General features: G+C 73.3%; 51 protein-coding genes and 1 other RNA gene (1 of these 52 cut by a window edge). 26 read left to right on the top strand and 26 right to left on the bottom strand.

The features are described 5' to 3' along the window. Window positions 1-899 carry the 3' portion of an aldehyde dehydrogenase gene (locus ACIRRU_RS08720; protein WP_403678016.1) on the top strand. Its footprint begins 571 nt before the window's first position, so only the last 899 of its 1,470 coding nucleotides appear in the window; the start codon falls outside the window, past its left edge; the stop codon is at window positions 897-899. Further along, complete coding sequence (locus tag ACIRRU_RS08715) at window positions 899-1,132, top strand: ferredoxin (RefSeq protein ID WP_403678014.1); 234 nt, start codon at window positions 899-901, stop codon at window positions 1,130-1,132. The genes ACIRRU_RS08720 and ACIRRU_RS08715 overlap by 1 nt, the downstream gene beginning before the upstream one ends. Before the next feature lie 61 nt (window positions 1,133-1,193). Here ACIRRU_RS08715 and ACIRRU_RS08710 read toward each other — a convergent pair whose 3' ends face one another. Continuing rightward, complete coding sequence (locus ACIRRU_RS08710) at window positions 1,194-1,964, bottom strand: TetR family transcriptional regulator (protein ID WP_403678012.1); 771 nt, start codon at window positions 1,962-1,964, stop codon at window positions 1,194-1,196. A 223-nt stretch (window positions 1,965-2,187) separates the two neighbouring features. On the opposite strand from ACIRRU_RS08710, the gene ACIRRU_RS08705 reads away from it, so the two are divergent. The 3 genes from ACIRRU_RS08705 to ACIRRU_RS08695 are packed head-to-tail and all read left to right on the top strand — an operon-like array spanning window position 2,188 to window position 5,380. After that, a complete protein-coding gene (locus tag ACIRRU_RS08705) occupies window positions 2,188-3,519 on the top strand; it encodes a glycosyltransferase family 4 protein (protein WP_403678010.1) in 1,332 nt (443 codons plus the stop codon). Between the two features lie 59 nt (window positions 3,520-3,578). Further along, entirely contained in the window at window positions 3,579-4,310 is a 732-nt protein-coding gene (locus tag ACIRRU_RS08700) for a class I SAM-dependent methyltransferase (protein WP_363202690.1), read from the top strand. Next, window positions 4,307-5,380: a prenyltransferase gene (locus ACIRRU_RS08695; RefSeq protein ID WP_403678008.1), complete on the top strand. Its 1,074-nt coding sequence runs from the start codon at window positions 4,307-4,309 to the stop codon at window positions 5,378-5,380. The genes ACIRRU_RS08700 and ACIRRU_RS08695 overlap by 4 nt, the downstream gene beginning before the upstream one ends. A 23-nt stretch (window positions 5,381-5,403) precedes the next feature. Here ACIRRU_RS08695 and ACIRRU_RS08690 read toward each other — a convergent pair whose 3' ends face one another. Next, complete coding sequence (locus ACIRRU_RS08690) at window positions 5,404-5,694, bottom strand: hypothetical protein (RefSeq protein ID WP_403678006.1); 291 nt, start codon at window positions 5,692-5,694, stop codon at window positions 5,404-5,406. A 224-nt stretch (window positions 5,695-5,918) separates the two neighbouring features. Here ACIRRU_RS08690 and ACIRRU_RS08685 point away from each other — a divergent pair, with 224 nt between their 5' ends. Together ACIRRU_RS08685 and ACIRRU_RS08680 are read left to right on the top strand one after the other, a co-directional pair. Beyond that, window positions 5,919-6,503, top strand: coding sequence for a hypothetical protein (locus tag ACIRRU_RS08685; protein ID WP_403678004.1), 585 nt, complete (start codon window positions 5,919-5,921; stop codon window positions 6,501-6,503). Window positions 6,504-6,595: 92 nt separating this feature from the next. After that, window positions 6,596-7,375, top strand: a complete 780-nt coding sequence (locus ACIRRU_RS08680) for a maleylpyruvate isomerase family mycothiol-dependent enzyme (RefSeq protein ID WP_403678003.1) — start codon at window positions 6,596-6,598, stop codon at window positions 7,373-7,375. Between the two features lie 102 nt (window positions 7,376-7,477). Here ACIRRU_RS08680 and ACIRRU_RS08675 read toward each other — a convergent pair whose 3' ends face one another. From ACIRRU_RS08675 to ACIRRU_RS08650, 6 genes are all read right to left on the bottom strand, one after another. Continuing rightward, window positions 7,478-8,488, bottom strand: a complete 1,011-nt coding sequence (locus ACIRRU_RS08675; RefSeq protein ID WP_403678001.1) for an LLM class F420-dependent oxidoreductase — start codon at window positions 8,486-8,488, stop codon at window positions 7,478-7,480. Window positions 8,489-8,603: 115 nt separating this feature from the next. Then, a complete protein-coding gene (locus tag ACIRRU_RS08670) occupies window positions 8,604-9,458 on the bottom strand; it encodes a DUF5336 domain-containing protein (RefSeq protein ID WP_403677999.1) in 855 nt (284 codons plus the stop codon). A 175-nt stretch (window positions 9,459-9,633) separates the two neighbouring features. Continuing rightward, complete coding sequence (locus ACIRRU_RS08665; protein WP_403677996.1) at window positions 9,634-10,572, bottom strand: N-acetylmuramoyl-L-alanine amidase; 939 nt, start codon at window positions 10,570-10,572, stop codon at window positions 9,634-9,636. Between the two features lie 293 nt (window positions 10,573-10,865). Further along, window positions 10,866-11,453 carry a class I SAM-dependent methyltransferase gene (locus ACIRRU_RS08660; protein WP_403678370.1) on the bottom strand — a complete coding sequence of 196 codons (588 nt, stop codon included), beginning with the start codon at window positions 11,451-11,453 and terminating at the stop codon, window positions 10,866-10,868. Between the two features lie 126 nt (window positions 11,454-11,579). Continuing rightward, a complete protein-coding gene (locus ACIRRU_RS08655) occupies window positions 11,580-13,127 on the bottom strand; it encodes an MFS transporter (RefSeq protein WP_403677993.1) in 1,548 nt (515 codons plus the stop codon). Between the two features lie 269 nt (window positions 13,128-13,396). Further along, window positions 13,397-15,151: a BCCT family transporter gene (locus ACIRRU_RS08650; RefSeq protein WP_403677990.1), complete on the bottom strand. Its 1,755-nt coding sequence runs from the start codon at window positions 15,149-15,151 to the stop codon at window positions 13,397-13,399. A 387-nt stretch (window positions 15,152-15,538) separates the two neighbouring features. Here ACIRRU_RS08650 and ACIRRU_RS08645 point away from each other — a divergent pair, with 387 nt between their 5' ends. Then, the gene (locus ACIRRU_RS08645) at window positions 15,539-16,975 is read left to right on the top strand and encodes a DHA2 family efflux MFS transporter permease subunit (protein WP_403677987.1); all 1,437 of its coding nucleotides are present in this window, start codon (window positions 15,539-15,541) and stop codon (window positions 16,973-16,975) included. 85 nt (window positions 16,976-17,060) lie between these two features. On the opposite strand, the gene ACIRRU_RS08640 is transcribed toward ACIRRU_RS08645, so the two are convergent. Then, entirely contained in the window at window positions 17,061-17,519 is a 459-nt protein-coding gene (locus ACIRRU_RS08640) for a response regulator (RefSeq protein WP_403678368.1), read from the bottom strand. A gap of 222 nt (window positions 17,520-17,741) precedes the next feature. Between ACIRRU_RS08640 and ACIRRU_RS08635 the strand changes: the two genes are divergently transcribed. From ACIRRU_RS08635 to ACIRRU_RS08625, 3 genes are all read left to right on the top strand, one after another. Further along, window positions 17,742-18,596 (top strand): MaoC/PaaZ C-terminal domain-containing protein, encoded by an 855-nt coding sequence (locus ACIRRU_RS08635; RefSeq protein WP_403677984.1) that lies wholly within the window; start codon window positions 17,742-17,744, stop codon window positions 18,594-18,596. Between the two features lie 47 nt (window positions 18,597-18,643). After that, window positions 18,644-19,720 carry a Zn-dependent alcohol dehydrogenase gene (locus tag ACIRRU_RS08630; protein WP_403677981.1) on the top strand — a complete coding sequence of 359 codons (1,077 nt, stop codon included), beginning with the start codon at window positions 18,644-18,646 and terminating at the stop codon, window positions 19,718-19,720. A 93-nt stretch (window positions 19,721-19,813) separates the two neighbouring features. After that, window positions 19,814-20,767, top strand: coding sequence for a 3-oxoacyl-ACP reductase (locus tag ACIRRU_RS08625; RefSeq protein WP_403677978.1), 954 nt, complete (start codon window positions 19,814-19,816; stop codon window positions 20,765-20,767). Window positions 20,768-20,834: 67 nt separating this feature from the next. On the opposite strand, the gene ACIRRU_RS08620 is transcribed toward ACIRRU_RS08625, so the two are convergent. Both ACIRRU_RS08620 and ACIRRU_RS08615 read right to left on the bottom strand, forming a co-directional pair. Beyond that, window positions 20,835-21,005, bottom strand: coding sequence for a hypothetical protein (locus tag ACIRRU_RS08620; RefSeq protein ID WP_363202679.1), 171 nt, complete (start codon window positions 21,003-21,005; stop codon window positions 20,835-20,837). Between the two features lie 82 nt (window positions 21,006-21,087). Further along, window positions 21,088-22,476 carry a hypothetical protein gene (locus ACIRRU_RS08615; protein ID WP_403677974.1) on the bottom strand — a complete coding sequence of 463 codons (1,389 nt, stop codon included), beginning with the start codon at window positions 22,474-22,476 and terminating at the stop codon, window positions 21,088-21,090. A 213-nt stretch (window positions 22,477-22,689) separates the two neighbouring features. Here ACIRRU_RS08615 and ACIRRU_RS08610 point away from each other — a divergent pair, with 213 nt between their 5' ends. The 4 genes from ACIRRU_RS08610 to ACIRRU_RS08595 all read left to right on the top strand — a co-directional run bounded on the left by ACIRRU_RS08610 (window position 22,690) and on the right by ACIRRU_RS08595 (window position 26,974). Next, the gene (locus ACIRRU_RS08610) at window positions 22,690-23,718 is read left to right on the top strand and encodes an ABC transporter substrate-binding protein (protein WP_403677971.1); all 1,029 of its coding nucleotides are present in this window, start codon (window positions 22,690-22,692) and stop codon (window positions 23,716-23,718) included. Between the two features lie 336 nt (window positions 23,719-24,054). Beyond that, entirely contained in the window at window positions 24,055-24,891 is an 837-nt protein-coding gene (locus ACIRRU_RS08605) for a Nif3-like dinuclear metal center hexameric protein (protein ID WP_363202676.1), read from the top strand. Beyond that, on the top strand, window positions 24,888-25,631 hold the full coding sequence (locus ACIRRU_RS08600) for a C4-type zinc ribbon domain-containing protein (protein ID WP_363202763.1): 744 nt from the start codon (window positions 24,888-24,890) through the stop codon (window positions 25,629-25,631). Before ACIRRU_RS08605 ends, ACIRRU_RS08600 begins: the two co-directional genes overlap by 4 nt. Beyond that, window positions 25,631-26,974, top strand: coding sequence for a bifunctional RNase H/acid phosphatase (locus tag ACIRRU_RS08595; RefSeq protein WP_403677967.1), 1,344 nt, complete (start codon window positions 25,631-25,633; stop codon window positions 26,972-26,974). The genes ACIRRU_RS08600 and ACIRRU_RS08595 overlap by 1 nt, the downstream gene beginning before the upstream one ends. A gap of 105 nt (window positions 26,975-27,079) precedes the next feature. Here ACIRRU_RS08595 and eda read toward each other — a convergent pair whose 3' ends face one another. The 4 genes from eda to ACIRRU_RS08575 all read right to left on the bottom strand — a co-directional run bounded on the left by eda (window position 27,080) and on the right by ACIRRU_RS08575 (window position 30,535). Beyond that, entirely contained in the window at window positions 27,080-27,712 is a 633-nt protein-coding gene (eda, locus tag ACIRRU_RS08590) for a bifunctional 4-hydroxy-2-oxoglutarate aldolase/2-dehydro-3-deoxy-phosphogluconate aldolase (RefSeq protein WP_403677964.1), read from the bottom strand. 150 nt (window positions 27,713-27,862) lie between these two features. Next, window positions 27,863-28,663, bottom strand: a complete 801-nt coding sequence (gene yaaA / locus ACIRRU_RS08585) for a peroxide stress protein YaaA (RefSeq protein ID WP_403677962.1) — start codon at window positions 28,661-28,663, stop codon at window positions 27,863-27,865. Between the two features lie 217 nt (window positions 28,664-28,880). Then, on the bottom strand, window positions 28,881-29,783 hold the full coding sequence (locus ACIRRU_RS08580; protein ID WP_403677959.1) for a hypothetical protein: 903 nt from the start codon (window positions 29,781-29,783) through the stop codon (window positions 28,881-28,883). Further along, a complete protein-coding gene (locus ACIRRU_RS08575; protein WP_403677956.1) occupies window positions 29,780-30,535 on the bottom strand; it encodes a MerR family transcriptional regulator in 756 nt (251 codons plus the stop codon). Before ACIRRU_RS08575 ends, ACIRRU_RS08580 begins: the two co-directional genes overlap by 4 nt. Window positions 30,536-30,709: 174 nt before the next feature. Here ACIRRU_RS08575 and ACIRRU_RS08570 point away from each other — a divergent pair, with 174 nt between their 5' ends. The 3 genes from ACIRRU_RS08570 (at window position 30,710) to gcl (ending at window position 33,815) form a co-directional block, all read left to right on the top strand. Then, window positions 30,710-31,279 carry a Uma2 family endonuclease gene (locus ACIRRU_RS08570; protein ID WP_403678366.1) on the top strand — a complete coding sequence of 190 codons (570 nt, stop codon included), beginning with the start codon at window positions 30,710-30,712 and terminating at the stop codon, window positions 31,277-31,279. Window positions 31,280-31,331: 52 nt separating this feature from the next. Beyond that, an RNA gene (rnpB, locus tag ACIRRU_RS08565) (RNase P RNA component class A) lies at window positions 31,332-31,738 on the top strand. A gap of 298 nt (window positions 31,739-32,036) precedes the next feature. Continuing rightward, window positions 32,037-33,815, top strand: a complete 1,779-nt coding sequence (gene gcl / locus ACIRRU_RS08560; RefSeq protein WP_403678364.1) for a glyoxylate carboligase — start codon at window positions 32,037-32,039, stop codon at window positions 33,813-33,815. A gap of 268 nt (window positions 33,816-34,083) precedes the next feature. Here gcl and ACIRRU_RS08555 read toward each other — a convergent pair whose 3' ends face one another. After that, window positions 34,084-34,986 carry a glycosyltransferase family 2 protein gene (locus ACIRRU_RS08555; protein WP_403677953.1) on the bottom strand — a complete coding sequence of 301 codons (903 nt, stop codon included), beginning with the start codon at window positions 34,984-34,986 and terminating at the stop codon, window positions 34,084-34,086. A gap of 81 nt (window positions 34,987-35,067) precedes the next feature. Beyond that, window positions 35,068-35,655 carry a GNAT family N-acetyltransferase gene (locus tag ACIRRU_RS08550; RefSeq protein ID WP_403677950.1) on the bottom strand — a complete coding sequence of 196 codons (588 nt, stop codon included), beginning with the start codon at window positions 35,653-35,655 and terminating at the stop codon, window positions 35,068-35,070. Window positions 35,656-35,798: 143 nt separating this feature from the next. Between ACIRRU_RS08550 and ACIRRU_RS08545 the strand changes: the two genes are divergently transcribed. After that, complete coding sequence (locus ACIRRU_RS08545) at window positions 35,799-36,824, top strand: hypothetical protein (protein WP_403677947.1); 1,026 nt, start codon at window positions 35,799-35,801, stop codon at window positions 36,822-36,824. Between the two features lie 61 nt (window positions 36,825-36,885). On the opposite strand, the gene ACIRRU_RS08540 is transcribed toward ACIRRU_RS08545, so the two are convergent. Next, window positions 36,886-37,365: a lamin tail domain-containing protein gene (locus tag ACIRRU_RS08540; protein ID WP_403677944.1), complete on the bottom strand. Its 480-nt coding sequence runs from the start codon at window positions 37,363-37,365 to the stop codon at window positions 36,886-36,888. 223 nt (window positions 37,366-37,588) lie between these two features. Beyond that, entirely contained in the window at window positions 37,589-38,350 is a 762-nt protein-coding gene (locus ACIRRU_RS08535; protein ID WP_403677941.1) for an SDR family oxidoreductase, read from the bottom strand. Window positions 38,351-38,492: 142 nt separating this feature from the next. Between ACIRRU_RS08535 and ACIRRU_RS08530 the strand changes: the two genes are divergently transcribed. Further along, a complete protein-coding gene (locus ACIRRU_RS08530; protein ID WP_403677939.1) occupies window positions 38,493-40,235 on the top strand; it encodes an alkaline phosphatase D family protein in 1,743 nt (580 codons plus the stop codon). A gap of 6 nt (window positions 40,236-40,241) precedes the next feature. Here ACIRRU_RS08530 and ACIRRU_RS08525 read toward each other — a convergent pair whose 3' ends face one another. Continuing rightward, complete coding sequence (locus ACIRRU_RS08525) at window positions 40,242-41,240, bottom strand: Gfo/Idh/MocA family protein (RefSeq protein ID WP_403677936.1); 999 nt, start codon at window positions 41,238-41,240, stop codon at window positions 40,242-40,244. 90 nt (window positions 41,241-41,330) lie between these two features. On the opposite strand from ACIRRU_RS08525, the gene ACIRRU_RS08520 reads away from it, so the two are divergent. Beyond that, window positions 41,331-42,767, top strand: a complete 1,437-nt coding sequence (locus ACIRRU_RS08520; RefSeq protein WP_403677933.1) for a Bcr/CflA family efflux MFS transporter — start codon at window positions 41,331-41,333, stop codon at window positions 42,765-42,767. Between the two features lie 149 nt (window positions 42,768-42,916). Here ACIRRU_RS08520 and ACIRRU_RS08515 read toward each other — a convergent pair whose 3' ends face one another. Beyond that, window positions 42,917-44,239, bottom strand: coding sequence for a hypothetical protein (locus tag ACIRRU_RS08515; protein WP_403677930.1), 1,323 nt, complete (start codon window positions 44,237-44,239; stop codon window positions 42,917-42,919). 225 nt (window positions 44,240-44,464) lie between these two features. Here ACIRRU_RS08515 and ACIRRU_RS08510 point away from each other — a divergent pair, with 225 nt between their 5' ends. Next, window positions 44,465-45,460, top strand: a complete 996-nt coding sequence (locus ACIRRU_RS08510) for a small ribosomal subunit Rsm22 family protein (RefSeq protein WP_403677927.1) — start codon at window positions 44,465-44,467, stop codon at window positions 45,458-45,460. A gap of 71 nt (window positions 45,461-45,531) precedes the next feature. Here ACIRRU_RS08510 and ddaH read toward each other — a convergent pair whose 3' ends face one another. Continuing rightward, complete coding sequence (ddaH, locus tag ACIRRU_RS08505) at window positions 45,532-46,449, bottom strand: dimethylargininase (RefSeq protein ID WP_403678362.1); 918 nt, start codon at window positions 46,447-46,449, stop codon at window positions 45,532-45,534. A gap of 128 nt (window positions 46,450-46,577) precedes the next feature. Here ddaH and ACIRRU_RS08500 point away from each other — a divergent pair, with 128 nt between their 5' ends. Continuing rightward, window positions 46,578-47,207, top strand: a complete 630-nt coding sequence (locus tag ACIRRU_RS08500; RefSeq protein WP_403677924.1) for a TetR/AcrR family transcriptional regulator — start codon at window positions 46,578-46,580, stop codon at window positions 47,205-47,207. Between the two features lie 151 nt (window positions 47,208-47,358). Further along, window positions 47,359-48,105 carry a bifunctional DNA primase/polymerase gene (locus tag ACIRRU_RS08495; protein ID WP_403677921.1) on the top strand — a complete coding sequence of 249 codons (747 nt, stop codon included), beginning with the start codon at window positions 47,359-47,361 and terminating at the stop codon, window positions 48,103-48,105. A gap of 175 nt (window positions 48,106-48,280) precedes the next feature. On the opposite strand, the gene ACIRRU_RS08490 is transcribed toward ACIRRU_RS08495, so the two are convergent. From ACIRRU_RS08490 to ACIRRU_RS08475, 4 genes are all read right to left on the bottom strand, one after another. After that, the gene (locus ACIRRU_RS08490) at window positions 48,281-49,276 is read right to left on the bottom strand and encodes a hypothetical protein (RefSeq protein ID WP_403677918.1); all 996 of its coding nucleotides are present in this window, start codon (window positions 49,274-49,276) and stop codon (window positions 48,281-48,283) included. A 129-nt stretch (window positions 49,277-49,405) separates the two neighbouring features. Continuing rightward, complete coding sequence (locus ACIRRU_RS08485) at window positions 49,406-50,245, bottom strand: heme ABC transporter ATP-binding protein (RefSeq protein ID WP_403677915.1); 840 nt, start codon at window positions 50,243-50,245, stop codon at window positions 49,406-49,408. Beyond that, complete coding sequence (locus tag ACIRRU_RS08480; protein ID WP_403677912.1) at window positions 50,242-51,366, bottom strand: FecCD family ABC transporter permease; 1,125 nt, start codon at window positions 51,364-51,366, stop codon at window positions 50,242-50,244. The genes ACIRRU_RS08485 and ACIRRU_RS08480 overlap by 4 nt, the downstream gene beginning before the upstream one ends. Beyond that, window positions 51,363-52,445, bottom strand: a complete 1,083-nt coding sequence (locus tag ACIRRU_RS08475; RefSeq protein ID WP_403677909.1) for a hemin ABC transporter substrate-binding protein — start codon at window positions 52,443-52,445, stop codon at window positions 51,363-51,365. The genes ACIRRU_RS08480 and ACIRRU_RS08475 overlap by 4 nt, the downstream gene beginning before the upstream one ends. Before the next feature lie 135 nt (window positions 52,446-52,580). Between ACIRRU_RS08475 and ACIRRU_RS08470 the strand changes: the two genes are divergently transcribed. Together ACIRRU_RS08470 and ACIRRU_RS08465 are read left to right on the top strand one after the other, a co-directional pair. Next, the gene (locus ACIRRU_RS08470) at window positions 52,581-54,050 is read left to right on the top strand and encodes an HtaA domain-containing protein (RefSeq protein ID WP_403677906.1); all 1,470 of its coding nucleotides are present in this window, start codon (window positions 52,581-52,583) and stop codon (window positions 54,048-54,050) included. An 86-nt stretch (window positions 54,051-54,136) separates the two neighbouring features. Continuing rightward, a complete protein-coding gene (locus ACIRRU_RS08465) occupies window positions 54,137-55,846 on the top strand; it encodes an HtaA domain-containing protein (RefSeq protein ID WP_403677903.1) in 1,710 nt (569 codons plus the stop codon). The last annotated feature ends 162 nt before the right edge of the window (window positions 55,847-56,008 follow it).

Here is a 56,008-nt window from a genome sequence, read left to right as displayed (position 1 = left end):
CCTACCTGCTGGCCGGGATAGCGGCCGAGGCCGGGCTGCCGGAGGGCGTCCTGTCGATCCTCCCGGCCGACCGGGAGGTCAGTGAGTACCTGGTGGGCCACCCGGACGTGGACAAGGTCTCCTTCACCGGCTCTGTGGCGGCCGGACGCCGCGTGATGGAGGTGGCCTCCCGCAACCTGACCCGGGTCACCCTGGAGCTGGGCGGCAAGTCGGCGGCGGTGATCCTCCCGGACGCGGACCTGGAGGCGGCGGTCGCGGGCATCGTCCCGTTCGCCTGGATGATCAACGGCCAGGCGTGCGTGGCCCAGACGCGCATCCTGGCCCCCCGCTCCCGCTACGACGAGGCGGCGGAGGCGTTCGCGGCGGCGGCGGGGGCCCTGCGCGTGGGCGACCCCCTGGACCCGGCGACCGAACTGGGCCCGCTGGTGGCCCGACGCCAGCAACAACGCTCCCTGGATTACGTCGCGTTGGGCCAGGAGGAGGGCGCCAAGATCCTCACCGGCGGCAACCGCCCCGCGTCCCAGGAGCGGGGCTGGTACGTCGAACCCACCCTCTTCGGCGGGGTCGACAACTCCATGCGCATCGCCCGCGAGGAGATCTTCGGCCCGGTCATCTGCCTGATCCCGTACGGGGACGAGGACGAGGCCGTCCGTATCGCCGACGACTCCCCGTACGGTCTCAGCGGCAGCGTCTGGACCGCCGACACGGAACGCGGCCTCGACATCGCCCGCCGCGTCCGCACCGGCACGTACAGCGTGAACACCTTCAGCCTCGACATGCTCGGCCCGTTCGGCGGCTACAAGAACTCCGGACTGGGCCGCGAGTTCGGCCCGGAGGGCTACGGCGAGTTCTTCGAGCACAAGATGATCCACCTGCCGGCCGGTCACCGGGAGGCGTGATGGGCGAGCGTTGGCACGTCCAGGTCGACCGCTCCGTCTGCATCGGCTCCGGCATGTGCGTCCACCACGCCCCCGACGCCTTCCGCCTCGACACCGCCCGTCAGTCCCACCCCCGCGAGGAGGACCACGACGCCGCCGGACAAGTCCTGGCGGCGGCGGAGGGCTGCCCGGTCGAAGCGATCACGCTGACGCTGGCGGGTTCGGGGGAGGCGGTGTTCCCGCCGGAGGCGTGAACCGGGGGCCGGGGTCGACGGTCGGTCAGGCCGGTCCTCGGCAGCCGGGGCCCGTCGGGGGTCAGGCCGGGCGGGCGGGCCGGGGTGCCGTCAGGTCGATCAGGCGGCAGACCGTCTCGATGTCGATCTTCACCTGGGCGATCGAGGCCCGGCCCGAAAGCCAGGTGATCAGCGCCGAGTGCCAGGTGTGCTCGATCACCCGGACCGCGGAGAGCTGTTCCGGCGTCGGGTGCTCCAGCCCCATCGCGTCCAGGATGATCGCCGTGGTCAGCCGGGAGACCGTGTCCACCTCGGGGCTCACGCTGCGGTCCGCGAAGGTGAGGGCGCGGACCATGGCGTCGGCGAGGTGCGGTTCGCGCTGGAGGGCGCGGAACGCTCGCATCAGGGTCTCCGCGACCCGCTGCGCCGCGTCGTCGCCCGCCGGGGGACGCTTGCGCAGCGTGGTGTGCAGGTGCTGGAGCTGGTCCTGCATGGTGGCGACCAACAGGTGGATCTTGGACGGGAAGTAGCGGTAGAGGGTGCCCAGGGCGACCCCGGCCGCCTCGGCCACCTCGCGCATCTGCACCGCCTCGAACCCGCCCCGGCTGGCGAGTTGGGCGCTGGCGTGCAGGATGCGGCGGCGGCGGGCCTCCTGACGCTCGGTCAGCGCGGGCGCCCCGCGGTCCAGCGGAGGCGTGGCGCGGTCGAGCGGAGGCGTGGCGCGGTCGGCGGGGGAGGGGGCGTCGCCGTCCGCCCGCCCGAGCGCCGTGCGGCCGGCCGGTGCGGATGCCGCGCGGCCCGGCGGCGTGGACGATACTGGTCCGGCGTCCGCGGTCATGCTGTCACCATCCATGATCCATGGCCCTGTTCCTCGGCGTCCCGGGCGGACGGGCGGGCCCCGGACGCGCACAGCATGCCAGGGCGTCCGCCGTGGCACGAATCACCTGATCCGGCCGTCACACCGACGCTACCTGCCGGTAGATTCGGTGCACGTCGAACCGACGAGTCTGAAACTTGTTCTAGATTAGCGCGACCGGTTACGCTCCGGCGAACACGCAGCCAGAAGGGGGCCGAGTGTGACCGCTGAGGCCATAGAAACGGGCCCCCGCACGGGCGACGGCGTCTCCTCCGCCGGGGCCGCCGACCGGCCGTTGCGCATCGCACTCCTCACGTACAAGGGCAATCCGTTCTGCGGCGGTCAGGGCGTGTACGTCCGCCACCTCGGCCGGGAGCTCGCGCGCCTGGGCCACAGCGTCGAGGTCATCGGCGCGCAGCCCTATCCGGTGCTCGACGAGGGCGTCCCGCTCACCGAGCTGCCCAGCCTCGACCTCTACCGGCAGCCCGATCCCTTCCGTACGCCGAAGTGGGGCGAGTACCGCGACTGGATCGACCTCGCGGAGGTCGCCACCATGTGGACCGGCGGCTTCCCCGAGCCGCTCACCTTCAGCCTGCGCGCCCGCCGCCATCTCCTGGGAAGGCGCGGCGAGTTCGACGTCGTCCACGACAACCAGACCCTCGGCTACGGGCTCCTCGGTGACCTCGGGGCCCCGCTGGTGACGACGATCCACCACCCCATCACCGTGGACCGCAGACTCGACCTGGCCGCCGCCCCCACCCGCCGCCGCAGGGCCTCCGTACGCCGCTGGTACGCCTTCACCCGGATGCAGAAGCGGGTCGCCCGCAACCTGGACTCCGTCCTCACCGTCTCCGGCTCCTCCCGCGACGAGATCGTCGACGACCTCGGCGTACGCCCGGAGCGGATCAGCGTCGTCCACATCGGCGCCGACACCGGTCTCTGGTCGCCCGACCCGTCCGTCCCCGAGGTCCCGGGCCGCATCGTCACCACCTCCAGCGCCGACGTCCCGCTCAAGGGCCTGGTCCATCTGGTCGACGCCCTCGCCAAGCTGCGTACCGAGAACCCCGACGCCCACCTCGTCGTCGTCGGCAGGCGCGCCGAGGACGGGCCGGTCGCACGGGCCATCGAGCGGCACGGGCTCACCGGCGCCGTCGAGTTCGTCAAGGGCATCAGCGACGCCGAACTGGTCGACCTCGTGCGCGGCGCGCAGGTCTCCTGCGTGCCCTCGCTGTACGAGGGGTTCTCCCTGCCCGCCGCCGAGGCCATGGCCACCGGCACCCCGCTCGTGGCCACCACCGGCGGCGCGATCCCCGAGGTCTCCGGCCGGGACGGGGAGACCTGCCTGGCCGTGGCCCCCGGTGACCCGGACGCGCTCGCCGGGGCGCTGGGGCGGCTGCTGGGCGATGCGGAGCTGCGGGCCAGACTCGGCGCGGCGGGCCGGGCCCGGGTGCTGGAGAAGTTCACCTGGGCCAGGGCCGCCGCCGGGACGGCCGAGCTGTACCGTCGGGCGATCGCCGCCCGCGAAGCCCGTATTGCCACCCCGCACGGCTGAACCGCCCGACTCCGTACCCCGACCTGACTCCGTACCCCCGACCTCGAAGGCAGGCCCACGTGCTGACCGTCGACTTCACCCGCTTCCCGCTCGCCGCAGGCGACCGAGTGCTCGACCTGGGCTGCGGTGCCGGCCGGCATGCCTTCGAGTGCTACCGGCGCGGCGCGCGGGTCGTCGCCCTCGACCGGAACGCCGAGGAGATCCGCGAGGTCGCCGCGTGGTTCGCCGCGATGGAGGAGGCGGGCGAGGCCCCCGCGGGCGCCACCGCCACCGCGATGGAGGGCGACGCGCTCAACCTGCCGTTCCCCGACGACTCCTTCGACGTCGTGATCATCTCCGAGGTCATGGAGCACATCCCGGACGACAAGGGCGTCCTCGCCGAGATGGTCCGGGTCCTCAAGCCCGGCGGGCGCATCGCCGTCACCGTCCCCCGCTACGGCCCCGAGAAGGTCTGCTGGGCCCTCTCCGACGCCTACCACGAGGTCGAGGGCGGCCACATCCGCATCTACAAGGCCGACCAGCTCCTCGCCCGGATCCGCGAGGCCGGACTCAAGCCGTACGGGACCCACCACGCCCACGCCCTGCACGCGCCGTACTGGTGGCTCAAGTGCGCCTTCGGGGTGGACAACGACCGCGCGCTGCCGGTGCGGGCGTACCACAAGCTGCTGGTCTGGGACATCATGAAGAAGCCGCTCGCCACCCGGGTCGCCGAGCAGCTGCTCAACCCGGTCGTCGGCAAGAGCTTCGTCGCCTACGCCACCAAGCCGCACCTTCCGAAGGCCGAGGCGTGAGCACCCCCGAACAGACCGAACACCTGGTCCTCCCGGGAGTTCTGACGGCTGCTCAGGCGGCCGAGACGGTCCGGGCCCTCCTCGCCGTGCAGCGCGAGGACGGCGCGCTGCCCTGGTTCCGGGGCCACCACCTCGACCCGTGGGACCACACCGAGGCCGCGATGGCGCTGGACGCGGCGGGCGAGCACGCCGCCGCCGCCCGCGCCTACGACTGGCTCGCCCGCAACCAGAACGCCGACGGCTCCTGGTACGCCGCCTACCACGACGGCGACCCCGGGCGGCCGACCGACCGGGGGCGGGAGAGCAACTTCTGCGCGTACGTGGCCGTCGGCGTCTGGCATCACTACCTGGCCACCGGCGACGACGCGTTCGTCGACCGGATGTGGCCCACGGTCTTCGCGGCGACCGAGTTCGTGCTCGGTCTCCAGCAGCCCGGCGGGCAGATCGGCTGGAAACGGGAGGCCGACGGCAGGCCCGTGAACGACGCGCTGCTGACCGGGTCCTCCTCGATCCACCAGGCGTTGCGCTGCGCGCTGGCCATCGCGGAGATGCGTGAAGAGGCCCAGCCCGACTGGGAGTTGGCGACCGGGGCGCTGGCCCACGCGATCCGCGGCCACCCCGAGCGCTTCCTCGACAAGCGCCAGTACTCGATGGACTGGTACTACCCGGTCCTCGGTGGCGCGGTCACCGGGGCCGAGGCGACCGCCCGTATCCAGGAGGGCTGGGAGCGCTTCGTCGTCCCCGGTCTCGGGGTGCGCTGCGTGCTGCCCAACCCCTGGGTCACCGGCGGCGAGAGCTGCGAACTGGCCCTCGCGCTCTGGGTGACGGGGGAGTCCGACCGGGCGCTGGAGATCCTTCAGTCCGTGCAACACCTGCGCGCCGAGGGCGGGTTGTACTGGACGGGGTACGTCTTCGAGGGCAACAAGGCCTTCTGGCCCGAGGAGCTCACCACGTGGACCGCGGGCTCCCTGCTGCTCGCGGTGGCCGCGCTCGGGGGGGACGAGGCGACCACCGCGGTCTTCGGGGGAGAACGGCTGCCGACCGGCCTGGAGCCGGACTGCTGCCGCTGAACACCGCCTGAGGCGGTGCCGGTTCAGCGTCGGATCCGGCTCGCCACGGCGTGCCCGATGAAGAGGTACACCACGGCCGCCAGACCGTAACCGGCGACGACCCGCGCCCACTCGGCGTCGAACGTGAACAGGTCGTGGGACCATCCCGCCAGCCAGGTGGCGGCATCGTAGATCCACTGCACGAAGTCGTTGCCGCGATTGGCGTCCAGCAAGTACATCAAGATCCACAGGATGATGATGAAGGCCAGAATGTCGGCCACGACGGCGATGATGCGCGCCGCTGAACTGCTACCTGAACGGGTTCTGGGAGACATGGCACTCGGATTGCCGCTTTACGCAGGGTGAAACCTGGGGGATTGATTGAGACCTGTCAATCGATCCCCCGGCTTTCTCGGGCCCCTCACCCCCCTCCGACGGCCCGCACCGAGTGGCGGCCGGTGCGGGGAGGGGCGACGCTGACCGGGTGTGCCGGGACGCGTCGCCCACCGTGGCGCTCCCGGTGACGTCCCCGGTCCATGTCCCGGTCAGGAGGCCCGCCGTGCCCCGTTCCGTACCGCTCCGCCGCACCCTGGCGGCCCTGCTGCTGTCCTGCGCCGTCCTGGCGGGCACCACCGGGTGCGGAGACTCCGGCGACTCCGCGGCCTCGACGAACGCCTCCGCCAGCGCCTCCGCGTCCGCCGCCGCCTCGGCGGCCAGCCCGTCGGCCTCCGCCGAGAAGCAGCGCCTGGCCAAGACACGGTTCGTGGCCAACGCGGGGCTGGCGGCTGGGGCGACCTACCAGTGGATCGTGAAGCCGTACCGCGCCGGGACGTTCAAAAAGGGCGCCGACGGACGGACGTTCGCCCTGGTCAAGGCGGGGCTCGCGGGCGGGTTCGCCTACAACCGGCTCAAGGCCGCCACGGAGAACGCCCAGGGAGACCCGCTGCTGTCGAAGGCCGTCGCCCCGCTCACCGCCGGGATCGAATCGCTCAAGGGACTGGGCACCAAGCTCCGCAAGGGCGAGGCGGGGGAGGGCGACATCGGCGCGTTCGAGAGCGTCATCGACGGCATCAAGAACGCGGGCAGAGACGCGGGTGCCGAGGTGAAGGACAAGGTGCCCTCCACCTCGCAGCTGAGCGGATAGCCGCGTACGGGTCCGCCGGCACCGGACCGACGACCGGCGGAGACGGGAATACCCGGATGATCCGGCCGGGCGTCGCGGATTAGGGTCCCGCCATGACGCTTCTCCCTTACAACCGTTACTGCGACGAGATCCTTGTCCAGACCGACGCCCTGCGCGCCGCGCTGGCCGGCGCCGACCTCGCCGCGACCGTGCCCACCTGCCCCGACTGGACCCTGCGGGAACTCGCCGTGCACCTCGGCGGTGCGCACCGCTGGGTCGGGGAGATCGTGCGGACCCGGGCCGCCGAGAACGTGCCCGAGGAGCGGGTGCCCGGCTTCGGGGGGCCGGACGGCGAGGACTTCGCCGCGCTGGACGCCTGGCTCGCCGAGGGGGCGGCGGGCGCCGTGGCCGCTCTGCGGGAGGCGGGTCCGGACGCCGGGGTGTGGACGTGGGCCTGGGAGGGGCGGACCGCGTTCTGGGCGCGGCGCATGACCCACGAGACGGTGGTCCACCGCGCCGACGCAGCGCTCGCCGCGAAAGCCCCGTACACCGTGGCCCCCGAGATCGCCGCCGACACCATCGAGGAATGGCTGCGTATCGTCTCCTTCGCCCAGGAGAGCGGCGACCCGGAGGCGGCCGAACTGCGCGGCGGTGGGCGCTCGTTGCATCTGCACGCCACCGACGTGCCGGGTGCCGAGTGGCTGATCGAGTTCGGCGGGGACCGGTTCACCTGGCGGCACGCGCACGAGAAGGCGACGGTCGCGCTGCGCGGACCGCTCACCGAGCTGATGCTGGTCCTCAACCGCCGCCTGGAGCCGGGCGGTGGACAGGCGGAAGTGCTGGGAGACGCGCGGTTGCTGGACTTCTGGCTGGAGCGGTCCTCGTTCGGCTGAGCCCGCGCGTCGCGCTGCCCGGCCTCTCAGGTGTTCAGCTCCGCCAGCACCCGCAGCGTCTGCGGGTCGGCCTCTCGGGCGTTCAGCTCCGCGTCCGGCCTCTCAGGTGTTCAGCTCCGCCAGCACCCGCAGCGTCTGCGGGTCCGGGGCGGTCACCAGCAGGTCCGTGACCGGGCCCGCGCGCCACAGCTCCAGCCGCTCCTCGATCCGGGCGCGCGGCCCCACCAGGGAGATCTCATCGGCGAACGCGTCGGGCACCGCCCGGACCGCCTCCTCCTTGCGGCCCTGGCCGAACAGCTCCTGGATGCGGCGGGCCTCCTCCTCGAACCCCATCCGGGCCATCAGGTCCGCGTGGAAGTTGCGGGCCGCGTGCCCCATCCCGCCGATGTAGAAGCCGAGCATCGCCTTCACCGGCCACAGCCCCTCGGCCACGTCGTCGCAGACCTGCGCCCGGGTCATCGGCGCGATCATGAACCCGTCCCGGAGTCCGGCGAGGGACGCTTCGTACACCTCCGTGCGCAGCGGTGACCAATACAGCGGCAGCCAGCCGTCCGCGATCGCCACCGTCTGCGCGATGTTCTTCGGCCCCTCCGCGCCCAGCAGGACGGGGAGGGACGCGCGCAGCGGGTGGGTGATCGGCTTCAGCGGCTTGCCGAGGCCGGTGGCGTCGGGCCCGTCGTACGGGTGGGAGTGGAAGCGGCCCGCCAGCTCGACCGGCCCCTCGCGGGCCAGCACCTGCCGGATCACCTCGACGTACTCCCGGGTCGCGGTCAGCGGGCTGCGCGGAAACGGCCGTCCGTACCACCCCTCCACCACCTGGGGACCGGACAGGCCGAGGCCGAGCAGCATCCGGCCGCCGGAGAGGTGGTCCAGGGTCAGCGCGTGCATGGCCGTCGCGGTGGGCGTGCGGGCCGCCATCTGCGCGATGCCGGTGCCCAGCCGGATGCGCGAGGTGTGGGCCGCGATCCAGGTCAGCGCGGTGAAGGCGTCCGATCCCCAGGCCTCCGCCGTCCACACCGAGTCGTAGCCGAGCCGCTCGGCCTCCAGGGCGAGGGTGAGATGGCCGGGGTCCGGGCCGCGGCCCCAGTAGCCGAGCGCGAGTCCTAGACGCATGGATTCCGTTCCCTCCGGCCCCTGCTGACGCTATGTCAGCTCTCGTCAGGGCTGGACTGTACGACAGCGGCCCCCCACCCGGAAGGGCGAGGGGCCGCTGTGCGGTGCGCGGGGATCAGCCGCGCTGGATGCCCGTGGTGTCCTGGAGGACGCCGCGACGGCCGTCCTGCGTCTGGGCGATGAGGGCCTGGCCGCGCTGCTCCACCGCGAGATACCAGGTGCCCGGAGCCAGCTCCGCGATCGGGTTCGGCGAACCGTCCTCGCCGTACAGCGGGCGCGCCACCGGCACGGCGAACCAGAACGGGGTGAAGTCGCCCGCCGGAGCCGCGCCGCCCTGCGCGGGCTGGGTCTGCGCCTGCTGCGCGTGCTGCGCCGGGTCGGCCTGGCCGTGCTGAGCGTGCTGACCGCCGGGCTGCGCACCCGGGTAGCCGTAACCCTGGCCCGGCTGCGCACCGTAGGGCTGCTGCTGGGCGCCCGGGTAGCCGTAGCCCTGGCCGGGCTGCGTGCCGTAGGGGGGCTGGACGCCCTGCGCGGGCTTGGGGGCGCCGACGAGCGGGGCCTTGAGCGGGGGGACCAGCGGACCGGCGACGGCGGCCGCGGCGAGCACGATGGCGGCCAGCAGACCGAGGATGAGACCGGCGCCCGCGTTGTTGATGTCGAGGATCGTCCAGAACGCGGTCCACAGCGCGAAGACGGCGAGCGCGACGCCGAACTGGCCGATGTCGAGCCCGGCGACCTTCCGCCCCGGCATGATCCGGCCGACGACCATCAGCGCCGCGGCGATGACCCCAGCGAGGTAGACGCTCATCAGCAGCCCGAGCGAGTCCCAGGCGTTCGGGCTGTCGAAGCGGGAGCAGTCGACGCCGGAGGGGCAGTCGTAACTGGAGTAGTCGAGGAAAGAGGCGATGAACAGCAGGACCGCTGCTCCGATCACCACGCCATCGCCTCTAGTGAGCGAGCGGATATTCACGTGAAGGTCCTTAGTCGGTCGTCTCGTCTAGGCGGTCGTCGCTGCCGCCGGTGCGGCGGGTACGGCCCGAAGCCCGGGAGCGGGTCCCCATCGTACGGATGAATCTATCGTCTGCTCGGTCGGGTCACTTCCCTGCCCGGTTCGTGCATCCGTATCCCCCGGCAACACCGCGGAACTACCCGTCACTACCCCTGAGATAGCCGCTGATGCCGTCCGCCAGGCCTCGGGCGGCCTTCTGTCGCCAATCGGCGCTGGTGAGCAGGGCGGCATCCTTCGGATCACGCATATTGCCGCATTCGATGAACACTTTGGGCACGGTCGACAGATTCAGTCCGCCCAGATCCCCACGGGTGTCCAGTCCTGTATTCCCCCCGATGTAATTGGAGGGCGCGCTTCCGGTCGTGCGGACGAAGTGGCCCGCGATGCGTTCCCCGAGTTCGGCCGAACTCTTCACGATCTTCGTGGTGTCGGCCCCGCCGCCTTTCACCAGGGCGGGCAGGATCACATGGAAGCCCCGGTTGCCCGCCGCCGAACCGTCGGCGTGCACCGAGACCACCGCGTCGGCCTTCGCCTCGTTCCCGATCCGGGCCCGCTCGTCGATGCACGGCCCGAACGGCCGGTCGTCCTCGTGCGTCAGCCGGACCCGGGCCCCCTCGGCCTCCAGCAGGGCGCGCAGCCGCCGGGACACGTCGAGGGTGAACTGGGCCTCCGGATAACCGTCGTTCGTGGACGTACCGGTCGTGTCGCACTCCTTGTGGGCGGTGCCGATGTCGACCTTCTCGTTGATCTCCCGGGTGTGCTCGCGGTTACCGGGGTTGTGGCCCGGGTCGATCACCACGGTCCGGCCGGTCAGCAGGCCGCGCGGCAGCGGCTTCGCGGGCGACGCGGAGGGGTCCGGCCGCTGCCCGGCCGACGACGGCGATGAGGAACGTGCCGGTGCGCCGGCCGTGGCGGAAGCGCCGTCTCCGCCCGGCCGGGGTGCGTCCGCCCCCTTCTCGTCCGCTTCGGGACCGCCCCCGCAACCGGCGGCGGTCAGACAGAGGACGGCCAGTGCGGCGGCCGTGGTCAGGGGCCGGGCGCGGCGGGCGGGGGGAGGACTGTCGTCGTTCGGCACGCGGCGATGCTACCCACCCGCCCGACGGTGTGCCCCGCACCCGGCCGCCGGTCGGCGCGGATTGCCGATCGGATCCCGGCGACCGGTCCCGGCCGGTCGGTACGGGGTCGGGTGCCGTTCTCTGGTCTCCTGGCCGTCGGTGGGTCCGTACGGGGTCGGGTGCCGGTCCCTGCTCTCATGGTCACTGGTGGGTCCGTACGGGGTCGGATGCCGACCCCCGCTCTCCTGGTCGCCGATCGGCCTGTGCTCGGTCGGATTCCCTTGCCTCGTCACCGGGGCGCTCCGGGCGGAGGTCAGCTGCCGGTGCCCGTCCGGCGCAGCACGCGCAGCGAGTCCGTCTCCGACACCTCCGAGAACGCGCCGGAGGCCAGCGCCCGCCGATACACCCGGTACGGGGCCTGCCCGCCGTCCGCCGGGTCGGGGAACACGTCGTGGATCACCAGCAGCCCGCCCTCGGCGAGATGCGGGGCCCAGCCCTCGTAGTCGCCGTGCGCGTGCTCGTCCGTGTGGCCGCCGTCGATGAAGACGAGCCCCAGCGGACCGCCCCACACCGCGGCGATCTGCGGGGAGCGCCCGACGAGCGCCACCACGTGCGGCTCCAGCCCGGCCCGGCGCAGGGTGCGGCGGAACGTCGGCAGGGTGTCCATCAGCCCGACCTCGGCGTCCACCACGCTCGGGTCGTGGTACTCCCAGCCGGGCTGCTGCTCCTCGCTGCCCCGGTGGTGGTCGACGGTGAGCGCGCTCACCCCGGCCGCCCGCGCGGCGTCCGCCAGCAGGATGGTGGAGCGTCCGCAGTACGTGCCCACCTCCAGCAGCGGCAGCCCGAGCGTGCCCGCCTCGACGGCGGCGGCGTACAGGGCGAGCCCTTCGTGGACCGGCATGAAGCCCTTGGCGGCCTCGAACGAGGCGAGGATCTCCGGCTCGGGCCCGGCGGCGGACGCGGGGGACTCGACGGTCAACGGGTTCCTCCAGGTGGGCGGGGGTACGGGGACGGTGTCCCGGTACGCCTACGACGGCGCCCCATCGTGCCGCACGGCCGTGACGGGGGGTCCGGCGGGGGCGGCCGGTGCAGCGCCGACGGTGTCCCCGACGGGCCCGTCGTCCGCGCTCCTGGCCAGCAGCACCGGGCGGCCCGACGGGCGCTGGGAGGGGAGGAAGAACGCCAGCACGAGCCCGGCGAGGACCGCGCCCATGGCGATCAGGAACGAGATCCGGAAGCCCGCCATGGAGGGCACCTCCACCGCGCCCACCCGCACCGAGGTGTTGGCCAGCACCATGCCGATCACCGCGCTCGACACCGAGGTGCCGATCGACCGCATGAGGGTGTTGAGCCCGTTGGCCGCGCCGGTCTCCGAAGGGTCGACGGCTCCGATGATCAGGGCGGGGAGCGAGGAGTAGGCGAGGCCGATCCCGGCCCCGAGCGTCACCGACACCAGCACGGTCTGCCACGCGGCGCTCATCAGCCCGAGCCCTGCCCCGTAACCGACGGCGATGATCAGCATCCCCAGCATCAGGGTGGCCTTCGGCCCCCGGCGGGCGGAGAGGCGGGCGTACAGCGGGGATACGAACATCATCGTCAGGCCCAGCGGGGCCACGCACAGCCCGGCGACGATCATGGACTGCCCGAGACCGTGACCGGTGGCGGCGGGGAGTTGCAGCAGCTGGGGCAGGACGAGGGAGACGGCGTAGAAGGCGACACCGATCATGATCGAGGCGAGGTTGGTCAGCAGCACCTCGCGGCGTGCGGTGGTCCGCAGGTCCACCAGGGGGGCCGGGATGCGCAGCTCGAACACCCCCCACAGGAGGAGGACCACCACGGCGGCGGCCAGCAGGCCGAGGGTGGCGGGCGAGGTCCAGCCCCAGTCGCTGCCCTTGGTGATCGGGAGCAGCAGGCAGACCAGGCCGAGGGAGAGACCGAAGGCGCCGATGTGATCGAACGTGCCCGGCGCGCGCAGCGGGGGCTCGGGCACGAGCGCGAGTGCCAGTCCCATCGCGAGCAGGCCGAGCCCGGCCGAGCCGAGGAACAGCGCGTGCCAGTCGGCGTGCTGGGCGATCAGCGCGGCGGCGGGCAGGGCCAAGCCGCCGCCCACGCCGATGGAGGAGCTCATCAGCGCCATCGCGGAGCCGAGCCGCTCGCGCGGCAGCTCGTCGCGCATGATGCCGATACCGAGCGGGATCGCGCCCATGGCGAAGCCCTGGAGGGCGCGACCGGCGATCATCACCACGAGATCGTCGGTGGAGGCGCAGATCAGCGAACCGACCACCATCACGGCGAGCGAGACCAGCAGCATCCGCCGCTTGCCGTACAGGTCGCCGAGCCGTCCCATGATCGGGGTGGCGACGGCGCCCGCGAGCAGGGTGGAGGTCATCACCCACGTCGCGTCGGCCGGGGTGGTGTCCAGCAGGACGGGCAGATCCTTGATGACGGGCACCAGCAGCGTCTGCATCACCGCGACGGTGATGCCCGCGAAGGCCAGCACGGGCACCAGGGCGGTGCGCCGGGGGCTCGGCGCGGCTATGCCCGTACCGAGCAGGTCGTCTGTCGTCCGTCCCATACGTGCGGCCTCCGGGTGGCGTCCGTCACCCGGGCGTCCCCCGAAGTGCGTGCATACTGAACGCTTCCCCGGGGGTGCCGTATTCCCGTCCGGGGGCCCGTTGTTCTGACCTTCCGTCTGAAAACACGGAACGTGAAAGCCCGCATCGTCGGCGTCGGAGTCGCCGTCGGTGTCGGTGTCGGCGTCGGCAGGATGAAGTCGGAGCAACGTCGGGCTGTACGGGGCGGGGTCGCCCCGAGCCGTAGGTCAGGTCGGTCGGTGACGGGACGTCAGCTCTGCGCGTCCCGGTCCTCCTCGCCGTCGGTCGTCCGGGCGGCGGCCGCCCGGCGCAGATGGCGGTGGCGGGAGGGCGGCTGGTTGCCCATCTCCTCACCGACCATGACCCGCACGGCATCGCGCATGCCGTGCAGCCCCTCGCTGCGCTTGGGGCCGCCGCCGGGGTCGGTGCGCAGCTCCCGCAGCAGGGACCAGCAGAGGAAGAGCATCACCACGACGAAGGGCAGCGCCACCAGGATCGTCGCGCTCTGGAGCGATTCCAGCCCGCCCGCCACCAGCAGGGCCGCCGCGACCGCCGCCATGAGCAGACCCCAGGTCACGACCAGCCAGCGCCGGGGGTGCAGGGCGCCCCGGCTGGTCAGCGAACCCATGACCAGGGAGGCGGAGTCGGCGCTCGTGACGAAGTACATCATGATCAGGATCATCGCGACCCAGGTCGTCACCGTGCTGAGCGGCAGGGCGTCGAGCATTGCGAACAGGGTCGCCTCCGTGCCCTCCTTCGCCTTCTCCGCCATGTCGACGACGTCGGTCTCGGCGAGGCGGATGCCGGTTCCGCCGAGCACCACGAACCACAGGGCGGTCGCCCCGCTCGGTACGAGCAGCACGGCGAGGAGGAACTCGCGGATCGTGCGGCCCTTGGAGATGCGTGCGATGAAGGTGCCGACGAAGGGCGCCCACGACAGCCACCAGGCCCAGTAGAAGATCGTCCACATGCCGAGCCAGCTCTCGCCGCCGAAGGCGCCGGTGCGCGAGGCCATGGGGAGGAGCTGGTCCAGGTAGCCGCCGACCGAGGACGGCAGCACGTCCATGAGGTAGACGGTGGGACCGGCGAAGAAGACGAAGACCATGAGGACGGCGGCGACGACGAGGTTGATCGAGCTGAGCCACTTCACGCCGCCGTGCAGGCCGGTGAAGGCGGAGATCACGAAGGCCGCGCTGAGTACGGCGATGATGACCAGCTGCACGCCGGTGCTCTGGTCGAGGCCCGCCGTCAGGTCGAGCCCGATGGCGATCTGCAGGGCGCCGAGCCCCAGGCTCGTCGCGGTGCCGAAGACGGTGGCGAAGACGGCGAGCAGGTCCAGCACCTTGCCGAAGAGCCCGTTGGCGCGGCGGGCGCCGATGAGCGGGACGAACACGGCGCTCAGCCGGTTGCCCCGGCCCTGACGGAAGCTCGCGTAGCCCAGCGCGAGACCCACGATCCCGTAGATCGCCCACGGCGTCAGGGTCCAGTGGAAGAAGGAGTACTCCATGGCGGCGCTCGCCGCCCCGGACGACTGGGGCGCGGCCCCGCTGGAGGGCGGCGGGCTCAGGTAGTGCGCGACGGGCTCCCCGACGCCGTAGAAGATCAGCCCGATGCCCATGCCCGCGCTGAACATCATCGCGATCCACGAGAAGTTGGAGAATTCCGGAGGGGAATCGTCCCTGCTCAGCCGGATACGGCCGAAGCGGCTGAAGGCGATCATGAGGCACAGCACCAGGAAGACGTCGGCGGCGATGACGAAGAGCCACGCGAAGTTGGCGAGCACCCAGGGCAGGGCCGCGTCCGACGCGCTTTCGAAGCTGTCCTGCCCGAAGGCCGCCCACAGCACGATCCCGATGACACCCAACGCCCCGACGGTCACGACCACCCGGTCCGGAGAGGAGTCCGTCCCGGGGGCGGGGTCCGGGCCCGGACCGGGGGTCGCACCGGATTCCGGGGGTCCGGGGGGCGACTGACCGGTGGGCGGGTGGGCGTTCTCCGTAGTCATAGCGCACCACTATGAGGGCGTATGTCGCCATACGGGCGATCTGCCACGCCGGGTCGGCCGCCGAGGCCGAAGCCACGGGCCTCTCGCCTCCGCCCAGGCCGGAGCTACGAGTCGGCCGCCCCGCCGAGGCCGATGCACCGGGCTCGCCGCCTGGGCCGAGGCCTTCGGCCTGCCGCCCCTGCCGCCCCTGCCGCCCCGGCCGAGGCGCCGGGCCCGTTGCTTTGCCTCCCCCCCCCGCCGGGGGCCCCGGCCCAAGGCCCAAGGACCCCGGCCCCCGGCCCCAGGCCAAAGGACCCCAGACCCGGGCCCAAGGTCCCAGGCGCCGGGTCCGGGGACCGGGACCCCTGCCCGATGTACGGGCCATTCGCCGCCTGCGACCATGACTCCATGCCCGACGTCACCACGCCCCTCCCCGCTCCGCCCGCCGCCTCCCGAATACGGCCCAGCACCTGGGCCGTCGTTCTCGCCGCCTGCACCGGGCAGTTCCTCGTCGTCCTGGACGTCTCCGTCGTCAACGTGGCGCTGCCGTCCATGCGGGCCGACCTGGGGCTGAGCGCCGCCGCCCTCCAGTGGGTGGTCAACGCCTACTCGATCGCCTTCGCCGGGTTCATGCTGCTGGGCGGGCGGGCCGCCGACATCTACGGGCGCAAGCTGATGTTCCTCGTCGGGCTCGGCCTCTTCACCGCCGCCTCCCTCGCGGGCGGCCTGGCCCAGGAGGGCTGGCAGCTCCTGGCCGCCCGTGCCGTCCAGGGCCTCGGGGCCGCCGTCCTCGCCCCGGCCACCCTCACCATCCTCACCGCCGCCGTCCCCGAAGGTCCCGCCCGCACCCGGGCCATCGGCACCTGGATGGCGGTCGGTGCGGGCGGCGGCGCGGCGGGCGGGCTCATCGGCGGGGTGCTCACCGACGCCCTGTCCTGGCGCTGGGTCCTCCTGATCAACGTGCCCATCGGGGCGCTCGTCCTGATCGCCGCCGCCCTGCGGATCACCGAGGGCCGCGCGGGTGACCGGCGCCGCGTCGACCTGCTGGGCGCGGTCCTCGTCACCGCGGGCCTCGCCGCCGTCGCGTACGGGATCGTCCAGACGGAGGCCGAGGGGTGGGCGGCCGCCGCCACGCTCGTTCCGCTGCTCTCCGGGGTGGCGCTGCTCGCCGCGTTCGTGGTGGTCGAGGCGCGGACGGCGGTCCCGTTGGTGCCGCTGCGCGTGTTCTCCGTACGGGCGGTGTCGTCGGCCAACGTGTCGATGCTGCTGATGGGGTCGGCGACCTTCTCCATGTGGTATTTCATGACCGTGTACGCCCAGAACGTCCTCGGCTACACGCCGTTGCAGGCCGGTCTCGCGCTGATTCCGACCTCGGCCGCCGTGATCATCGGCTCCAAGCTCGCGCCCCGGCTGATGGTCCGTACGGGGGCCAAGAGCCTCGCGGTCACTGGGGTGCTGATCACCGCGGTGGGCTTCGGGTGGCAGTCCACCCTGGGTGTCGACGGCTCCTACCTGACCGCGGTCATGTTCCCCGGCATCCTGATGATGGCCGGGGCGGGCCTCGCCTCCACCCCGCTCGCCACCCTCGCCACCTCCGGCGCGGCCCCCGGGGACTCCGGCCTCGTCTCCGGTCTGGTCAACACCTCCCGCACGATGGGCGGGGCGCTGGGTCTCGCGGTGCTCTCGACCGTCGCCGCCGCTCGCACCGCCGGTTCCGGTGAGGCCGCCGAGCTCACCGCCGGGTACGCGGCGGCCTTCCGTACGGCGAGCGGGGTGCTGCTCGCCGGGGTGATCGTCATGCTGCTCTGGCTGCCGAACCACCGGACACCCCGCCCGACGGCCTGACCGCCGGACACCCTCCGGCCCCGGGAAGGGGGATCAGGCGTCGTCGGGGGAGAGGGGCCGCCGGGCCGGGCCGGGTCGGTCCTGCTCAGGGGGGTGTCGGGGCGTCCGGGGTGCGGCCCGACCTCCCCGTGAACGCCGGGTCGATCACCGTCTCCCCGGTCAGGGCCGCCCGGACCGCCCGGACCAGGTCCTCCACCGGGCCGTCCTCGACCAGGAACCCGGCGGCCCCGGCCGCCAGTACCTGCCGCAGCCGCTGCGGCCCGCCGAACGTGGCCAGCATCAGGACCCGGCACTCCGGCACCTCCGCCAGCAGCGCGGCGGCGGTCGCCGGGCCGCCCGCGCCCGGCAGTTCGAAGTCCACCAGTGCCACGTCGGGACGTACGGCGGTGGCTGCGGCCACCGCCTCGTCCCCGGTGGCCGCCCGTGCGACCACCGCGAAGCCCGGCACCATCCCGAGCCGTATCGCCAGAGCGCCGCGGGCGGCCGCCCCGCTCTCCGCGAGCAGGATGCGGACGGACCTCGTGGGCCGGTGCTCCCGGGGCATCTCGTTCACCGGCCCAGCGTAGGCAGGGTTCCCCGTGAAGCCCGTGATCTGACGCCGTGTCAGTGGTCTTCCCAACGTCCGGACGCTGCGTTATACATGGGCCATCGGCTAGAACGCGTTCTAGAAGGGGGCCCGGTCTGCCGGTCACCGCACGACCTCGGTGCGGGCGACGGTGCGGACGGCCGCGCCGAGGTCTTCCCACCACCAAGGAGCGGCTCCGTCATGCCCATCGACGCCCGAGCGGCCATCGCCGCCGAACCCCGCCGAGCCGAGATCGCCTGGGACCACAAGGACGTCCAGCTCTACCACCTGGGCCTCGGCGCGGGCAGCCCCGCCACCGACCCCGACGAACTGCGCTACACCCTGGAGTCCCGCCTCCAGGTGCTGCCCAGCTTCGCCACCGTCGCGGGCGCGGGCACCGCCGCGTTCGGCGGCATGGGGGCACCGGGGATCGACGTGGACCTGGCGGCGGTGCTGCACGGCGGGCAGTCCGTACGGGTCCACCGGCCGCTCCCGGTGACCGGCCGCGCCGCACAGACCTCCAAGGTCGCCGCGGTGTACGACAAGGGCAAGGCCGCCGTCATCGTGCTGCGCACCGAGGCGAGCGACCACGACGGGGCGCTGTGGACCAACGACGCGGAGATCTTCGTACGGGGGGAGGGCGGGTTCGGCGGGGAGCGCGGGCCCTCCGACCGGCTCGCCGCCCCCGGACGGGCCCCCGACCGCACGGTCGAGCGCCCGGTCCGCGACGACCAGGCGCTGCTCTACCGGCTGTCGGGGGACTGGAACCCGCTCCACGCCGACCCCGCCTTCGCCAAGCTCGCCGGGTTCGACCGGCCGATCCTGCACGGCCTGTGCACCTACGGCATGACCCTCAAGGCCGTCACCGACACCCTGCTCGACGGCGACGTCTCCCGCATCCACGCCTACCGCACCCGCTTCGCCGGGGTGGTGTTCCCCGGCGAGACGCTCCGTATCCGGATGTGGGCCGACGACGGCCGCGTCCAGGTCACCGTCACCGCCGCCGAGCGGGACGACGCGCCGGTCCTCACGGACACGCTGGTCGAACACTCCTGAACGCACCCGAACCGCGATGTAGCCGCCGATGTGAGGGGAGCCCACCCATGCGCGCAGCCGTCCTGCACGAGACAGGCCAGGAGAAGCTGGAAGTCCTCGACGACATCGAGGCGGTGGGCTTCGGCCCGGGAAAGGTCAGGCTCCGCATCCGGGCCACCGGACTCTGCCACTCCGACGTCTCCGCGATGAACGGCGTCCTCCCGCAGCCCGCCCCCTTCGTCCCCGGCCACGAGGGCGCGGGCGAGATCGTCGACGTCGGCGACGGGGTGACCGGGCTCAGCGCCGGGGACCGGGTCCTCATCTGCTGGCTGCCCGCCTGCGGGGCCTGCCCCTCCTGCAAACGCGGCCAGACCCAGCTGTGCCTGGCGGGCTTCACGAACGCCGGGACCCCCAACTTCCAGCGCCCCGGCGGCGACGTCTTCGGCTTCGCCGGCACCGGGACCTTCGCCGAGGAGGTCGTCGTCGGCGCGGGCTGCGCGGTGCCGATCCCCGACGACGTCCCCTTCGAGATCGCCGCCCTGATCGGCTGCGGCGTCACCACCGGCCTCGGCGCGGCCATCAACACGGCGCGGGTGGAGGCCGGTTCGTCGGTCGCCGTGATCGGCTGCGGCGGTGTCGGCATCTCCACGATCCAGGGCGCCCGCGTCCAGGGCGCCGCCCAGATCGTCGCCGTCGACCCGGTCGCCTCCCGGCGCGAGGCCGCCCTGGGCTTCGGCGCCACCGAGGCCGTCGCCCCGGACGCACTGGCCGACGCCAAGCAGCGCCTCACCGGCGGCGAGGGCTTCGACTACGTCTTCGAGGTCGTCGGCACGTCCGCGACCACCCGCACCGCCTACGAGCACACCCGCCGCGGCGGCACCCTCTGCGTCGTCGGCGCCGGGGCCATGGACGACACCTTCCAGGTCAACATGTTCGAGCTGTTCTTCGACGAGAAGCGCATCCTGCCCTCCCTCTACGGCGGCGGGGACGTCCTGCGCTCCTACGAACGGGCCATCGCGCTCTGGCGGGCGGGCCGGATCGACCTGGAGTCGATGATCACCCACCGGGTCCGGCTGGAGGAGGTCAACGACGCCCTGGACCAGATGCGTTCGGGCCAGGCGCTGCGCACCTGCATCCAACTCTGAAGGCGCGGAAGGCCGTCCGGCCGTCCGGCTACCCGGCCGTCCCACCACCCGACCACCCGACCACCCGGCCGACGACATCGACTGAGGAACGCGATGCCTCTTCCCCTCCCGCTGGACGGACTGTCCGCGATCGTCACCGGCGCGGGCCGCGGCCTCGGCCGGGCCGAGGCCCTCGAACTGGCCCGGCTCGGCGCGGCCGTCGTCGTCAACGACTACGGACAGCCCGGCCGCGACGGCTCCGGCGAGGCGTCCGCCGCGCCCGCCGAGGAGGTCGCCGCCGAGATCCGGGCGGCGGGCGGCCGGGCCACCGCCCACCTCGGCGACGTGGCCGACCACGAACAGGCCCGCGAGCTGGTCGAGTTGGCGGTCACCACCTACGGCAAGCTCGACATCCTGGTCAACAACGCGGGCATCCTGCGGGACCGCATGATCTTCTCGATGACCGAGGGCGAGTGGGACGCGGTCATCCGCGTCCACCTCAAAGGCCACTTCAACACCACCCACTTCGCCGCCGCCCACTGGCGCACCCGCTCCAAGGAGAGCGGCGGCCCGGTGCACGGGCGGATCGTCAACACCTCGTCGGAGGCGTATCTGGCGGGCTCGGCGGGGCAGCCCAACTACGCGGCGGCCAAGGGCGGCATCGTCGGCCTCACCACCTCCACCGCGCTCGCCCTCGCCCGGTACGGCGTCACCGCCAACGCCATCTGCCCGCGCGCCCGGACCCGGATGACCGAGGACGTCTTCGCGGGCTTCCAGGAACCGGCCGACGGCACCCTCGACCCACTGGCGCCCGAACACGTCGCCCCGCTCGTCGGCTATCTCGCCTCCCCGGCGGCGGCCGGGATCAACGGACAACTGCTCGTCGTCCACGGGGGCATGGTCGCGATCGTGGAGCGGCCGCGTGTGGCGGCCCGATTCGACGCGGCGAACGAGACGTTCACCTTCGCCGAACTGGACGAGTCGCTCACCCCCTACTACGCGGACCGGCCGCCGAACGAGACGTTCGCGGCAGCCGAGGTGCTGGCGCTGAAACGCCGCCGGACGTGACAGCGGGAAGGCCCGGACCCGGCGGTCTGCCGGGTCCGGGCCCTCCTGTTCACGCGCTGCTCGCCGGTCAGGCCGCGTTGGACGCGTCCTCGGCGGGCCGCCGGTGGCGTCCGTGCGGCTGCACCGGTGCGCTCTCCGCCGACGCACCCCCTCGGTGCTTGCCGGGACCGGCGTCGGCCGCCGCCTCGTCCACCCCCTGCGGGCGCGTCTGGGTCGTGTCGGTTCGCGCTTCGGACATGTGGGAAGTCACCCCGGTGTGATCGCTTGCTGGTGTTGCGTACGGGTGCCGCACGCGCGGTTCTGAGCCAAGAGGCCCGAGTTTAGCCAGGCGGCGCGGCGCGGTGCAGAGGCGCCTGCCCCAACGGGACGGGCTTGCACACGGCGGGGGCGGTGACCGCCGTCGACGGGTCCGCTCCGCTGTCCGCGACCTGCGCCCGGCCGGGGCCGGAGAGGGGGTGCGTATCCTCCGGAGCCTCCAGCCGGGCCACCCCGCAGGGCGTCGCGGCGTTGGCGTACGGGAGGTGCAGGACCCCGGCCCGGCTCCAGTAACCGGCCCCCGGCGACCAGCCCTCCGGCGCCGCGAACTGGTGCAGCCTGCGCCCCGCGGGACGCCAGGCCCCCAGCCAGCTGCCCGCCGCCCCGTCGATCCGCAGCGCCACCGCGCAGCTCTCCGGCATCAGCATCTGGCCGGGCTGCACCGCGAACGGCGTCACCGTGATGTCCGCCGGGTCACCCGGGCGCAGGCACTCCGGGAACCGCACGGGCAGGCAACTGCCCAGCACCCCCCACCCGAGCCGGTCCTGCCCCGGGGCGTCCGAACGGAGCAGCAGCAGTCCGCTGTCGGGGTCGGCGAGCAGCAGCCGGTCATCGCTCTCCGGGGCGATCTGGAGCAGCGGCGTCACCTCGCCCTCCCGGCCGAGATCCACGGCGACCGCCTTTACCGGCCCCCCGCCCGGCGGCTCCCGGTCCAGTGCCAGCATCCGGCCCGCCCGGTCCAGCCACACCCCGCCCGAGCAGCGGCCGGGGATTGTCGCGACCCGTTCGGGCCCGAAGGCCCCGCCCGCCACCCGCCACAGGGACGAGACGTGCCCGTCGACCGCGAGGGCGTAGACACCGCTGCCGTCCGGGGACGGCGGCAGCAAGGTCATCGCCGTGGACTCGACCGCTCCCAGCGGGAGTTCACCGGTGCCGGGGCCGGTCGGGTAGAGCAGCGAGAACATCTGCCGGTCCGCGACCCGGCGGGCGATCAGCACCCGCCCGTCCGCGAGCGGGGCCACCTGGGAGTCCGGCTCCTCGGGCTGGTCGAGGGGGAGGGGCACCGCGTACGGCTCGGGCCCGTCCAGCGTCCAGCGCTCCGGATACCAGGCCCGCTCGCCGGGAGCCCCGGGCGCCGCGGTGAGCCGCGCCGCGTAGGCCCCGTCCGCGGTGAGGGTGAGGACGCCGGCGGGCGTGCGCGCGGCCTCGGACGGGCGGGGGCCGGCCGCCGCCGGGCGAGCCGGGCGCTCCGGGGGAGCGGCGGCGTCGGACGGGGGGAACGGGGGCGGTTCGGGGATCGTCGCCCCGGCGCGCGCCACGGCCTCGGCGGGCCGCTCCTCCTCCGGTCCTGGTTCCTCCTCCGGCCCCGTCGCCGGTTCCGTTCCCGGTCCCGATCCCGGTTCCGCCGTCGTGGCGGATCCGGCGGTTCCACCCTCGATGGCACAGGCAGTCATGGACTCGTCACCTCCGGCTACGAAAGCTAGTTTTCGCACTTCCAGCCGAACAACACGAGCCACCTCACTTCACACATAAGGGTGGCGATGCCCGGATTCTCCTGAGGCGGAGGGGGTGGGTGTGCTGCCGGTAACAGCCGCGCCTAAGGTGAGGCATACCTGACCAACGACCCGCGCGCCGCCGTGCACCCCGGCGGACCACTGGAGCAACCGATGTCCCCTCGCCCCCGCGGCACCGCCGCCCTCGCCCTCGCGGTCACCGCCGCCCTCACCCTCGCGGCCTGCGGGAGCGACGGCCAGGCCGGGCCGGGAAAGGGTGGCGACAGGAAGGCCGCTGTCGCCACCGGTGGCCAGGACTTCGCGGACGCGGCGAAGAAGACGGCGGCGTACGGCACCGACGTCGAACCCGGTGAGTTCCCGCGTACGGTCACCCACGCCATGGGGACGACGGAGATCAAGGCCGCACCGAAGCGGGTGGTGGTGCTGGACGTCGGCGAGTTCGACAACGTGGTCTCCCTGGGGCTGCGGCCGGTCGGCTACGCGCCCAGCGAGGGGGACGTGGCCATCCCCTCGTACCTGAAGAAGGACGCGGGCGGGCCGAAGAGCGTCGGCACGATCAACAGCCTCAACCTCGAAGCCATCGCAGGCCTCCAGCCGGACCTGATCCTCGGCAGCCAGTTGCGCGCGGCCGACAAGTACGACGAGCTGTCCAAGATCGCCCCGACCGTCTTCTCCATCCGCCCCGGCTTCACCTGGAAGGAGAACTACCTCCTCAACGCCGCCGCCCTGGACCGCACCGAGCAGGCCCACACGGCGCTCGCCGCGTACCAGGCGAAGGCGGAGAAGCTCGGCAAGGACCTCGGCGCCGACAAGCCGACCGTCTCGATGGTCCGTTACATGCCCGACCGCCTCCGCCTCTACGCGAAGGCCTCGTTCATCGGCACCATCCTCGACGACGTCGGCCTGCCCCGCCCGGAGAACCAGCGCGTCGACGACCTCGCCACCGAGATCAGCCCGGAGCGCATCGACGAGGCGGACGCCGACTGGATCTTCACCGGCGTCTACGGCGACCCGAAGGCCACCCAGCGCGACACGGCCCGGTCCAACCCGCTCTGGAAGAACCTGGAGGCGGTCAAGGCGGGCCGGGCCAAGGACGTCTCCGACGAGACCTGGTACCTCGGCCTCGGCGTCACGTCGGCCGACCTGGTCCTGGACGACCTCCGTACGAACCTGGTGAAGTGACGCCCTCGGCGCTGCTCCGGGACCCTGGGCCCCGGTGAGGTGGCGCCCTCGGCGGGCCCGGGGGCCGGTGAAGTGGCGTCCTCAGGGGAGGCACCGGGGCCCCGGTGGCGTAACGACGCGTGTCAGGCCCCCGGGCCCGGTGACGTGACGAGCGGGTCCGACCCCCGGGGCCGGTGAAGTGACGTCCTCAGGGGAGCCCCGGGGCCTGGTGGCGTAACGACGCGTGTCAGGCCCTCGGGCCTGGTGACGTAACGATGTGTGTCCGGTCCCCGGGCCTCGCGTAGCGGTCCGGCGCTCAGGGGCGACCGGTCACGCCGGACAGGTAGCCTTTCCCCCGTGCCCCGTCTGTCTGAAGTCATCGCCGCTCTCGACGCCCTCTGGCCCCCCGAGCGGGCCGAAGGATGGGACGCGGTCGGTACGGTCTGCGGCGACCCGGATGCCGAGGTCGGCCGGGTGCTGTTCGCCGTCGACCCCGTCCAGGAGATCGCCGACGAGGCCCGGGAGCTGGGCGCCCAGCTGATCGTCACCCACCACCCGCTCTATCTGCGCGGGACGACGACGGTCGCCGCCGACACCTTCAAGGGCCGGGTCGTCCACACCCTGATCAGGCACGGCATCGCCCTCCACGTCGCGCACACCAACGCCGACACCGCCGACCCGGGGGTCTCCGACGCCCTCGCCGGCGCCCTGGACCTGCGGGTCACCGGACCCCTCGTCCCCGACCCCACCGACCCCGGCGGGCGGCGCGGACTCGGCCGGATCTGCGAGCTGGACCACCCCGAGACCCTGGCCGACTTCGCCGCCCGCGCCGCCGCCCGGCTCCCCGCCACCGCGCAGGGCATCCGGCTGGCGGGCGACCCGGCGGCGCTCGTGCGGACCGTCGCCGTCAGCGGCGGCTCCGGCGACAGCCTCTTCGACGCCGTACGCGCCGCTGGCGTCGACGCCTTCCTCACCGCGGACCTGCGCCACCACCCGGCGTCCGAGGCCGTGCAGCACTCGCCGCTCGGCCTGCTCGACGCCGCGCACTGGGCCACCGAGTGGCCCTGGTGCGAGCAGGCGGCCGCGCAGCTCGACGCGCTTTCCGACCGCCACGGATGGGACCTGCGGGTCCATGTCTCGAAGCAGGTCACCGACCCCTGGACCACCCACCATTCCTCTGGAGCCCCCAACTGAACGCCGCGCCCGCCGACCAGATCCGACTTCTCGACGTCCAGGCACTCGACGTACGTCTCGCCCAGCTCTCCCACAAGCGCACCTCGCTGCCGGAGCACGCCGAGATCGAGCAGCTCAGCAGCGACCTCGCCCAGCTGCGTGACCTCCTGGTCGCCTCCACGACCGAGGAGAGCGACACCACCCGCGAGCAGACCAAGGCCGAACAGGACGTGGACCAGGTGCGCCAGCGCGCCGTCCGCGACCAGCAGCGCCTGGACTCCGGCGCGGTCTCCTCGCCCAAGGACCTGGAGAGCCTCCAGCGCGAGATCACCTCGCTCGCCAAGCGGCAGGCGGACCTGGAGGACGTCGTCCTGGAGATCATGGAGCGCCGCGAGGCCGCCCAGGAGCGGGTCGCCGAGCTGACCGAGCGGGTCTCCGCCGTCCAGGCCAAGGTCGACGACGCGACCGCACGCCGCGACGCCGCCACCGCCGAACTGGACGCCGAGGCCGCCACGGTGTCCAAGGACCGCCAGGTCGTGGCCGAGGTCATCCCCGCCGACCTGCTGAAGCTGTACGACAAGCTCCGTGCCCAGCAGGGCGGGGTCGGCGCCGCCCGCCTCTACCAGCGCCGCTGCGAGGGCTGCCGCCTGGAGCTGAACATGGCGGAGGTGAGCGAGGTGAAGGCCGCGTCCCCCGAAACGGTCCTGCGCTGCGAGAACTGCCACCGCATCCTGGTCCGCACCTCGGAGTCGGGCCTGTAATGAGCGCTGCCCGCCGGCTGGTGGTCGAGGCGGACGGCGGCTCCCGGGGCAACCCGGGGCCCGCCGGTTACGGTGCCGTCGTCATCGACGCGGCCACCGGCGAGACCCTCGCCGAGGCCGCCGAGTACATCGGCGTCGCGACGAACAACGTCGCCGAGTACCGCGGTCTGATCGCCGGACTGACCGCCGCGAAGGCGCTGTTCCCGGACGCGGCGGGAGCGACGGGCGAGGCCGGTGAGGCTGGTGCGGGGGAGCCACTGGAGGTCCGCGTCCGGATGGACTCCAAGCTGGTGGTCGAGCAGATGTCGGGGCGCTGGAAGATCAAGCACCCCGACATGAAGCCGCTGGCGGCCCGCGCCGCCGCGATCCTGCCGCCGTCCTCGGTGACGTACGAGTGGATTCCGCGCGCGCGGAACCAGCACGCCGACCGGCTCGCCAACGAGGCGATGGACGCGGCCCGCGACGGCAGGCAGTGGGAGGCCGCCGATTCGAGGGCCGCGCTCGACGCCCCCGAGGGGCTGTTCCCCGTGCCGGGCACGGCCACGACCGGACCGGCGGACGCCCGGCCCGCACCGGCGTCGCATCCCGCCGAGGCCCCGCGGACCGCACGGGCGGCGCAGGCCGCGGAGGCTCCGCTGCCCGCCGAGGCCCCGCTGCCCGCTGGGGCACCGCAGCCCGCCCGGACGCCGCAGACCGGCTGGGGCGCGGCGCCCGACCTGGGCGAGCCCGCCACCCTCTTCCTGCTCCGGCACGGCGAGACCGCGCTCACCCCGCAGAAGCGGTTCTCCGGGAGCGGCGGCACCGACCCCGGACTCTCCGCCACCGGCCGCGAGCAGGCCACCCGGGCCGCCGCCCGCTTCGCCGCCCTCGGTACCGTCCAGGAGATCGTCAGCTCCCCGCTGCGCCGCTGCCGCGAGACCGCCACCGCCGTCGCGGCCCGCCTCGGTCTGGAGGTCCGGGTCGACGAGGGCCTGCGCGAGACGGACTTCGGGGCGTGGGAGGGGCTGACCTTCGGTCAGGTACGGGAGCGGTACGGCGACGACCTGACCGCCTGGCTGGCCTCCCCGGACACCGCGCCGACCGGGGGCGGCGAGAGCTTCACGGAGGTCGCCGACCGGGTCGCGGCCGCCCGGGACCGGATCGTCGCCCGGTACGCGGGGCGCACGGTCCTCCTGGTCACCCATGTGACCCCGGTCAAGACGCTGGTCCGCCTCGCCCTGGGGGCCCCGGCCGAGGCGCTGTTCCGGATGGAGCTGTCGGCCGCGTCGGTCTCCGCGATCGCGTACTACGCGGACGGCAACGCCTCCGTGACGCTGCTCAACGACACCTCCCACCTGCGCTAGCGGCACGCGACGGGCCACCGCCCACCGGCGATCGGCCACCAGGGCGCCGGCACCGCGCGGGGCGGTCGGCCGCCGTGCTCCGCGCGGGCCGGATCGCGCGCCGTACTACGCTCCGAGCGCCGCCGCCTCGGCCGCCAGCCGGGTCACCCGGTCCCAGTCCTTGTCGGCCACCGCGTCGGCCGGGACCATCCAACTGCCGCCCACGCAACCGACGTTCGGCAGAGCCAGATACGAGGGCGCGGAGGCGAGCGAGATGCCTCCGGTCGGGCAGAAACGGGCCTGGGGGAGCGGTGCGGACAGCGCCTTGAGGTAGGCCGTGCCGCCCGCCGCCTCGGCCGGGAAGAACTTCATCTCGCTCACCCCGCGCTCCAGCAGGGCCACCACCTCGGAGGTCGTCGAGACCCCGGGCAGGAACGGCACACCGGACGCCTTCATCGCGTCGAGCAGCGCGTCCGTCCAGCCCGGACTGACCAGGAAGCGGGCCCCGGCGTCGACGGTCTCCCGTACGTGCCGCGGGGAGATGACCGTACCCGCGCCGACCACCGCGCCCGGGACCTCGGCGGCCATGGCCCGGATGGACTCCAGCGCGGCGGGCGTCCGCAGCGTCACCTCGATCGCCGGGAGCCCGCCCGCCACCAGGGCCCGCGCCAGCGGCACCGCGTCGGCCGCGTCGTGCAGCACGACGACGGGGACGACGGGAGCGAGATCCAGGACGGAGGGCGACGCGGAGGAGTTCATGGGGGTCATACTGCCGCGCTGCCGTCATTATCTGCAACGAGCGTTGCGTAGGACGCAACGCGCAGCTGGGTGGGCCGCCGCCTTCCGCTGGTCGAGCCGAACTCCGCTGGTCGAGCCGCCCACTGGTGGACCTCCGCCACAGGATCTCCGTCAGTGGATCTCCGTCACCACCACGTCCAGCGACCACGGCCGCCCGGCCCGAACCGGGGCCTGCGCCTCCACCGTGTACCCGAGGTCCCGCAACGCCTCCACCAGCCGCGCCGGGTCCTTCGGCCGCGCATCCGCCAGGAGCAGGTCCCGCACCAGCCGCCCCTTCGTCGCCTTGTTGAAGTGGCTGACGACGGACCGCTTCTCGACCCCGCCCACCACCTGGGAGTGGAGCACCCGCACGCTCGCCGTACGCTCGGCCACCTCGCCCTTCGGCTTCCAGGCCGCGGTGTACGCCGAGGACCGCAGGTCCAGGACGAGCCCGTCCCCCGCGGCCTCGGGCATGACGGCCGCCATGGGCGTACGCCAGTACGCGCCGAGCGCGCCGAGACCGGGCAGCTTCACGCCCCCCGAGCAGCGGTACGGCGGGATCCGGTCGTCGATCCGCACCGCGCCCCACAGCCCGGAGAAGACCAGCAGCGACTTCATGGCCCGGCGCCGCGCCGCCGGGGGCAGGGACGCCAGGTCGAGGGCGTCGTACAGCACACCCGTGTACAGCTCCCCGGCCGGCCGGGCCCCGGCGGTACGCAGTTCGGCGTTCTTCGCCACCTCGCCCCGCAGCCCCACGCTGAGCCCGAGCACCTCGCGGGCCTTCTGCTCGTCCGCCTGGCACAGCTCGACCAGCTCGTCCAGCACCGCCGACCGGGCCGGGGCGAGCCCCGGAAGCGACAGCGACTCCGGTTTCAGGGGCGCCCCCCGTCCCGAGGCGGCCTTTCCTTCGGAGGGCGGCAACAGCACGAGCACGGCGGTTCTCCTTCGTACGTACGGCGCAAGCGCGGCCCCGGTCCGCGTGCGGGCGCTCCGGGTCCCCGGCAAGGGTACGGGGACCCAGCGGCCGCCCCCGCCCACCGGGACCGGGCCGGTGACCTGGCCAGGAGCAACCCCGCGGCGCCCCTCCGGGAGCGCACTACCTGGCTGCGCACTGCGCCGTCTCGGCAGGGCGAACTCTTCGACGCGTACGTCATCGACCTCCAGGATCGCGACCCCTCCACCGGCGCGGTCCTGTCAGCGCCGGCGTGAGCGGGGTCGGCGTCGGATTCCGTACGAGCGCGGCGACGGCCGCCCGCGGATCGTCCGCATGAAACCGGAGCGTCCGCGCGCTCCCGCCCCGCCCGAGCGGCCGGACGTACTCCACCGGTCCGGCCAGCTCCACGGTCACCGTGGTCTGGCTCCCCACCGCCAGATCGAGGGTTCCGTTCTCATCGGCCCGCACCAGCCCGCCACCCGGGTAGCGGCGCTCCACCCGGGCGGAGTCGATGAGGGCGGCGGGCACCCGCAGATCGAACAGGGCGCCATAGCGCAGCCGCAGCGAACCGTCCGCCGTCACGAGGTGCGGCCGGGTCACGCAGGCCGCGTGCAGCGCGACGATCAGCACCGTCCCGTAGACGCCCACGACGAGCAGGACCAGGTGGACCAGCGGCCAGGGGGTCACCAGGGCCAGCACCACGGTCTCCAGGACGGAAGCGAAGAAGAACGCCCCCATGGTCCCGGTCTGCAGTTCGGTGTACGAGAAGGACTGGGCCCCTTCCGGGACCCGGTGGTGGCGGCGCAGCACCCACAGGCCGAGGCTGTGCAGGGCGCGGAACTCGTGCGTCAGCAGCCGCCGCACGACCACCGGGACCACGGTGCGCACCGCCGACAGCGCTGCCGCCCGCCGCCGGGCGCCCTTCCGCCGCCGGGCCGCGTACAACGGCCACAGCACGCTGGTCTCCAGCGCGACCACCCCCATGACCAGAACCTCCGCTGCCATCAGGGCCGCGCCGGACAGTCGCACCCCGGCCACCAGGCCGACGACGAGGGCCAGTTCGGCGAGGAGCCCGGTCCACACGGCGATCCGGGCCACCCGCAGCCGTGCCGCGCTCACGACGTACCGCCCCGCGCCGCGCGCACCCGGGTGGCCAGTGTCTCCATCAGCTGACGGACCACCTCGCGCTGGGCGGGCGGGTAGTCGTCCAGCAGCACCCGCCCGAAGCCGGTCGCCGAGGGCTCGCCGACCGGGATCACCGCCAGCGCCTCGTCCGGTACGGCGGCGGCCATGTCGGCAGCCAGCGGCGCGATCCGCGGATCGTCGGTCCCGGCCCCGGCCAGTTCGTCGAGCCGCTCGTACAGCACCAGAACGCCGGGGTCCTCCGCCAGCGGCTTCAGCACTGCGTACACCTGAGCCTCGTCTCCGCCGTCCACGGCGTCCAGCAGGGACAGGTGCTCGCGGTCCTTCGCGGCGGCCGGTGAAGCGGTGGGCGGCGCGCTCTCCAGCAACGCGGCCAGGGCGGGGGAGAGCGGTCCGTCCGCGGTGGGTGGCGACGCCAGCAGCGCGGCCAGCATCCGCCGCCGCTCGTGGATCTCCCGCTCCTGCTGGGCCAGGTCCGCGTCCAGTTCGCCGAGCACCTCGGCCAGCTCCCGGCCCGCGTCGTCCGCGAGCACGTCCCGTACCTCGTCCAGCGAGAGCCCCAGCTCGGTCAGCCGCCGGACACGGGTCAGCAGCACGGCGTCCCGGACGCGGTACACCCGGTATCCGTTGGCCCGCCGACCGGGCTCGGGGAGCAGGCCGATGTGGTGGTAGTGCCGGACGGCCCGGGAGGTGACTCCCGCGAGCGCGGCGATCTCTCCGATGCGCATGCGGCCAGGAGACACCCTGACGCCGCGACAAGGTCAAGGGCCGCTTTCGCCGCTTCCGTCCCGGCGCTGTGGAGCTGTGCCACGATCGGGGGAAGAACTCCCATCTCACGGAGGGCTGGTCCCCCGATGTCCCAGTCTGGCGAGCGACCGAGGAAGGAGCGTGACATGACTGCCATGGCGCACGAGCCGTTCACGCAGGCAGAAGTCCTTCTGGAGGGCTTCCTTGCCCTGGACACGCCGGAAGGCTTCCGGGCGGAACTGATCGAGGGGGAGATCGTCGTGACGCCGCCGCCGGACGGGGACCACGAGGACTACATCAGCCTGGTCCTCAAGCAGGTGTTGAAGAAGTCCCGCACCGAGATGGACTTCTCCGGGAACAAGGGTCTGAAGCTCCGCAGCGGGGGTGGCTGCCCCAAGAACCACGTGATCCCCGACGGAACCTTCGCCCCCACCGCCCTCCGGCTCTTCCGCGGCGCCGACCCCTGGATGCCCCCCGAAGGCGTCGCCCTGGTCGTGGAGGTCACCTCCACCAGGCCGCAGGCCGACCGCGGGGCCAAGCGCCGCTGCTACGCCCGTGGCGGCATCCCGCTCTACCTGCTCATCGACCGGGACGAGAGTTCGGTGACCCTGTTCAGCGACCCGGGAGACGCCGACTACCGCCAGCACCTCACCCTCCCGTACGGAAAGCCGCTCGCGCTCCCCGAGCCGTTCGCCTTCGACCTGGAGACCGTGGACTTCGGCTGAGGGCCGCGGACGGACCCGCCGGTCTGCCCGGTAGCATGGTGATCGCGGCAGACGAGTCGTGCGGACGGTCGCGTGAGGTTCCCCCGGGAGCCTCCCGAGGAACGTCCGGGCTCCACAGAGCAGGGTGGTGGCTAACGGCCACCCGGGGTGACCCGCGGGACAGTGCCACAGAAAACAGACCGCCCGGGACTCCGGTCCCGGGTAAGGGTGAAACGGTGGTGTAAGAGACCACCAGCGCCTGAGGTGACTCAGGCGGCTAGGTAAACCCCACTCGGAGCAAGGTCAAGAGGGGCGCCCGGAGACGGGAGGCCCTGCGTGAACGTTCGAGGGCTGCTCGCCCGAGTTCGCGGGTGGACCGCAGGAGGCCGGCAGCAATGCCGGTCCTAGATGGATGGCCGTCTCCCCGGCCGCCGCGAGGCGACCGGGTGACAGAACCCGGCGTACAGCGCGACTCGTCTGCCCCTCAGGGCCCGTGAACCGGTGAAGATCCCGGTCAGGGGCCCTTTTTCGTTGCCCGGCCTCCCCAACGGCCGCCCGCGCGGGCTGGATCGCGGGCGGCCGGGGGGTGGTGGCTTCCGGGGAATCTTGACGGCCTGACGCGGCCACCTTACCGTGTATTCCGCGAGGCAGAATAAAGTTTCCGCATTACGGAAGTAGCGGAGCGGCAAGACCACTCGACCCAGGAATTCACAGCTCACCGCGGGGCGCGACGCGAGCTGAATCCGCCAGCCGAAGCAGGAGAACCTCCATGGCTCGTATGACCGCTGTCCGCGCGGCAGTTGAGATCCTCAAGCGCGAAGGCGTCACCAACGCGTTCGGAGTTCCCGGCGCCGCGATCAACCCCTTCTACAAGGCGCTCCAGCAGGGCGGCGGCATCGACCACACGCTCGCCCGGCACGTCGAGGGCGCCTCGCACATGGCCGAGGGCTACACCCGCGCCAACCCCGGCAACATCGGGGTCTGCATCGGTACGTCGGGTCCGGCGGGCACCGACATGATCACCGGCCTGTACTCCGCGACCGGTGACTCCATCCCGATCCTCTGCATCACGGGCCAGGCCCCGACGCACCTCCTCCACAAGGAGGACTTCCAGGCCGTCGACATCGCGACGATCGCCAAGCCGGTCACGAAGATGGCCGTCACGGTCCTGGAGGCGGCGCAGGTGCCCGGCGTCTTCCAGCAGGCGTTCCACCTGATGCGTTCGGGCCGTCCGGGGCCGGTCCTCATCGACCTGCCCATCGACGTCCAGCAGGCCGAGATCGAATTCGACCCCGAGACGTACGAGCCGCTGCCGGTCTACAAGCCGTCCGCGACCCGCGCGCAGATCGAGAAGGCCGTCGGCCTGCTCCTGGAGTCGCGGCGCCCGCTGATCGTCGCGGGCGGAGGCATCATCAACGCCGACGCCTCCGACCTGCTCGTGGAGTTCGCCGAGATCACCGGCACGCCGGTCGTCCCGACCCTGATGGGCTGGGGCACGATCCCCGACGACCACGAGCTGAACGCGGGCATGGTCGGCCAGCAGACCGGCCACCGCTACGGCAACGCCACGTTCCTGGAGTCGGACTTCGTCCTCGGTATCGGCAACCGCTGGGCCAACCGCCACACCGGCTACAAGCTGGACGTGTACACCGAGGGCCGCACGTTCGTGCACGTCGACATCGAGCCCACCCAGATCGGCAAGATCTTCGCCCCGGACTACGGGATCACCTCCGACGCCAGGGCCGCCCTCGAACTCTTCGTCGAGGTCGCCAAGGAGCTGAAGGCGGCGGGCCGGCTCCCCGACCGCTCGGCGTGGATCGCGTCGCACCTGGAGCGCAAGAGCACGTTGCAGCGCCGGACGCACTTCGACGACATCCCCATGAAGCCCCAGCGCGTCTACGAGGAGATGAACAAGGCGTTCGGCCCCGACACGCGCTACGTCACCACCATCGGTCTGTCGCAGATCGCCGGTGCGCAGATGCTCCACGTCTACAAGCCGCGCCACTGGATCAACTGCGGCCAGGCCGGCCCGCTCGGCTGGACCATCCCGGCCGCGCTGGGCGTGGCCACCGCGGACCCGGACACCCCGGTCGTCGCCCTGTCCGGCGACTACGACTTCCAGTTCATGATCGAGGAGCTGGCGGTCGGCGCGCAGCACCGCATCCCGTACGTCCACGTCCTGGTCAACAACGCGTACCTGGGCCTGATCCGCCAGGCCCAGATCGGCCTGGACATCAACTTCCAGGTGAACCTGGAGTTCGAGAACCAGAACAGCCCCGAGCTGGGCGTCTACGGCGTCGACCACGTCAAGGTCGCCGAGGGCCTGGGCTGCAAGGCCATCCGCGTCACCGACCCGAACGAGCTGGGCGCGGCCTTCGAGCAGGCCAGGAAGCTGGCCCAGGAGCACCGGGTGCCGGTCGTCGTCGAGGCGATCCTGGAGCGCATCACCAACATCGCCATGAGCAAGACCGCCGACATCAGCGACGTCTCCGAGTTCGAGGAGCTCGCCACGGAGCCCGGCCACGCGCCGACCGCGATCCGCCCGCTGAAGGTCTGAGCCGACGGGAGCCCCCGACCCGCCGGATTCCGGTGGACGGGGGTGTCCGGCGCGGGACCGGACCGTGTCCGGCACGACGACCGGCCCGCTGTAGCTCCCGGCCCCGCGGGCCGGTCCCGCGTTCGCCTGTGCGCGGTGCGGCCCCGTGGCCGGGGGCGCGGCCGCTCGCCGGGGAATGCCCTAAGCGCTGCGGCCCCGTGGTCGGGAGCGCGGCCGCCCGCGCCCGGGGCCGCCCGTGCGCGCCGCGGCCCCGGGGGCCGGAGCGCGGTCAGATGACCGGCGGCCGCCCCAGCCGGGTCATCCGCCACACCGTGGACCAGCGGATCGGCCGCCGCCGCCCGCACGGGGTGCGGACACCCTCGGCGAAGCCGCCCGCCCAGGCGCGCAGGCCCTTCGGGTCGTGGGTGCGGGCCAGGGTGAGCAGGGTCCAGGTGCCCAGGTAGGCGGGCACCAGGGGGAGGGGGAGGTGGCGGCGGGCCAGCCAGACGCGGTTGCGGGCCGTCATCCGGTAGTACACCGCGTGCCGGGCCGGGCTCGTCTTCGGGTGCTGGAGCAGCAGCTCGGGGGCGTACTCCACCTTCCAGCCCGCGTCCAGCGCCCGCCAGGCCAGGTCCGTCTCCTCGTGGGTGAAGAAGAACTCCGCCGGCCACAGGCCCGTCTCCGCCAGCATCCTCATCGAGAACGCGTGGCCGCCGCCCAGGAACGCGGTGACCGGGCCGCCGCGCATCGGGTCGCCCGCCCGCAGCCGGGGCACGTGGCGGCGCTGGGTCTCGCCGTGCTCGTCGGCGATCCGGAAGCCGACGATCCCGAGCCGGTCCTCGGCGGCGAAGCGATCCCGGACCCGGCGGATGACGTCCTTGTCGACCAGGAGTCCGTCGTCGTCCAGCTCGATGACCACGTCCACGTCGCCGATCTCGGCGAGCCTGCGCAGCCCCTCGTTGCGGCCGCCGGGGCAGCCGAGGTTCTCCGGCAGCTCGATGGTGGTGACCCCGCCGTCGAGATCCGTCAGGCCGGGGGTGGTGGAGTAGTCCGGGAGCGCCGTGCCGTTGCCGATGATCACGAGCCGGGTGGGCCGGACGTCCTGCATCGCGACGGACGCGAGCAGCGCGTCGACCGCCTGCGGGCGGTCTCCCATGGTCACGATGGATACGCCGATGCGCGGTGCGGACAAGGTCGGTACTCCTGGGGCTCGGCTGCCGGTCGCCGGCGGCTGGTCGGCAGCGGGTCGCCCGCGATCGTAACGCCTCGCCGTTCAGTTCGTTGTTACCCCCCGGCCATCCACGGGTCCATCCTCGTTCAACAACCCGTACACGGCCATGTCCCGCCGTCGGCCGCCCACCTGCTGCCAACCCCGCAGCAGCCCCTCGCGCCGGAAACCGACGTCCTCGGCGGCCCGTGCGGACGCGGTGTTCCAAGGCTCGACGAAGAGCTGGAGGCGGGGGACGCCGAGGTCGCGCAGGGCCCAGCCGGACACCGTACGCAGCGCGGCGCGGGCCACGCCCCGGCCGCGGGCGGACGCGGCCAGCCAGTAGCCGAGGGTGGCGCGGCCCGCGGACAGGTCCCGCAGCCAGAGCCCGATCGCGCCGACCGGGCGCCGGTCGCGGGAGCGGACGATGGCGAAGGGGTACCCGGCGCCGGTGGCCGCACGCTCCCACTGGCGGCGCACGAACGCCTCGCCGGCCTGGTCCGAATAGGGGGACGGGACGGTGGTGACGAGCGGGATGTACGGGTCCCGCGCGGCCTCCCGGAGGAGTGGCAGATCACTCATCTCCCACGGGCGCAGCACGAAGTCCGGGCCCGCGGACATGCTCGGGACGGTCAGTGGCGTGGGCTCGGCCATGTCCGCATCCTCCCGCGACCGGGCCCGTCCCGCTCCCCGGAACCTCCCGCGTCCTTCCGCGCTCTTCGGCACGGGCGCGCTTCTGGAACCCTTCCGGCCCTCCCGGGCCCGGTCCGGTCGTGCCGCGTCGATACAGTGCTGGAATGATTTTCGGTAGAACCGGGTTCGGGGGAGCCGTCGCGGACTTCGAGGCCGCCGTGGTGGCGCGGGACGCGAAGCGGTCCGGCAAGGCGTTCGTCCGGTTGCAGGAGACCTTCGGGCAGGCCACGGAGGCGGACCTGCTGGACGGCGGGCCGCGGCTCGCCGCCGTCCTGGACCAGGTGGAGCCCGGCCACCGTGCCGTCGTCGCCGCCCTGGTCGGGGCCTGCGTCGAACGTGGCGCGGACGCCGGGCGGTGCGCTCCGCCCGTACTGGCCGGGCTGCGGGAGGTCCTGGAGCAGGCGGCGGTCTTCGCCGACGCGTGGGCCGCGAGCGGGGGCGGGGCGCTTCCGGCCGTGCGCGGTGAGCGGCCCGGCGACGAGATCGTCGACCGGGTGGGCCTCGAAGCGGCCGTCGCGTGGTGGACGCTGCCGCAGTGGGAGACGGCCGCCGTCGCGATGCTGAACCACCTGGAGGTGCGCCGAGCCGCCGCCGACGACCTGGACACACTGTCCCGGCTGCTCACCGCGGTGGAACGGGCCTCCGGCGAGGACCACACCTACCTGGCCCACGCGCTCCGGGTGCTGGACGGCGCACCGCTCGTCGCCCTCCACCGCGCGAGCGGCACCGGCTATCTGCTCCGGATCTCCGGCATCGGGGACAACTTCCAGCTGCACACCCTGCTGGCCGACGCGCTCATCGGCGGCGGTCACGTGGAGGGCGACGCCCCCACACCCCAGGAGGCGGCCGTCTGCCGGGAGACCCCCGGCCAGGTGGAGACCACGGGCTCCTTCGACCTGGTCGCCCCGGACGGCGGAACGATCCGGAACGAGGGCGCCCCCGCAGACATCCCGGTCGTCGACGGGGTCCGGCTGCTGGTCCTGGACGAGCCGTCCCACCGGCGGTCCTGGCCCGCCGGCCGCTTCTTCCCCGGGATGCGGGGGGACGCCCTGCTGGAGCGCGCCCTGGAACCGGAGGAGACGGAGCGCTGGTACGCCAGGGTCGCCCCGGCCGGGGTCACCACGGCCTGAGCTGCTCCCGCGCCCTGACGCAGGGTCGGCGCGTCCGTCTCCGGGGTGTTGCGTCCGCCGGTCAGTGGCAGTCCTTGACGCCCTTGTTCGCCTTCGTCGACCTGCCCCAGGAGCAGGAGTCCTGGAGCTTCCCGTTCGGCTTGAGCAGCCGGGCCTTGTCGCCGGTGTTGTTCCAGACGTACGAGCCCCGGTTCCAGTGCGCGGTGCCCGCGCTGTTCCTGCCCTTGCCGGTCCGGAGTTTGACGGTCTTGCCCGCGCCGAGGGTGTGGTTGCCGAAGGTGTAGGTGTAGCCGGTGTTGTCCTTCACCGTGAAGCCCTTGAGCTGGACCTTCTTCTTGCTGTTGTTGTGGATGTTCACCCACTCGGCGTTCAGGGAGGTGTTCGACCGGTCGTCCTTGCCGGGGCCGTCGTACTGGACCGTTCCGAAGTGCAGTCCGCCCTGATGGGCGGCCGCCGTGGCCGGAGTCGCCGTGGCGAGGAGAGAGGCGGCCAGTGCGGTGGCGGCGGCCAGAGCGATCGGCGCAGCGGTGCGTATGCGCATGGGGTGTTCCTTCTGTGTCGTTCCGGTGAAGGCGTAACGAGATGCGATCATACGGACAGCACGCGCTTGCCCTACTACGAGTGACGAAATTGGCAAACTGCGTCAGTTAGCGGCCAGTTCGAGCAAATGTGATCAGATGTGTACCCGGTTCCGTGCGCATCCTGACTGCGACTGCGACTGCGACTGCCTCTGGGTTTTGTGCGCGTCCGCCTCCGGCCCCGGCTCAGCCCCGTCCGACGTACGGCATGTTCGTCGCCATCACCGTCACGAACGGGACGTTGGCCTCCAGCGGCAGTTCCGCCATGTGCAGCACCGTCCGCGCCACGTCGGCCGCCGCCATCACCGGCTCCACCGCCAGCTCGCCGTTGGCCTGGAGGGTGCCGGTCCGCATCCGCTCGGTCATCTCCGTCGCCGCGTTGCCGATGTCGATCTGCCCGGAGGCGATCCGGTACGGGCGGCCGTCCAGTGACAGCGACTTCGTCAGCCCGGTCACCGCGTGCTTGGTCGCGGTGTAGGCGACCGAGTGCGGGCGCGGGGCGTGCGCGGAGATCGAGCCGTTGTTGATGATCCGGCCGCCCTGCGGCTCCTGTTCCTTCATCAGTCGGTACGCGGCCTGCGCGCACAGGAACGCGCCCGTCAGGTTCACGTCCACCACCGCCCGCCAGTCCTCGGCGGCGAGGTCCTCCAGCGGGCCGCCGGAGCCGAAGGTTCCCGCGTTGTTGAACAGCAGGTCCAGCCGCCCGAACCGCTCCCGTACGGCCGCGAAGAGCGCGGTCACCTCCTGCTCGTCGGTGACGTCCGTGGTGACGCACAGCGCCTCCGGCGCCCCGGCCGCGGCCGCCGTCCGCGCCAGCGGCTCCGCCCGGCGCCCGGCCAGCGCGAGCGACCAGCCCGCGCCCGCCAGGGCGAGCGCGACCGCCCGGCCGATCCCCGAACCGGCTCCCGTGACGACGGCGACTTTGTGATCCGTGTGCTCAGTGTTCATGGCCCGGCAGCGTACGGGAGGGGTCGGTGCACCGGGCACGCGGTGCTCATCGACCCGCCATGCGGATGTTGTGCACGCGACAACGGTGCGTCGTCGCGTTCCGTTGCCATGAGGTCCGACAGCATCCGGCTGAGGAGGGCATATGACAGCCGCACAGACCAGCACGGCGCCCGACCACCACCGCCACCGGACCGCCGCCGCACCCCACGACCACCACGCGCGACCCCGCCACCGGACCGCCGCCGCACCCCACGACCTCTCGGCCGAACTCCGCGCGGCCGCGGCCGCCTTACCCCGCACCGGGGTGGGGAGGCGGCGCTTCCTGACCACCACCGGCGCGGCCGCCGCGCTGGCCTTCACCGTCAACCTGCCCGCCGCCGGCACCGCGAGCGCCGCCGAACTGGACGCCCGCCGGATCGCCGACGACCCCTTCACCCTGGGCGTCGCCTCCGGCGACCCGCACCCCACGTCCGTCCTGATCTGGACCCGGCTGGCCCCGCGCCCCTACGAGTCCGGGGGCGGACTGCCCGCCGCCCGGGTGGCGGTGCGCTGGGAGATCGCCCGGGACGAACGCTTCCGCCGCGTCGAGCGGAGCGGAACGGTCACCGCCCACCCCGAGTTCGCCCACAGCGTCCGCGCCGACGTCCAGGGTCTCGCCTCCGGCCGGGACTACTACTACCGCTTCCGCACCGGAAACTGGACCAGCCCCACCGGCCGCACCCGCACCGCCCCCGCCGCCGGAGCCCGTACCAGCTCCCTCACCCTGGCCGCCGTCTCCTGCCAGGCGTACCACGACGGGTACTTCACCGCCCTGCGGCACCTCGCCGCCGAGGACGTCGACGCGGTGTTCCACCTCGGCGACTACATCTACGAGTACGCCGTCAACGCCACCGGCGGAGCCCGCGCCTACACCGACCGCCGCCTCCCGGACGTCTTCAACCGCGAGACGACCACCCTGGAGGACTACCGGCTGCGCTACGCCCTCTACAAGTCCGACCCGGACCTGCGGGCCGCCCACGCCGCCCACCCCTTCGTCCTCACCTGGGACGACCACGAGGCCGAGAACAACTACGCGGGCGACATCCCCGAGAACGACGTCCCCCCGGAGGAGTTCCTGGTCCGCCGGGCCGCCGCCTACCGCGCGTACTGGGAGAACCAGCCCCTGCGCGTCCCGCAGCGCCCCTCCGGCCCGGACATGCGGCTCTACCGCCGCCTGCGCTTCGGTCGGCTCGCCCAGTTCGACATCCTCGACACCCGCCAGTACCGCGACGACCAGGCGTACGGCGACGGCTGGCGTACCCCGGGCCCCGAGTCCGAGGACCCCGCGCGCACCCTCACCGGGGCCACCCAGGAACGCTGGCTGATCGACGGCTGGCGCGCCTCGGACGCCACCTGGAACGTCGTCCCGCAGCAGGTCGCCTTCGCCCGGCGGCGGGACGTGCCCACCGACGCCTACAAGCTGTCCATGGACGCCTGGGACGGCTACCCGGCCTCCCGGCAGCGGGTGCTGGCCGGGGCGGAGGCCGCCGGGGTGGCCAACCTGATGGTCCTCACCGGCGACGTCCACGTCTCCTACGCCTTCGACCTGAAGAAGGACTTCGACGACCCCGCCTCGCGCACCGTCGGCACGGAGATCGTCACCACGTCGATCACCAGCGGCAAGGACGGCGCGGACCGGCCCGCCAACTGGGACAACCAGACCCGCGCCAACCCGCACCTGAAGCACTACAACGGGCGGCGCGGCTACACGGTGATCGCCCTCACGGAGGATCAGGCCCGCGCCGACTTCCGTACGGTGGCGGCCGTCACCACCCCCGGGGCGGCGCTCACCACGGCGGCGTCCTTCGTCACCGAGGCGGGCAACCCGGGGCTCACGCCCGCGTAACCGGGCTCAGTCCTCCCCCGGATAGCGGACGCCGACGCGGTCCCGTACCGCGTCGAGCGTCCGCATCACCGCCAGCGAACCCTCCAGCGGGACCAGCGGGGACTCCGTCTCACCGGCCCGCACCGCGCGCGCCACCTCGACCGCCTCGTACTGCATGCCGGACAGCCCGCTCGGGCCCGGCCCCGAGGTGATCGTCTCCGGCTCCCGGCCCGGCCGGTGCAGCACCAGGTGGTCCGGGTGGAAGAAGTCGCGCGGCAGGTCGATCCGCCCGGCCGAGCCGATCACGGTCGCCGCCGTCGGGTGGTGGCCGACGATCGAGCAGGACAGCAGCGCGGTCGCGCCCGACTCCCAGCCCAGCAGCATCGCCGTGTTCAGGTCGACGCCCTCCGGGGACAGCAGCGCCTCCGCCCGCACCCGGTCCGGCTCACCGAGGAGCAGGTGGGCGAACGACACCGGGTACACCCCCAGGTCCAGCAGCGCCCCGCCGCCGAGCGCCGGGTCACGCAGCCGGTGGCCGGGGGCGAAGTCGCCCGTGAAGCCGAAGTCCGCCTGCACTGTACGGATCTCGCCGATCGCCCCGTCCCGCACCAGCTCGGTCAGCCGCCGGACCACCGGGTTCAGATACGTCCACATCGCCTCCATCAGGAAGAGACCGCGCTCCCGGGCGAGCGCCACCAGCTCCTCTGCCTCCCGGCTGTTGAGCGTGAACGCCTTCTCGCACAGCACGTGCTTCCCGGCCCGCAGGGCGAGCGAGGCCGCCGCGTGGTGCGCGGAGTGCGGGGTGGCCACGTACACCACGTCCACGGTGTCGTCGGCGACCAGCTCCGCCCAGCTCCCGTAGGCCCGCCCGATGCCGTGCCGCTCGGCGAAGGCCCGCGCCGGGGCCTCCGTACGCGAGGCGACGGCCACCACCTCGGCGTCCGGCAGGGCCTGGACGTCCGCCGTGAAGGTCCCCGCTATGCCGCCCGTCGCCAGCACACCCCAGCGCACTGTCCGATCACCCATGCCCGCCCCCACTGCCGTGACGAAAGAGGTATCGACCACTCCGGTCGAGCTGAGAGCATAGATGCGGATTCAACGATGTGGAGAAAGAGAATGCCGGACGACGGCGGCGGCCAGGCCCAGCGGGCACACATACCCACCCCCGGGACGGGCCCCGCGACCCCTCCCTCATCCGCCAACCCGCCCGGGACCGTGCGCACCTCCCCAGCCGAGCGCGTCCCGGCCGCTTCCGGTCTCGCGGCCGCCGGGAGTCTGCCACCCACCGCGGGCCTCCCGGCCGCCACCGGCCTCCCCGCCCCCGCGGTGAAGGCCGCCCGGCGCACCGGACTCCTGGTCACCCTGGTCCTCGGCGGGCTCACCGCGCTGCCGCCGCTCTCCATGGACATGTACCTCCCGGCGCTCCCCGCGGTCACCGACTCCCTGAGCGCCCCCGCCGCCACCATCCAGCTCACCCTGACCGCCTGCCTGGCCGGGATGGCGCTCGGGCAGCTCGTCGTCGGCCCGATGAGCGACCGGTGGGGCCGCCGCAGGCCGCTGCTGCTCGGCATGGTCGTCTACGTCGTCGCCACCGCGATGTGCGCGCTGGCCCCCACCGCCGGGCTCCTCATCGGCTTCCGTCTCCTCCAGGGCCTCGCGGGCGCGGCCGGGATCGTGATCGCCCGAGCGGTGGTGCGCGACCTGTACGACGGCGTGGACATGGCCCGGTTCTTCTCCACCCTGATGCTGATCTCCGGCGTCGCCCCGATCATCGCCCCGCTGATCGGCGGTCAGGTGATGCGGTTCACCGACTGGCGCGGCATCTTCGTCGTGCTGACCGGCGTCGGCGTCCTGCTCACCCTCGTCGTGGTCAAGTGGCTGCCCGAGACGCTGCCGCCCGCCGCCCGCCACACCGGCGGGGTCCGTGAGGCCCTGCGCACCATGCGCGGGCTGCTCGCCGACCGGGTCTTCACCGGCTACATGGTCGCGGGCGGACTCGCCTTCGCCGTCCTCTTCGCGTACATCTCGGCGTCCCCGTTCGTCGTGCAGGAGATCTACGGAGCCTCCCCGCAGACCTTCAGCCTGCTGTTCGGGCTCAACTCGATCGGGCTGATCATCGTCGGGCAGGTCAACGGCAAGCTGCTGGTGGGCCGGTTCAGCCTGGACAAGGTCCTCGGCCTCGGCCTCGCGGTCATCGTGCTCGCCGCCGTCGCGCTGCTGCTCACGACGGCCGGGGTCTTCGGCGAGGTCGGCCTCGTGCCGATCGCGGCCGGGCTGTTCGTGCTGATGTCGGCGATGGGGCTCGCGATGCCGAACACCAACGCCCAGGCTCTGATGCGGACCAAACACGCGGCGGGCTCGGCCTCCGCGCTGCTGGGCACGTCCTCGTTCCTGATCGGCGCGATCGCCTCCCCGCTGGTGGGGATCGCGGGGGAGGGCACCGCCGTTCCGATGGCCGTGGTGCAGGTGGTCTGCGCGCTGGCCGCGATCGGCTGCTTCCTGGGGCTGTGCCGCCCGTGGCAGCGCACGGGCCGGGAGGCCGGTGGGCTGTGAGGCCCGGGGCCTCCGGGGCCGGTGCGCTGTGAGGTGCGGAGCTTCACGGGGCCGGGGTTCTTCGGGGCCCTCTGGAGCGTGAAGCTCTCCGGCGCCGGGGCCCGGGTCGGTCCGAGCCCCCGCTCCCTACGGCGGCGCCGGGGCCCGGGTCAGTCCGAGCGCGGATAGCCGATCAGGTGCGCGCGCTCCTGCCGGTCCGTCCAGCGGAACACCCCGACCCCGGTCGTCTCCGTCAGCGGCAGCCGCGCGTCGCGGGCCAGCCGGTCCGTCGTCCAGGTCGCGAAGTCGACCGACACCGGGAGCCCGCCGCCCGCCAGCGCCTCGGACGCGTCGCGCGCGTTCTCCGCCCCGTAGGCGATGCCGTCGTCCGTCACCGTGGCCAGCGTCAGATGGGGGACGCCGCTCTCGTCCTCGAAGCAGTGGCCCCGCCCCGCCTTCAGGTCGAAGGCCAGGTTCCCGGCGACCAGCCGGTCGCCCGCGGGGGACAGCACCGCCTGGGGGTAGGCCCCCGGTTCTATGGCGGGCCGGTGGCACTCCACCGCGGCGACCACCTTGCCGCTCGCCGCGTCGTGCACCGCCCACAGCTCATGGGTCCTCGCCCGCTTCGCCTTCCGGTCCAGGGACCACCTGGCCAGCACCTGGCCCGAGGTCACCGAGGTGGGGACGCCGCTGGTCCGGTCGGTGCCCCTGGGAGCGACGTCCCGGCTGAACCAGCCCTCGTTCACCCAGAACTCCCGTGCCCCGCCCACCAGCAGCCCGCCGGTGGTCTGCCCGTGCACCTCGGTGAGCTGCGCGCAGGCCCGGCAGCCCTTCGGGTAGGTCAGCTCGTCCGCGCTCAGCTCGGAGACCGTGGCCGTCACCGGGTCGATGAGCACGCTGTTGGCCCTGCCGTCGCTGATCACGATCCCGGGTCCGCTGGTGCTGACGTCCGGGGCGCCCGACCACGGCACCTCGACGCGCTCCCGGGCCCCGTCCGTCACGTCGTACAGGTCGAGCGAGACGAAGGTGCTCGACGGCGACATCCCGTCGCCGACCTTCCCGTACGACCAGGTCACGAAGTACTGCCGGTCGTCCCGGGCGACGGTGGCGAGCCTCGGGTAGTGCAGCGGGTCCGGCGGCCGCCAGGCCTGACCGCGCCAGCCCAGCCTGCCGGTCGCCGTGTCGACGGTGCGCAGCCGGTAGCGGTCTCCGGCGGACCGCTCCAGATAGGCCAGCAGCCCGCTGGTGTGGGAGACGGCGACCTCGGGGGAGGAGCCGATGATCTCCCAGCCCCGGTCCGTCGTGTACGGCGGCGGCACGCTCAGCCGGGTCACCGGTCCGCCGCCCGCCGCGCCCGTCGCCGCGGGGGCCGTCGCGCCGCCCGGCGTACCGTCCTCCTCGCCGGGGCTCCCGCCGAACGCGGCGAGCAGCAGGAGGAGGGCGAGGAACACCACCCCGCCCACCAGGGCCAGCCGTACGATCTTCTGTCTCATGGCTCCCGGCTCCCCCGATGCACAAGGCCGCGCCTGCTCATGGCCGTCTGGACGTGGCCGCTGGGGCCGGGCCGAACTCGCGCCGGTCAGCGTAGCAACAGGCCGCCCGGGAGGAGGAGTTCGCCCGCCGTCCTGTTCTGCGGCTGTTCCCGGGCCGTTCCCGGGCTGTTGCGCGGGCGCCGGACCGCGTGCGTCCGCTGGGCCGCCGGTGCCTACAATTCGGCGGTGAACGCCACCCTCCCCACCGCCCAGTCCCTGCGGGCGGCGCTGTCCGGACTGCTCGACGGACTGCCGCCCAAGCAGGCCGCGCAGGCCGTCGACCGGCTGATCGCCAGCTACCGCGGGGAGACCCCGACCGGCGCCCCGATCCTGCGGGACCGCTCCGACGTCGTCGCGTACGCCGCCTACCGGATGCCCGCCACCTTCGAAGCCGTACGCTCCGCCCTGGACGCCCTCGTCGACGCCGCGCCCGAGTGGACGCCCGCCACCCACACCGACGTCGGCGGCGGCACGGGCGCGGCGAGCTGGGCGGTCGCCGGTGCCTGGGAGGGGACGGCCACCACCGTCCTGGACTGGGCCGAGCCCGCCCTCGCGCTCGGCCGCGAACTGGCCGCGGCCTCCGGGGCGCCGGGGCTGCGGGCGGCCCGCTGGGAGCGGGCCCGGATCGGGACGGCGCTGGAGCTGGCACCCGCGGACCTGGTCACCGTCAGCTACGTGCTCAAGGAGCTGACGGCCGGTGCCAGGACCGAACTGGCCGACGCGGCCGCCGCGGCCGGGCAGGCCGTGGTGATCGTCGAGCCGGGCACCCCCGACGGCTACGCCCGGATCATCGAGGCCCGGGACCGGCTGATCGCCGCCGGAATGCGCGTGGCGGCCCCCTGCCCGCACAGCGGCGCCTGCCCGATCGCCCCCGGCGCCGACTGGTGCCACTTCTCGGCCCGGGTCAGCCGCTCCTCCCTGCACCGGCAGGTCAAGGGCGGGTCGCTCAGCCACGAGGACGAGAAGTTCGCCTACGTCGTCGCCACCCGCTTCCCCGCCACCCGGGCCCCCGCCCGGATCACCCGCAAGCCGCAGCTCCGCAAAGGGCAGGTGCTGCTGGAGCTGTGCACCCGCGACGACGGGCTGGCCCGCTCCACGGTGACCAAGCGCCACGGCGAGCTGTACCGGGCGGCCAGGGACATCGCCTGGGGCGAGCCCTGGCCACCGGAGGGCACCGGCTGAGGGGCCGCTCGGCCCGCTCGTCGGAGGCACGGGCGGGCGGGCCGCCGGGGCCTTGGAAGCCGGCAGGGCTTCTAGGCCCGCAGCTCCTGCGTACAGCACTTCACGCTGCCGCCGCCCTTCAGCAGCTCGCCCAGGTCCATGGGGACCGGCTCGAAGCCCCGGTCCCGCAGCGGGTCGAGCAGCCCGGTCGCGCCCTGCGGCAGCAGCACATGGCGCCCGTCGCTGACCGAGTTGAGGCCGAAGGCCGCCGCGTCCGCCTCGCCGGCCAGCAGCGCGTCCGGGAACAGCCGTCGCAGCACCGCCCGGCTGCCGGGGGAGAACGCGTCCGGGTAGTACATGATCTCGTCGGCCGCCGCGTCCAGCACGCACAGCGCCGTGTCCAGGTGGTAGTAGCGCGGGTCCACCAGGTCCAGCCCGATGACCGGCGCCCCGAAGAACTCCTGGGCCTCGGCGTGCGAGAGGGGGCTGGAGCGGAAGCCGCGCCCGGCCAGCAGGTACGAGGCCGTGACGGCGAAGTCGCCCTCGCCCTCGTTGACGTGCTCCGGCTCGTGGATCTCGATGAAGCCGTGGTCCCGGAACCAGTCCCGGTGCGCCCCGGCCTCCTCGTAACGCTCCCGGTAGGCGAACAGGGCGCCGAGCACCCGCCCGTCGATCACCGTGGCGCCGTTGGCCGCGAAGACCATGTCCGGCAGGTCGTGGCGGGGCGTGAGCAGTTCGACCGTGTGGCCGAGGCTGCGGTAGCGGTCGCGCAGGTCCTCCCACTGGGTCTGGGCCAGCGGCAGGTCGACGGGTTTGGACGGGTCCATCCACGGGTTGATGGAGTAGGTGACCCGGAAGTGCGTCGGCGCGCACATCAGGTAGCGACGAGGGGTGGCGTCACGGTTCAACTGGGGCTCCTCGCGAACGGCGGCCGCGACCGCGGAACGGTGGGATGCGCACGGTCTGTGCGTGAGCCCATGGTGCGCCGTGCGCGCCCGATCCGCAGTGATCCGATCGGGTGGTTCACCGGACCGCCCGGTCACGGCCGCGCTCCGGCCACCGGGGCGGACCCGGGCGCGGCGGCAGACGTATCCGGCAAGACGGTACGTATCGGCTCGCGGCGGGTTAGATTGACCGCATGGCACCCAGCAAGGCTCCCGACTCCAGCCGCCGCAGCGACCGTTCCCGCCGCGCCATCCACGACGCCGCGCTCGCCCTCGTCGGCGAAGTGGGCTACCCCCGTACGACGGTCGAGGGTATCGCCGCCCGCGCCGGGGTCGGCAAGCAGACCATCTACCGCTGGTGGCCCTCCAAGGCCGCCGTCCTGATGGAGGCCTTCCTCGACCTGGCCGCACGGACCGCGGAGCGGGACACCGGGCACTCCGGCGAGGCAGGTTCGGTCATCCCCGACACCGGCGACCCGGTCGCCGACCTCAAGCGCGTCCTGCGCGCCACCGTGGACGAGCTGAACGACCCGGCGCTGGAGGCCACCACCCGCGCGCTCACCGCCGAGGGCATCGTGGACGCCCGGCTGGGCGCCGAGTTCGTCGAGAAACTGCTCGCCCCCCAGCTCGCCGCCTACGTCACCCGGCTGCGGGCCGCCCAGGAGGCCGGGCAGCTGCGCCCGGACGCCGATCCGCGGATCGCCCTGGAACTGCTCGTCGGCCCGCTCTTCCACCGCTGGCTGCTGCGGACCCTGCCGCTCACCCACGACTACGCCGACGCGATCGTCGACTACGCCCTGGCCGGGCTGACCCCCCGCCCCTGACACCGAACGGCCCCGCTATCCGTTATGTGCCGACATCGGGCGTGATGGTGCTCACTCGGCGCAGCGGTACGCGGCCCCGTGGTCGAACTCTGGCCACCCGAAGAGCAGGATGGTGCGACCATGGAGGAGCAACGCTGAGGTGAGGGGATAGATGGGTGCCGATTCCGGCCGCTATCGCGGCACAGAGAGCAGGATCTCCCAGTGGCTGCGACGACGCTCCAAACCGCAGGGCGCCGAGGCCGCTGATCCGGCCAGAGCGGAGCTGCTCCTGGCCGTCGCCGACGCGGGTATGCCCATCGCCCCCGCGGCCCATCCCCAGGGATACCGATGTTCGTGCGAACGCATCGGCTGTCCCACCCCCGCCCGGCATCCCGTCTCCTTCGCCTGGCAGACGCAGTCGACCACCGACCGCGCCCAGATCGAGCGCTGGGCCGACAACCAGCCGCTGGCCAACTTCATCACCGCCACCGGCATGATCCACGATGTACTGGACGTCCCGCTCCCCGCCGGTGAGCAGGCCCTGGAGCGGCTGCTCACCGCGGGCATCGACGTCGGGCCGGTCGCCACGTCCGGCGAGGACCGGATGCTCTTCTTCACCGCCACCCGCGGCACCCCCGAGGACGAGGACGAGTGGTGGCCCTGCGAGCTGGACTGCCACCCCGAGACCATGGACGCCCACCCGGGCCTGCGCTGGCACTGCCGGGGCAGCTACGTCCTGCTGCCGCCCGCCCGGCTCCCCGGCGAGCTGGACGTCCGATGGGTGCGCGGACCCGAGCACGAGCTGCCCGACCCGCTGACCCTGCTGGAGACGCTCACCGAGGCCTGTGCGCGGTATGCGGGCAGCGCCGGGCAGAGCGAACTGGACCGCGGCGCGGTCGCCTGGCCGATGAGCCGCTGAGCCGGTGAGCCGGTGAGGGTGCTGAGTCGCCGAGGGTGCTGACGCCCGGCCTCCGGGTTCGCCGGGCCGCTGCTCCGATGGTCCGCCGGGCTTCCGCGCGACGCCGGGGCCGTCCTGGGCCGACCGCGTCCGGTCCGGGTCGGGCCGCGTGCCGCACGGGCCCGTCGTCCACCGCCTACTCGCCCTTCGCCGCGACCAGGCCCGGCAGCCTGCTCAGCATCCGCACCTTGCCGCCGCCGTCGGCGCGCGGGGGCACGTACACCAGCTGACTGGAGACCCGCTCCTTGGTCAGGCTGCTGGTCACCTCGCCGGTCAGCAGCGCCCGCACGTCCGCGCTGACCTCCGGCCGGAGCCCCTTCGCCGCGGTCTGCCGCTCGTAGTGCCTGCTGCTGAAGAAGACCAGCGCCCCGCCGTCCTCGGTGCGCAGCCCGAGCGGCGCGAACGTCCCCGCCGTCAGCGGCTGATCGGCGTACTGGTAGGTGAACCCCGCCCGCCGCGTCGTCCGGCGCACCTCGCGCCAGCCGGAGGTCCCCGTGCCGGGCGCGAACACACCGGGCTCGCCGTCCTGGAGGTACGCGGCGTAGGTGCTGCTCAACTCCGCCGGATCGAGGGCCAGTCCACCGTCTCGCGGCTCGACCGGTTCGGCCGACCCGTCCGCGTCCCGGGTGAACTCCGGTACCTGGGAGACCGGGAGGACCCCGAGGTAGGCCGCCTTCCACACCGCGTCGGCGGACGTCCGGACGAACACCACCAGCCAGCGGGTGTCCAGCTCGCCGCCGTCCTCGTCCCGGTTGGAGTCGGTGTCCGCGACGAACCACCGCGGCCAGCCCGCCTTCTTGGGGATGACGTAGGCCGCGTCGTCGAGGACCAGCGGCCGGTGGGCCTTGTTGCCGCCGGGGTTGTACGTCCGGCGGGCCTTCAGCCCGGCCTGGTTGATCGCGCCGAGCGAACCGGTCACCCGCTCCGCGTCCAGCGCCGGATCGAACGCCTGGTCCGCCGCGTTGTAGGCGGTGACGAAGTCGGTGAGGGCGCGCGCCGCCTCGGACTCGGTCGCCCCGGGCAGGACGGCCAGCTCACCGTGGACCGTCACACAGCCGCTCGCCGTCAGGCTCAGCACCGTCGCCGCCGCGAGCCCCGCCGTCAGCCGGCCCAGCCCAGGGTGTCTCGTCATCCGTTGCTTCCGCGCCTTCTGATCCGTCGCCCGCACTGACCGTCGAAACCCTACCGGGCGGCGAACGGGGTACGGGCGGGGACCTGACCCGGCGTCCGCACCATGCCCGAGGGAGACTGCGGCGCTCCCTCAGGCCTCGCGCACCGGCACGATCAGCGGGGTCCCGGTGCGCGGGTGCGGGAAGACCTCCACCGGCTGCCGGTAGACCTCGCCGAGCAGCTCGCCGGTGAACACCCGCTCCGGCGGGCCCAGTTCGGCGATCCGGCCGTCGTGCAGCACTGCGGCCCGGTCCGCGTGGGCGGCGGCCAGACCGAGGTCGTGCAGCACGACCACCACGGCGTCCCCGGCGGCGGCCCGCTCCCGGCAGATCCGCAGCACCAGCTCCTGATGGCGCAGGTCCAGGGCGGCGGTCGGCTCGTCCAGCAGCATCAGCGGGGCCCGCTGCGCCAGCACCCGGGCGAGCGCCACCCGGGCCTTCTCCCCGCCCGACAGCGCGGAGAAGGGGCGGCCGGCGAACCGGGTCACCTCGGTGGCCGCCATCGCCGTGGCCACCGCCGCGTCGTCCTCGTCCTCCCGCTCCGTACCCGACCAGGGCGCCCGCCCCATCCGTACGACGTCCTCCACCGGGAACGGGAAGGACAGCGCCGCCGACTGCGGCAGCACCGAGCGCCGCAGCGCCAGTTCGGGCGCGGACCACGCGGTGGCCGGGCGCCCGTCGATCCGTACCTCGCCGCTCCCGGCGGGCAGATCGGCGGCCAGCGCGGCCAGCAGGGTCGACTTGCCCGCGCCGTTCGGACCGACCAGGGCCACCACCTCGCCCGCGTGGGCGGTCAGGTCCACGGAGTCCAGCACCTGCCGCCCCCCGAGGCGCACCGACAGGCCGGCGGCCTCGACGACGGGGGAGCCGGGGGCGGGAGGCGAGGGCAGCTCCCGGGTGCGTACCGCGAACAGGTCTCTCAGCGCCATCACGCCCAACCACCTTGCTTACGACGGGTCCTGCGCAGCAGCCAGAAGAAGAACGGGCTGCCGAAGAGCGCGGTCAGCACCCCGAGCGGCAGCTCGGCCGGGGCCGCCACCGTCCGGGCCCCGAGGTCGCCCGCCACCAGCACCACGGCCCCGCCCAGCGCGCTGCCCGGGACCAGGAAACGGTGACCGGGGCCGTTCGCCATCCGCAGCAGATGCGGGACGAGCAGCCCGACGAAGGAGATGATCCCGGCCACGGCGACCGCCGCCGCCGTCAGCAGCGCCACCACCAGCACCAGCACGATCCGCAGCCGCTCGACGTCCACGCCCAGATGGCGGGCGGGCCGTTCGCCGAGGGCCAGCAGGTCCAGCTTGCGGGCGTAGAAGGGGGCGATGAGCAGTCCGGCGACCGCGCACGGCAGGACGGCGAGCACCTTGGGCCAGGTGGCCTGGGAGAGCGAACCGAGCTGCCAGAAGGTGATCTGGGTGATCTGCGCGTTGTCCGCGAAGAAGATGAACAGGCCGATCAGCGCGCCCGCGAAGGCGTTGACGGCGATGCCGGTGAGGATCAGCGTCACCACCTCGGTCCGGCCGCCGGAGCGCGACAGCGCGTAGACGAGCAGCACGGTCGCCAGGCCCGCGACGAACGCGAAGACGGTGATGGTCCAGTTGCCGAAGAAGGTCAGGCCGAGCGCGATCGAGGCGACCGCGCCGACCGCGGCGCCCGCCGAGATCCCGATCACGCCGGGCTCGGCGAGCGGATTGCCGAACACCCCCTGCATCAGGGCGCCCGCGCAGCCGAGGGAGGCGCCGACGAGCAGGGCGAGGGCGACCCGGGGGAAGCGCACGTTCCACAGGACGCTCTCGCCGACCCGGTCCAGCGCCTGGCCGCCGAGCCCGATCCGGTGCTGCACGGAGCCCAGGACGTCGCCCAGCGGGATGCTGTAGGCGCCGATCGCCGCGGACAGCAGGCAGAGGGCGAGCAGGGCCGCGGCGAGCCCCACGGTCAGCAGATACGCCGTGCCGCGCGAGGACGTGATGGCCGGGGTCTCCGGGGCGGCGCCCCGGGCCGGCCCGCCCGCGGACTTCTCCACGGCGCCGGTGCGTTCCTCGTACGAGGTGGTCACTGGCCCGCGCCGCCCTTCGCGTACAGCTGCTCCACGATCTCGGTGAGCACCTGGTCGGTGCGCGGACCATAGTTCAGCAGCACTCCGTCGTCGACCGTGACGACCCGGCGGTCCATCCCGGCCGGGGTCTCCGCGATACCGGGGATCTTCACCAGCCCGTCCATCCCGCCGACCGACTCGAAGCCCTTGGTCATCAGCAGGATCGCGTCCGGGGCGGCCTTGGCGAGGGCCTCGCTGGTGATGGCGGTGAAGTCCTTCTCCAGCCCGGACTCCTTCCCGGCGTCGACCGCGCCCGCCGCCTCCAGCAGCGAACTCGCCCCGGACTCCGCGCCGCCCAGCAGATAGACGGAGGCCGAGCCGCGCAGATAGAGGAAGGCGACCCGGGGCCTCTTGCCGTCGGCGTGGTCCGGGATGGACTTCTGGACGGCGGCGATCCGGTCCTCGGTGCGCTGCTTGAGCTCCGTACCGGCGGACGGTACGCCGAGTGCCTCGGCGACGGTGTCGATCCGGCGGCCCACGTCGTCGAGCCCCTTGGCCGGGTCGACGACGACCAGCGGGATGCCCGCGTCGCGGATCTGGTCGACGGCCTCGGCCGGGCCCGTGGTGGTGTCGGCCAGCACGATCGTCGGCTTCAGGGAGAGCACGCTCTCCGCCGAGACGTCGTGAGCGCGGGTCACCACCGGGAGTTTCTCCGCCTGTTCGAAGGTGGCGGTGATGTCCCGGGCCACGACCTGCTCGCCGAAGCCGAGGGTGAAGACGATCTCGCTCAGCGACCCGGTCAGCGGCACGATGCGGTCGGTGGAGTCGATGGTGACCTTCTTGCCGTCCGCCGAGTCCACCGTCACCGGGAGCTCCGGCTTCGGCACACCGGCCAGCGGCTCCACCCGGTCCGCGTCGGCGGAGCTCTTGGCGGACGCGGACTTCGGCGCCGCGTCGCTCCCGCCGCCGCAGCCGGTCAGAACCAGGGCGAGGGCGACAGCTGCGGTGAGCGCGGCGGCAGCCCTGCCCCGGGCCGGGCGACGGTGGGCCGTCGTCACGGCGTCCGGGCCCGTCGGGGCGAAGTCCTGCGAAATGCGCACGGGGGCACCGTCCTGTCGTTCTGCGGCGTGCGGTCGGCCGTTCGCCGTAACGGCGTGACCGGAAGGGGTTCCGGCCGGGGCTGGGAATACCTTAGGTTAGCCTTACCTGCGTATCCAGTCCTCGGAGGGTCCGTCATGCCGTCGTCCAGATCCAGCCGCGCGCTCGCCGTCGCGCTCCTCGCGGTACTGCTGGGAGCCCTGCTCCCGGCCGCCACCGCGCAAGCGGCCAGCCGCACGGTGCAGGGCGGCCGACTGGACTGGGGTATCAAGTCCTCCTTCCAGAGCTACGTCACCGGCCCGATAGCGAACGGCAGTTGGAGCCTGACCGGCGGCGCCGCCACGGTCGGCGGCAGCCAGTTCCGCTTCCACTCGGCGACCGGCTCCTACGACCCGGACACCGGCGCGTTCAGCTCCGGCTTCTCCGGCGGGGTGCACTTCACCGGCCACAAGAAGGCCGACGGCAGCAACGAGCTGGACCTCACCATCAGCCGCCCCACCGTGCGGATCAGCGGCGGCGACGGCACGCTCTACGCGGACATGGTCAGCAAGGAGCGGGGGACCGGCAAGGTCTCCAACCGCTCCCAGGTCCCGCTCGCCAAGCTCGCCCTCGGCGGCATCGACATGAGGGGCGGCTCCACTCCCGTCGCCCTCACCAACGTGCCCACCACCCTGACCGCCGAGGGCGCGTCCGCCTTCGCGGGCTACTACACCGCGGGCACCCCGCTCGACCCGGTCAGCCTCTCCGTCGACACCAAGGGCGCGGCTCAGCCGAAGCCCTCGGCCCCGGCGAAGAAGGACGACGGTTCCGGGCCGGGCGAGAAGGCCGAGAAGGACGCAGCCAAGGACGAGGCCGAGCGGGAGAAGGCGGGCCGTTTCGAGGACGCCGCCGTCGACTGGGGGGTGCGCCGCACCTTCCGGGAGTACGTCACCGGCTCCATCGGCCAGGGCGAATGGAAGCTCGCCGACGGCGCCGAGGACGGCGGGGCGCTGTTCCGCTTCCCGAAGGGCAAGGGCACCTACGACGCGAAGAAGCAGACCCTGGACGCCGAGTTCAGCGGCTCCGTCCGCTTCACCGGCGCCCACGACCTCGACCTGAGGCTCGCCGCCGTCACCGTGGCCGTGGCCAAGGGCGAAGGCACCCTCTCGGCGGACGTCACCAGCGAAGGCAGGACCACCAAGAGCGTGCCGCTGGTCACCTTCGAGGCCGAGGACTTCGCGCCGGAGAGGGGCCTGGCCCACCTCACCGAGGCCCCCGCCACCCTCACCGCCGAAGGCTCCAAGGCGTTCGGCTCGCTGTACAAGGCGGGCACCGCCATGGACCCGGTCTCACTGGCCGTGGCCGTCGACGAGAAGGCCCAGCTGCCCGCGCTCCCCGACCTCGGCAGTGCGCCGACGGCGGCCGCCGAACCCTCCGCGAAGCCCTCGGCCGAGCCCTCCGCCGCTCCGGTGGCTGCCGCCTCCGACTCGGGGCCGGGCGCCGGGACCTGGGCCGCCATCGGCGGCGGGGTGCTCCTCCTGCTCGGAGCGGTGGCGGCGTTCTTCGCCCTGCGCCGCCGGGGCGGACAGCCGGCCGCCGGAGCGCCCGACTCCCCGCAGACCTCCTGACCTCCCCCCATGCGCGCCTTACGGATCATCACCCCCTCCCCCCAACACTTCTCGTCCGCCCCTGTCGTCATAGGAGAACCACCGACATGGCAGCAACCCGCCGCCCCATAGCCCTCGCCGCAGCCGTCGCCACGGCCGCCGCCCTGGGCGCGACCGCCTTCGCCCTCCCGGCGATCGCCGCCGGATCCCCGGCCGCCGCACCCACCGCCGCTCCCCAGCTGGAACTGGTGGACGGCAAGCTGGAGTGGGGCATCAAGGAGTCCTTCCGCAAGTACCTCGTCGGCCCCATCGCGCAGGGCAGGATCACCGTCGCGGACGGCGCTCAGCAGGCAGCGGACAACGGGGTGTTCGTCCTCTCCGACGGCAAGGGCACCTACGACACGGGTACGCACGCCTCCGAGACCGCCTTCAAGGGCAGCGTCCGCTTCGAGGGCCACCACGGTCGGCTCGACGTCAAGCTGAGCGACCTCAAGATCGGCACGGGCCGTCAGTCCGGCGCCATCACCGCCGACTTCACCAGCAAGCAGAAGGACGGCACCGTCCTCAGCAAGGACGACGCGGCCATCGCCAGCCTCGACATGACCGGCGTCAAGCCGGGCCGCGGCGAGGGCGGCGCGATGCTCTTCGAGAACATCCCCGCCAAGCTGACCGCCGCCGGCTCCCAGGCCTTCGCGGGCTTCTACCAGGAGGGCGACGCGCTGGACCCGGCGACGCTGTCGGTGAAGCAGGCGTCGACGCCCCCCACCGGCCAGCCGACGGGCCAGCCCACCGGCCAGCCCACGGGCCAGCCGACCGGGCAGCCCACCGAACAGCCGACGGGCCAGCCGACCGGGCAGCCCACGGGACAGCCGAGCACCGGCCCCACCCCGACCACCTCGGAGACCGCCAAGCCCACCAGCGGCCCGGTCGTCGACGGAACCCTGGACTGGGGCGTCAAGAAGTCCTTCCGCTCCTACATCGTCGGCCCGATCGCCCACGGCAAGGTCGAGACGAGCGGCGGCGCCACCACCGTCGGCGACGGCTACCGTTTCGGCAAGGCCACCGGCCGGCTCGACGCCGACAAGAACACCCTGAACGCCGCGTTCACGGGCCAGGTGCGCTTCCTCGGCCACGAGACGAACGGCGCGTACGTCCTCGACCTCTCGCTCAGCAAGCTGAAGGCCGACATCAAGGGCACCTCCGGCAAGCTCCTGGCCGACGTCTCCGCCAAGGACCGCACCAGCGGCAAGGTCGCCACGTTCACCGGCCTGGCCCTCGCCGACCTGAAGGTCCCCTCGGGCGCGCTCGCCGCCAAGGACGGGATCGTGCAGCTCAAGGGCGTTCCGGCGACCCTCACCGAGGAGGGCTCCAAGGCGTTCGCCGGCATGTACAAGAAGGGCGAGCAGCTCGACGCCTTGAACATCGCGGTCTCCCTGGACAAGGACGCGCAGCTCCCGGACGGCTCGACGGACTACGAGAACTGCGCGGCGGCCGAGGCCGCCGGTGCGGCCCCCATCAAGAAGGGCGAGCCGGGCTACTCGGCCGACCTCGACGCCGACGGCGACGGCGTCGCCTGTGAGTCCGGGGAGTCCGGTGGCTCCGCCGGGTCCACCGGCGGTTCCACCGCGGGCGGTTCGACCACCGGCGGCGGTACGGTCGGCGGCTCCACCGGCGGCTCCACTGGCGGCTCCGGCGCCCTGGCCTCCACCGGCTCCGACGTCCCGGCCGGCGCCCTGATCGGCGCCTCGGGCGTCGTCGTGGCGGCCGGCGCCGGCGTCGTGATCGCGGCGCGCCGCCGCCGTAACGCCACCGCCTGACCCTCACGCACCACTTGCACCACTTGCACCACCCGCAGGGGCCGGGCCCCCCCCGCGGGGCCCCCCCCCCCCCCCCCCCCCCCCCCCCCCCCCGCCCCCCCCCCCGCCCCGCGGGGGGGGGCGCCCCCCCCCCCCCCCCCCCCCCCCCCCCCCCCCCCCCCC

This window comes from Streptomyces sp. NPDC101181, assembly GCF_044767975.1.
In the GTDB taxonomy this organism is placed as follows: Bacteria; Actinomycetota; Actinomycetes; order Streptomycetales; family Streptomycetaceae; genus Streptomyces.
The sequence above is the reverse complement of the archived record's forward strand: the minus strand, read 5'-3'. Positions and strand labels throughout refer to the sequence as shown.

Bases quoted from the DNA above. Each gene is read 5' to 3' on its own strand.
- ACIRRU_RS08535 (WP_403677941.1), bottom strand. From the start codon at position 38,350: ATGAACACTGAGCACACGGATCACAAAGTCGCCGTCGTCACGGGAGCC.
- ACIRRU_RS08575 (WP_403677956.1), bottom strand. From the start codon at position 30,535: ATGCGCATCGGAGAGATCGCCGCGCTCGCGGGAGTCACCTCCCGGGCC.
- ACIRRU_RS08650 (WP_403677990.1), bottom strand. From the start codon at position 15,151: ATGACTACGGAGAACGCCCACCCGCCCACCGGTCAGTCGCCCCCCGGA.
- ACIRRU_RS08545 (WP_403677947.1), top strand. From the start codon at position 35,799: ATGATTTTCGGTAGAACCGGGTTCGGGGGAGCCGTCGCGGACTTCGAG.
- ACIRRU_RS08540 (WP_403677944.1), bottom strand. From the start codon at position 37,365: ATGCGCATACGCACCGCTGCGCCGATCGCTCTGGCCGCCGCCACCGCA.
- ACIRRU_RS08710 (WP_403678012.1), bottom strand. From the start codon at position 1,964: ATGGATGGTGACAGCATGACCGCGGACGCCGGACCAGTATCGTCCACG.
- ACIRRU_RS08495 (WP_403677921.1), top strand. From the start codon at position 47,359: ATGGGTGCCGATTCCGGCCGCTATCGCGGCACAGAGAGCAGGATCTCC.
- ACIRRU_RS08690 (WP_403678006.1), bottom strand. From the start codon at position 5,694: ATGTCTCCCAGAACCCGTTCAGGTAGCAGTTCAGCGGCGCGCATCATC.
- ACIRRU_RS08625 (WP_403677978.1), top strand. From the start codon at position 19,814: ATGCCTCTTCCCCTCCCGCTGGACGGACTGTCCGCGATCGTCACCGGC.
- ACIRRU_RS08515 (WP_403677930.1), bottom strand. From the start codon at position 44,239: ATGAGACAGAAGATCGTACGGCTGGCCCTGGTGGGCGGGGTGGTGTTC.
- ACIRRU_RS08630 (WP_403677981.1), top strand. From the start codon at position 18,644: ATGCGCGCAGCCGTCCTGCACGAGACAGGCCAGGAGAAGCTGGAAGTC.
- ACIRRU_RS08570 (WP_403678366.1), top strand. From the start codon at position 30,710: ATGGCGCACGAGCCGTTCACGCAGGCAGAAGTCCTTCTGGAGGGCTTC.
- gcl (WP_403678364.1), top strand. From the start codon at position 32,037: ATGACCGCTGTCCGCGCGGCAGTTGAGATCCTCAAGCGCGAAGGCGTC.
- ACIRRU_RS08655 (WP_403677993.1), bottom strand. From the start codon at position 13,127: ATGGGACGGACGACAGACGACCTGCTCGGTACGGGCATAGCCGCGCCG.
- ACIRRU_RS08660 (WP_403678370.1), bottom strand. From the start codon at position 11,453: ATGCCGGTCCACGAAGGGCTCGCCCTGTACGCCGCCGCCGTCGAGGCG.
- ACIRRU_RS08530 (WP_403677939.1), top strand. From the start codon at position 38,493: ATGACAGCCGCACAGACCAGCACGGCGCCCGACCACCACCGCCACCGG.
- ACIRRU_RS08500 (WP_403677924.1), top strand. From the start codon at position 46,578: ATGGCACCCAGCAAGGCTCCCGACTCCAGCCGCCGCAGCGACCGTTCC.
- ACIRRU_RS08595 (WP_403677967.1), top strand. From the start codon at position 25,631: ATGAGCGCTGCCCGCCGGCTGGTGGTCGAGGCGGACGGCGGCTCCCGG.
- ACIRRU_RS08635 (WP_403677984.1), top strand. From the start codon at position 17,742: ATGCCCATCGACGCCCGAGCGGCCATCGCCGCCGAACCCCGCCGAGCC.
- eda (WP_403677964.1), bottom strand. From the start codon at position 27,712: ATGAACTCCTCCGCGTCGCCCTCCGTCCTGGATCTCGCTCCCGTCGTC.
- ACIRRU_RS08470 (WP_403677906.1), top strand. From the start codon at position 52,581: ATGCCGTCGTCCAGATCCAGCCGCGCGCTCGCCGTCGCGCTCCTCGCG.
- ACIRRU_RS08680 (WP_403678003.1), top strand. From the start codon at position 6,596: ATGACGCTTCTCCCTTACAACCGTTACTGCGACGAGATCCTTGTCCAG.
- ACIRRU_RS08610 (WP_403677971.1), top strand. From the start codon at position 22,690: ATGTCCCCTCGCCCCCGCGGCACCGCCGCCCTCGCCCTCGCGGTCACC.
- ACIRRU_RS08675 (WP_403678001.1), bottom strand. From the start codon at position 8,488: ATGCGTCTAGGACTCGCGCTCGGCTACTGGGGCCGCGGCCCGGACCCC.
- ACIRRU_RS08715 (WP_403678014.1), top strand. From the start codon at position 899: ATGGGCGAGCGTTGGCACGTCCAGGTCGACCGCTCCGTCTGCATCGGC.
- ACIRRU_RS08645 (WP_403677987.1), top strand. From the start codon at position 15,539: ATGCCCGACGTCACCACGCCCCTCCCCGCTCCGCCCGCCGCCTCCCGA.
- ACIRRU_RS08520 (WP_403677933.1), top strand. From the start codon at position 41,331: ATGCCGGACGACGGCGGCGGCCAGGCCCAGCGGGCACACATACCCACC.
- ACIRRU_RS08620 (WP_363202679.1), bottom strand. From the start codon at position 21,005: ATGTCCGAAGCGCGAACCGACACGACCCAGACGCGCCCGCAGGGGGTG.
- ACIRRU_RS08615 (WP_403677974.1), bottom strand. From the start codon at position 22,476: ATGACTGCCTGTGCCATCGAGGGTGGAACCGCCGGATCCGCCACGACG.
- ACIRRU_RS08525 (WP_403677936.1), bottom strand. From the start codon at position 41,240: ATGGGTGATCGGACAGTGCGCTGGGGTGTGCTGGCGACGGGCGGCATA.
- ACIRRU_RS08550 (WP_403677950.1), bottom strand. From the start codon at position 35,655: ATGGCCGAGCCCACGCCACTGACCGTCCCGAGCATGTCCGCGGGCCCG.
- ACIRRU_RS08640 (WP_403678368.1), bottom strand. From the start codon at position 17,519: ATGCCCCGGGAGCACCGGCCCACGAGGTCCGTCCGCATCCTGCTCGCG.
- ACIRRU_RS08465 (WP_403677903.1), top strand. From the start codon at position 54,137: ATGGCAGCAACCCGCCGCCCCATAGCCCTCGCCGCAGCCGTCGCCACG.
- ACIRRU_RS08490 (WP_403677918.1), bottom strand. From the start codon at position 49,276: ATGACGAGACACCCTGGGCTGGGCCGGCTGACGGCGGGGCTCGCGGCG.